The organism is Rhodococcus mengyinensis (genome assembly GCF_048381435.1).
In the GTDB taxonomy this organism is placed as follows: Bacteria; Actinomycetota; Actinomycetes; order Mycobacteriales; family Mycobacteriaceae; genus Rhodococcus_F; species Rhodococcus_F opacus_D.
This window is the reverse complement of sequence record NZ_JBLWIT010000137.1, coordinates 1-57,671: the sequence shown is the minus strand read 5'-3', so window position 1 is coordinate 57,671 and position 57,671 is coordinate 1. Positions and strand designations below refer to the sequence as shown.

Sequence of the window (57,671 nt, the reverse complement as noted above, 5' to 3'; positions counted from 1 at the left end):
CACCGTCACGCGGCTGTCCGACAACATCTTCCAGGTCGGTGCCAACGGCAACCTCGATCTCGACTACTTCCGCCGCCAGTCCCCGGACGACGGCAGTGTGCAGATCCGGGACATCACCGGCGGCACGTGCGGGATCGGGTTGTGGGGCCCGCGCGCCCGGGATCTGGTGCAGGCGCTGAGCTCCGACGACTTCACGAACGAGAACTTCAAGTACTTCCGCGCGAAGCAGGTCCGCATCGGCGGTGTTCCCGTCACGGCGATGCGTCTGTCGTACGTCGGCGAACTCGGCTGGGAACTGTACACGTCCGCCGACAACGGTCTGCGCCTGTGGGATCTGCTGTGGGCGGAAGGGCAGAAGTACGACGTCATCGCCGCCGGCCGCGCCGCGTTCAACAGCCTGCGGATGGAGAAGGGCTACCGCTCGTGGGGCAGCGACATGACCACCGAGCACAATCCCTACGAGGCCGGTCTCGGGTTCGCGGTCCGACTGCAGAAGGGCGACTTCCGTGGGCGTGACGCGCTCGACGGCGTCTCCGACGAGACGGTGGAGCGGCGCCTGGCGTGCCTCATGATCGACGACCGCACGTCGGTGGTCCTCGGCCACGAGCCGGTATTCGTCGACGGACAGCCCGCCGGGTACGTCACGAGCGCCGCGTTCGGTCACACGGTGGGGGCGCCGATCGCCTACGCCTGGCTTCCCGCGAACGCGACCGTCGACACCCCGGTGGAGATCGAGTACTTCGGACGCCGCATCCCGGCAACGGTTGTGGCCGAGCCGCTCGTCGACCCCGAGATGAAGAAGATCCGGTCATGACCCTCCGAGACGACACGATCGCCGGGTTCCTGGACTCGCTCGCCGATCGAACCCCCGCGCCCGGCGGCGGCGCGACCGGCGCCCTCCACCTCGGCCAGGCAGCCGCGCTGGTCTCGATGGTCGCCCGCTACACCACCGGCAAGAGGTACGCCGACCACGGGATGCTCGTCGAACGCGTCTGCGCGTCCGCGGATGCGTTCCGCGAAAAGGCACTGCAGTTCGCCGACGACGACATGGCGGCATTCACGGCCGTCATCGACGCCTACCGGCTCCCCCAGGACACGGACGACGAAACGGCCGCCCGCACGTCGGCGATCGCGACCACCCTCGCCGGCGCCGCCGCGGTCCCCGCCGAGGTGGTGGTCGCGGCAGGCGACGTCGTCGCACTCGCCGACGTCCTGCTGCCGGTGGCGAACCGCACCGTCGTCAGCGACGTCGCGGCCGCCGCCGAGGCTGCCCGCGCAGCCGCCACCACCGCCCGGGTCAACATCGAGGTGAACCTGCCGGGTATCACCGATCCGGACACCCGCCGGGCCCTCACCGAGTGCCTGTCCGGCGTCGACGCGATCGTCGAGCGTGCCGACGCAGTCACGACACGAGTACGAAAGCAGCTGACTTCATGACCAGAAGCCTCGGTGGCGCCGAACTCGCCACCTCCATCCGCAACGACGCATCCGTCGCCGCCGCAGCCCTCAACGACCTCGGTATCCGGCCCAAGCTGGCGGTCGTGCAGGCCACCGACGACGAATCGACCGCCTGGTACGTGCGGTCCATCGCGTCGGCCGCGAAACGCACCGGAATCCTGTGCGACATCGTCGATCTCGGCGCCGCGGCATCGACCGAACAGATCCGCAGCACGCTCGTCGAACTCGGCCACGACCCGGACGTCCACGGCATCATCCTGCAGACACCCCTGCCGGACGGAACCGACCTCGATGCCCTCCGGGAGGCGATCAACCCCGCCAAGGACGTCGACGGCGCCAACCCGGTCAGCCTCGGCCGACTCGTCGCGCGTCAGCCGGCGTTCGCGCCCGCCACCGCACAGGCCGTGATCGCCCTCCTCGATCACCACGGGATCTCCCCGCACGGCAGGACGGCCGCGGTGGTCGGCAGATCGACTGTCGTCGGAAGTCCCGTCGCGCATCTGCTCGTGCAGCGCAACGCGACGGTGACCGTCTGCCACCGGCACACCACCGACCTGGCCGCCGGCACCCGTGACGCCGACATCCTCGTCGTCGCGGTCGGCATTCCCGGACTGATCACGGCCGACCACGTCGCCGACGGCGCCGTCGTCATCGATGTCGGGACCACGGCGACCGCGGACGGCCAACTGCTCGGTGACGTCGACGCCGTGGCCGTCGACGGTCGGGCGGGCGCGCTGACCCCGGTCCCCGGAGGGGTGGGACCGGTGACCACCGCGTTGCTGCTCAATCACACGGTCGACGCCGCCGGGACGCAGTACGCCCAGACTCGATCGGAGTCCGTGCTCGCCGGGTTCCGCAGCAGCGTCTGACTCCGTCTCCACCCCTTGACCCGCTCGTCCAGCCTGAAATAGCATGACCCATTCTGATATATCAGTTCGCTCGGACTGACACCTCAATTAGTGACACCGTAACCAGTCCGGCATCGAGGAGACCCACATGACCCAGACCTTCACCCTGACGCTCAGCTGCGCTCAGCGTCCCGGGATCGTTCACGCAGTCAGCTCCTTTCTCTTCGAGCAGAACTGCGATATCGCCGAGCATCAGCAGTTCGACGACACCCGGAGCGACGCGTTCTTCCTCCGCACGTCGTTCGTGTCCGCGGAAGATGTCGACATCGAACGCCTCACGGCGGAATTCGGAAGCGTCGCCGCGAAATTCGGCATGACGTTCAACTTCAACGGCACCGACCTGCCCCGGGTGATCGTGATGGTCTCCAAGATGGGTCACTGCCTCAACGACCTCATCTTCCGCTGGCGAGCAGGCAACCTCGGCGCCGAACTCGTCGCCGTCGTCTCCAATCACGAGGTGCTGCGCCCCATGGCCGAGGCCGCCGGGCTGCCGTTCGTCCACGTCCCGGTCACGCCGGCCACCAAGCCGCAGGCCGAAGCCCGGCTGCTCGAACTCGTCGAGGAATTCGACGCGGATCTCGTGGTTCTCGCCCGGTACATGCAGGTGCTGTCGGACGACGCGTGCCGCGCGCTACGCGGACGGGCCATCAACATCCACCACTCGTTCCTGCCCGGCTTCAAGGGCGCCAAGCCCTACCACCAGGCGTTCGATCGCGGCGTCAAGCAGGTCGGGGCCACCGCCCACTACGTGACCCCCGATCTGGACGAGGGGCCCATCATCGAGCAGGAAGTCATCCGCATCGACCACTCCTTCGACCCGACGCGACTCGCCACGGTCGGGCAGGACGCCGAGGCCCTCGCGCTGTCGCGGGCCGTGCGCTGGCACTGCGAGAACCGCGTCCTGCTGCACGGTCACCGGACGGTTGTGTTCAGCTGAGGCGCTTCGCGCCCGTGCGCCTTTTTGGTAGCTCCCACTACCAGAAAGGCGCACGGGCCGGAGGCCTACAGCAGGTCGCGGATGGCCTTCTCGAAACCGGCGACGTGGGCGAGGGTGAGGGACGAGGCGGTGTTCTCGTCGCCGTCGACGATGGCCCGGAGCAGGGCGACGTGCTCGCGGACGTGGCTGGCGACGTCGGGCAGCCGGTCGAGGAAGAGGCACCAGATGCGGGTGGCGTGTGCGTCGAGGCTGACGAGGATGTCCTCGAGGTGAGGGTTCCCGGATGCTCGGTAGATCTCGCGGTGGACGCGCACGTCCTTGCGCAGGACTTCGCGCGGGTCTTCGCTGTCGTCTATCTCGGCGATCTCGTCGGCGAGCGCGGTCAGCCGGGCTCGCGCGTCCGGGGACGCGGTCCGGGCCGCCCGGGCCGCCGCGGTCGGTTCGAGTTGCTTGCGGATCTCGGAGATGTCGGCGAGATCGGTCATGTCGACGGCGGTGGCGAATGTGCCACGACGCGGGTAGGCGACGACGAGACGTTCCCGCTCGAGGCGTTTGAGCGCTTCCCGCACCGGCGTCCGGCCGAATCCGAGTTCTTCGGCGAGACGGTCGTCGTTGATCGGCTCGCCGGGCCGGATGTCCAGCATGACCAGGCGTTCGCGGACGATCTCGTACGCGCGGTCGGCGTTGGTGCCGCCGTTCGATGCCGTGTCCGCGACCGATGAATGCGCCAGGCTCATGTTCCGTCTCCCTGATTTTCCGGAGCTATTGACCTTTGTCCGTCACTGACCTTACTCTACTTTCCAGTTGATATATCAGTTCGAAGTCAACTGACCTTCCAGAAAGGCGAACCATGACCGTGGACACCGCACACCTCACCGAGGTGGCAGCAGCGAACCCGACGCTGACGCATTCGCTCGCCGATCTCGACCCCGCCGTGCACCAAGCGATCGCGGCCGAGCTCGAGCGACAGCAGGGCACCCTGGAAATGATTGCCAGCGAGAACTTCGCCCCGCTCGCGGTGATGCAGGCGCAAGGGTCGGTACTGACGAACAAGTACGCCGAGGGTTACCCCGGACGCCGCTACTACGGCGGTTGCGAGCACGTCGACGTCATCGAGCAGCTCGCCATCGACCGCCTCACCGCACTGTTCGGTGCGACATTCGCCAACGTGCAACCGCATTCGGGAGCGCAGGCCAACGCCGCCGCGATGTCGGCACTGCTGAAGCCCGGCGACGGCATCCTCGGCCTGGACCTCGCGCACGGCGGTCACCTCACGCACGGGATGAAGCTGAACTTCTCCGGCAAGCTCTACGACGTCGCCGCGTACCACGTCCGCGAGGACGACCATCTCGTCGACATGGACGAGGTCGAGCGTCTCGCGCGTGAGCATCGCCCGAAGCTGATCCTGGCCGGGTGGTCCGCCTACACACGCCAACTCGACTTCGCCGCGTTCCGTCGCGTCGCCGACGAGGTCGGCGCATACCTCATGGTCGACATGGCGCACTTCGCCGGACTCGTCGCCGCCGGACTGCACCCCTCCCCCGTCCCGCACGCCCACGTGGTCACGTCGACGACGCACAAGACCCTCGGCGGTCCCCGCGGCGGCGTCATCCTCACCAACGACGAGGCACTGGCGAAGAAGTTCAACTCCTCGGTGTTCCCCGGACAGCAGGGCGGCCCGCTCGAGCACGTGATCGCCGGCAAAGCCGTCTCGTTCAAGCTCGCCGCCGAGCCCGAGTTCCGGGAGCGCCAGGAACGCACGCTCGCCGGCGCGAAGATCCTCGCCGACCGCCTCCTCGAGGACGACTCCCGGCAGGCGGGCATCAACGTCGTGTCCGGCGGCACCGACGTGCATCTGGTGCTGGTGGATCTGCGCGAGTCCGAACTCGACGGCAAGCAGGCGGAGGACCGGTTGCACCGGGTGGGAATCACGGTGAACCGCAACGCCGTCCCGTTCGACCCGCGTCCGCCGATGGTCAGCTCGGGGGTGCGGATCGGCACCCCCGCGCTCGCCACCCGCGGTTTCGACCTGGATGCGTTCACCGAGGTCGCCGACATCATCAGCTACGCGCTGCGACCGGCCACCGACGAGGCCGGACTCGACGAACTCCGCGCCCGCGTCGATGCTCTCGCGCTGCGCTTCCCGCTCTACCCCGACCTCACGGAGGCGAACTGATGAGTGCCACCCAGCCGCCCGGCGCCCACCTGCCCGACCACCCCGACTTCCTGTGGCGTAACCCGGAACCGAAGAAGTCGTACGACGTCGTCATCGTCGGCGGCGGCGGACACGGCCTCGCGACCGCGCACTACCTGGCCAAGAACCACGGCATCACCAACGTCGCGGTCCTGGAGAAGGGGTGGCTCGCGGGCGGCAACATGGCCCGCAACACCACGCTGATCCGGTCGAACTACCTGTGGGACGAGAGCGCCAAGATCTACGAGCACGCCCTCAAACTGTGGGAGGGCCTCGAGGACGACCTCGACTATCCGATCCTGTTCAGCCAGCGCGGCGTCCTCAATCTCGCGCACAGCCTGCAGGACGTCCGCGACAGCGTCCGCCGGGTGGAGGCGAACAAGCTCAACGGAATCGACGCCGAGTGGGTCGGACCCGACGAGGTCAAGAAGCTGTGCCCGCTGGTGAACATCTCGAGCGACATCCGCTACCCCGTTCTCGGCGCGACGTATCAGCCGCGGGCCGGCATCGCCAAGCACGACTACGTGGCCTGGGGATTCGCGCGCCGCGCCGACGAGGCGGGCATCGACATCATCCAGAACTGTGAGGTCACCGGTTTCGTCACCGACGGCAACAAGGTCACCGGGGTGCGCACCACCCGCGGCGACATCGCGGCCGGTCAGGTCGCGCTGTGCGCGGCCGGGCACACCTCGACGCTCACCGACATGCTCGGCATCCGCACCCCCGTGCAGTCCCACCCGCTGCAGGCGCTGGTCTCCGAACTGCTCGAGCCCGTGCACCCGACCATCGTGATGTCCAACGCCATCCACGTGTACGTCTCGCAGGCGCACAAGGGCGAACTGGTGATGGGCGCCGGTGTCGATTCCTACAACGGGTACGGCCAGCGCGGCGCGTTCCACATCATCGAACGTCAGATGGCGGCCGCGGTGGAGTTGTTCCCGGTGTTCGCCCGCGCGCATCTGCTGCGCACCTGGGGCGGCATCGTCGACGTGTGTCCCGACGCCTCCCCGATCGTGGGACGCACTCCGTACGACAACGTGTATCTCAACTGCGGTTGGGGCACCGGCGGATTCAAGGCCACCCCGGGGTTGGGTTGGTGTCTGGCGGACACCATCGCGAACGACGAACCGCACGAGTTCATCGCGCCGTTCAGCCTCGACCGGTTCGTCACCGGCGCTCTCGTCGACGAGCACGGCGCCGCGGCCGTCGCTCACTGATCCCCCATCGCGCACTGAAATTCAGGAGCCACAATGCAACTCATCGAATGCCCGTGGTGCGGGTCCCGTGAGGAAACCGAGTTCCACTACGGCGGCGAAGCCCACGTCCTGTATCCGGAAGATCCCGAATCCCTGACCGACGAGCAGTGGGCGCACTTCGTGTTCTTCCGCGCGAACCCGAAAGGTCTTTTCGCGGAACGGTGGAACCACAGCGCCGGCTGCCGGCGCTGGTTCAACGCCGTACGCGACACCGCCACCTACCGATTCCACAGCGTCTACCGCTTGGACGAGCAGAAGCCGACGATATCGTGAACGCACCCTTCCGCACCCGCCAGGGCGGTCGCCTCGACCGCGACACCTCCTACACCTTCACGTTCGACGGCCGGGAACTGACCGGTCACCCCGGTGACACGCTCGGTTCGGCCCTGCTCGCGAACGGCGTCCACCAGATCACCACCAGCATCAAACTCGGCCGGCCCCGCGGCATCACCGCGGCGTGGGCGGAGGACACCGGCGGTCTCGTGCAGATCGAGGAGCCTTTCCCCGAGCCGATGCTGCTCGCCACCACCATCGAGTTGTTCGACGGCCTCGTCGCCCGCGGCATCCCCGGTCAGGGCCGGCTCGCCGAGATCGCCGATTCGGCGAAGTACGACGCCAAGCACGTCCACACCGACCTCCTCGTCGCCGGCGCCGGACCTGCCGGTCTCGCCGCCGCGCTCACGGCGGCCCGGGCGGGCGCCCGGGTGGTGCTCGTCGACGAGCAGAGCGAAGCCGGCGGCGACCTCCTCGGGTCCACGGACCTCATCGACGGCGCACCCGCCCTCGACTGGGTCGCGGCCGCGGTCGCCGAACTCGCCACCTACCCGGATGTGCTGCACCTGCAGCGCACCACCGCGTTCGGCAACTACGACGACGGCTTCGTCCTCGCGCTGCAGCGGCGCACCGACCATCTCGGTGTCGAGGCCCCCGCGGCGCTGAGCCGCCAGCGCGTCTGGCGTATCCGCGCCCGGCACATCCTCGTCGCCGCCGGCGCGCACGAGCGTCCCGTCGTCTTCACCGACAACGACCGCCCGGGCATCATGCTCGCGCACGGCGCCCGCACCTTCCTGCACCGCTACGGTGTCAAGGTCGGTGAGCAGGCCGTCGTGTTCACCACCAACGACAGCGCGTACGAGGCCGCGATCGACCTGCATGACGCGGGCGTGCGGATCAACGCGATCGTCGAGGCCCGCGACGAGGCACCCGCCCGCTGGCAGCGTGAATGCGACGCGCGCGGCATCACCATCCGTACGGCGTCGGTGGTGTCCGGCACCCGCGGCAACGGCCGGATCAGTCACGCCGTCGTCTCGCAGCGCGGCGAATCCGACACCCGGGTCGGCGTGCCCCTCGCCTGCGACGTCCTGCTCGTCAGCGGCGGCTGGAACCCGGCCGTGCACCTGTTTTCGCAGGCCCGCGGCAAGCTCCGCTACGACGAGAGCCTCGGCGCCTTCGTGCCCGGCGAGGACCTCGACGGAGTCTCCGTCGCCGGGTCCGCGAACGGTGTGTTCGACCTGGACGGGTGCCTGCGCGACGGGCAGACCGCCGGCCAGTCGATCATGCGCGACCTCGGCTTCACCGTTCCCGATCGCACGATCGACCCGGCACCTGCGCCGGCGATCGAACAGTCCACCCCGCTGGTGCTCTGGCGGGTGCGGGACGTCGCCGGTGAGGACACTCAGTTCGTCGACGTGCAGCGCGACGCGACGGTCGCCGACCTGGCCCGCGCGGTCGGCGCAGGCATGACGTCGATGGAGCACATCAAGCGCTACACGACCATCGGCACCGCGCACGATCAGGGCAAGACGTCCGGGGTGATCTCCTCCGGTATCACGGCCGAACTGCTCGGCAGGCCGATCGAGACGCTGGGCACCACCACGTTCCGGCCGCCGTACACCCCGGTCGCATTCGCCGCCCTCGCCGGCCGCAGCCGCGGCGCCCTCTTCGATCCCGAACGGGTGACGGCACTGCACGATTGGCACGTGGGCCGCGGCGCGGTGTTCGAGGACGTCGGCCAGTGGAAGCGTCCCCGCTACTACCCCCTGCCCGGGGAGGACATGGACGCCGCCGTGCTGCGCGAATGCGCCGCCGTGCGCCGCAGCATCGGCATCCTCGACGGCTCCACCCTCGGCAAGATCGACGTCCAGGGCCCCGACGCCGGGGTACTGCTCGACATGATCTACACGAACATGATGAGCACCCTGAAGGTCGGCATGGTCCGCTACGGCGTCATGTGCGGGGTCGACGGCATGGTCATCGACGACGGCACCGTGATGCGCCTGGACGACGACCGGTTCCAGGTCTTCACGACCACCGGCGGCGCCGCGAAAATCCTCGACTGGATGGAGGAATGGCTGCAGACCGAATGGCCGCACCTGAGGGTGCGACTCACCTCGGTCACCGAACAGTGGGCCACGTTCCCCGTCGTCGGACCGCGCTCCCGCGACGTGATCGGTGAGGTCTTCCCCGACCTCGACGTCACCAACGACGCGTTCCCGTTCATGGCGTGGCGCGACACCTCCCTCGGCGGCGTCCACGTACGGGTCGCGCGGATCAGCTTCTCCGGTGAACTCGCGTTCGAGGTCAACGTCGACGGCTGGCACGCACCCGCGGTCTGGGCGCGCCTGATCGCCGCGGGCGAGAAGTTCGACATCACCCCGTACGGCACCGAGACCATGCACGTCCTTCGCGCCGAAAAGGGGTACCCGATCATCGGTCAGGACACCGACGGGACGGTCACCCCGCAGGACCTCGGGATGAGCTGGGCCGTGTCGAAGAAGAAGCGCGACTTCATCGGGAAGCGCTCCTTCACCCGGGCGGAGAACCAGAACCCGCTGCGCAAGCAGTTCGTCGGGCTGCTGCCCCTCGACAAGCAGACCGTGCTGCCCGAGGGCGCGCAGATCATCGAAGAGGCGCAAGGCGGCATCCTGCCGCCCCCGCCGGTGCCGATGCTCGGGCACGTCACGTCGAGCTATCTCAGCGCCGAACTCGGCCGCCCATTCGGGCTCGCCCTCGTCAAGGGCGGCCGGGCCCGGCTCGGCGACACCCTGCACGTCCCGGTGGACGGAAACCTGGTCGCCGTCGAGGTCACCAGTTCCGTCCTCGTCGATCCCGAAGGAGCACGTCGCGATGGCTGACACCCTCGTCCCCCTCAGCCCCCTGCACGGCTGGGACCAGAAATTCTCCGAACTCCCCGAGTCGGTGAGCATCGCCGAGGAACCGTTCGTCGCGATGGTCGACCTGTGGGTCGACCCGGCCGGACCGGGAGCCACGGCCGCCGCAACGGTCCTCGGGTTCGACCTCCCCACCGCGGCGTCGACGTCCGCCGGCACCGACGCCACCACCGCCGTCTGGCTCGGTCCCGAGGAGTGGCTGATCACCACGCGATCACAGTCGGCGCCTGCTCTCGAGTCTGACCTGCGGGCGGCGGTGACACCCCACGGCGGCGCCGCGATCGACGTCTCCGGACAGCGAACCACCCTGCGGCTGCGCGGCACTCATGCCCGCGACGTCCTCGAGAAGGGGTGCTCACTGGATCTGCATCCGAGGGTGTACGGCCGCGGCACTGCAGCGCAGACCATGCTCGGCCTCGCGGGCGTGATCCTGATCGCGCTCGACGACGAGGGGGCCGACTACCGGATTCTCGTGCGGTCGTCGTTCGCCCGGTACCTCGCGGAGTGGTTGATCGACGCCGCGGAGGAGTTCGGCGTCGACCCGGTGTAAGCGACAGCGTCGGTCCGGTGGACGGCACGGCGTCGTCCACCGGACCGATTCCCCTTCTGGAAGGAGATGCGCCCGAATGGTTCCGTTCCCGACGCTCACCGCCACCGGCCCCGGCCGACTGCTCGAGGCTCTCGCACGCGACATTCCCCTGGTCTGCGGCATCGTCAACGTGACCCCGGATTCGTTCTCCGACGGCGGCCGATACCTCGACGCCGCCGCCGCGGTCGAACACGCCCTGTCCCTGGTGGCGGAGGGTGCCGACCTCCTCGACGTCGGCGGCGAGTCGACCCGCCCCGGGTCCCGCCCGCCGTCCGTCGCGGAGGAGATCGAGCGCGTGGTGCCGGTAGTCGCAGCCCTCGCGATGTCGACGTCGGTCCCGATCTCGGTCGACACCTCGAGACCGGACGTCATGCGCGAGGCGGTCGCCGCCGGCGCGTCGATGATCAACGACGTTCGTGCCCTCCGGCTTCCGGGGGCACTGCGGACCGCGGCCGGCCTGGACGTGCCCGTGTGCCTGATGCACATGCGGGGCGAGCCCGAAACGATGCAGACGTCGCCGGAGTACGGCGACGTCGTATCCGAGGTGCGCCGGTTCCTCGTCGACCGTGTCGGCGCCTGCCGGGGCGCGGGAATTCCGCTCGAGCACATCATGGTGGACCCGGGTTTCGGCTTCGGCAAGACCCTCGCCCACAACCTCGCGCTGTTGGCCGAGCTACGGCAGATCACCGACCTCGGTGTTCCCGTGATGGCCGGACTCTCCCGGAAGGGCATGCTGGGCACGATCACCGGTCGCGGCGTCGAGCACCGTCAGGCCGCCTCGGTGGCCGCTGCCCTGATCGCCGCACAGAACGGGGCAGCCGTCCTACGGGTGCACGACGTGGCCGCCACTGTGGACGCGGTATCCGTGCTCCGCGCGCTCGTATATCGTGGTCCCGCCAGCTTCAGTCACGCGTCGAATCGAGTCTCCGCACAGTGAACACCTCCGTGTCCGCCGCCGGTCTCGCGACGATCGGCCCTGCTGAAGCGCAGCTTGTCGAAGCTGGTGCCCAGCTGATGGAGACGATGTATCACGATCCGCGGACCGGCTTGCGGCACGTGGACCGTCACCTGCGACGTCTGGCCCGTTCGGCGGCCGTGCTCGGGTACAAGTTCGGGGAACGTGACGTCCGGCGCCACCTCGCGCAGCGGCTGTCGGGCGTCGGTCCGGCCCGGGTCCGCGTGCGCCTGCACCGCGACGGCGGGGTGGACGTCGACGTCTTCGGGCCGCCGGTCGCACCCGCGTCGGTGTCTCTCGTGCTCGACGACGAGCCCGTCGACTCCCGGGACGTCCTCCTCGGACACAAGTCGACGTTGCGTGAGCGATACGACCGCAGACGACACCGCCATCCCGGGGCCGACGACGTCGTGCTGGTCAACGAACTCGGGCACGTCACCGAGACCACAATCGCGAATCTCGCCGCCCGGATCGACGGCGTCTGGTGGACGCCGCCATTGGCGTCGGGGTGCCTGCCGGGTGTCGAGCGGTCATGGCAGCTCGACCGCGGGCTGATGCGCGAACGCATACTCACGCCGCGCGGTCTCCTGGCCGCCGAGGCGCTGGCCGTGACGAGCTCACTCAAAGGCGTGCTGCCCGCGACTCTCCGGCCGTAGCCCCTTCGTTTCCGGACGTTTTCCGGACCACCTCTTGACCCACCCTCACGCCTGACCTACTGTTATGACACATACTGATATATCAATATCAGACCTGTTGGATCACAGCGCGACTCCGCGACCACAACGCCCGACTGTCAAAGGAAAAGGCATGAGAGCTGGAAAGATTCCCTCGGATCGACGGTTCACGGCAACGCACAGTTGGTTGGCCCTCGCACCGGGACAGAGCTTCGCCGACTACCCGCTCCGGGCCGGGGTCACGGACACCGCACTCGACGAGGTCGAGGTGGTCGGACTGGAACTTCCGGCAGTGCGCAGCACGATCGAGGCAGGCGCGCCTTGCGCCCTCGTGTGGACGTCCGCCCGGACCGTCGTCACGGTGTACGCGCCGATCAGCGGACTCGTCACGATGACGAACACCGACGCCGCCGAGAACCCGCAACTCGTCGCCGACGACCCCTTCCACCGTGGCTGGCTGTTCGCCGTCCTCCCCTCGCCGACGTCGTCCGCCTACGGACTTCTCACCCCCGCGCAATACGCGAACGAACTCAGTGAGGCGGTGTAATCCCATGACCATCAGCGTGTTCGACCTGTTCTCCGTCGGCGTCGGCCCCTCGAGTTCACACACCGTCGGACCGATGCGCGCCGCCGCACGGTTCGTCTCCGACCTCCGCGCCCTCGACGCCCTGCACGCAACGGCGGACATCCGCGTCGACCTGTACGGGTCGCTCGCAGCCACGGGAGCGGGCCACGGGACGATGTCCGCGGTGCTGCTCGGGCTCGAGGGGTACTTTCCCGAGAAGATCGAGACCGAGGAAATGGAACGACGTCTCGAGGAGATGCGCAGCACCCGGCGCATCAGGGTCGGCGGTTCGCACGACGTCGCACTCGCCGAGGACGAGATCGTCCTCCATCCGCTGACCATCCTGCCGTTGCACCCGAACGGGATGAGGATCACCGCGTCCACCGCCGCCGGCGTCGAGATCCACAGCGAAACCTACTTTTCCATCGGCGGCGGCTTCGTCGTCACCGAAGCGGAGAGCGCACAGCCGCCCCGCCCCGCCACCGGCGGTCTGTCGTTCGGGTCCGCCAAGGAACTCCTCGACGTCGCGGCCCGCCACGGCTACACCATCAGTGACGTGATGCTCCAGTTCGAACGCGAAACGCGGTCGACCGTGGAGATCTACGAACGGCTCCTCCATATCCGCGACGTCATGGTGGAATGCGAGAAGCGCGGGATCGCGCGCGACGGAATTCTTCCCGGCGCCCTGCGCGTGCGCCGGCGGGCACGGGACTGGTATCTCCGCCTGGATCAGGAAGATCCGCACCGTGATACCGCATTCGCCGAGGACTGGGTCAACCTCGTCGCCCTGGCCGTCAACGAGGAGAACGCATCCGGCGGCCGCATCGTCACCGCGCCGACCAACGGGGCCGCGGGCATCATCCCCGCGGTGCTGCACTACGCCGTTCACTACACCCCGGCCGGGAAGTCGGATCCCGACGACACCGCGATCCGCTTCCTCCTCGCCGCCGGCGCCGTCGGATCGCTGTACAAGGAACGCGCGTCGATCTCCGGAGCCGAGGTCGGCTGCCAGGGCGAGGTGGGTTCCGCGGCGTCCATGGCCGCTGCCGGGCTTGCGGAGATCCTCGGCGGCACAATCGAACAGGTGGAGAATGCCGCGGAGATCGCGATGGAACACAGCCTCGGTCTCACGTGCGATCCCATCGAAGGGCTGGTGCAGATTCCGTGCATCGAACGCAACGCGATCTCGGCGGGCAAGGCCATCAACGCCGCTCGCATGGCCCTGCGCGGCGACGGCACCCACCGGGTCAGCCTCGACCAGGTGATCGAGACGATGCGCTCGACCGGCGCAGACATGCTGTCGAAGTACAAGGAAACGTCGACCGGTGGTCTGGCCGTCAACGTCCCGGTCAACTATGTCGAGTGCTGACATGATCACCGACGAACTTCGCCTGCTCCCTGCCCGCGCCGCCCAGTTCATCCGGCGGCACCCGGTTCCGAAGCCCGGCGACTACGCGCCGGAGACCCGGCTGTCGGTGCTCGACGTCCTCGTGCACTGCGCCCCGGTCCGCGGCGACGCGTTCGTCGCGTTCCAGCTGCTGAGCCGACGTGAGCTGCCCGGCTCGTACCTTCTCCACGTCGACGTCGTGGACGACGCGCTGTCCACCCTCGACACGTTCGCCGTGACGGAACACGAATGCGAGCAGAGCTTCGGCCCGAATTGGCAGGACGTCGTGCGACATGCCGTGGAAGCGGCAGCCCTCCTGCACGGGCACTTCGGTGCGCTGACGCGGACGAGGAGCGTCGTCGACAGCCGCCGACGGCTCGGTGCCTGGGCGTGCGCACGTGAGGCGGCCTGGGACGCGGGCCGGATCAAATCCTGGTACCGCGCCCAGGACGCCGCGTGGGAACGGCACTTCATGGACGAGGCGACAGTGCGCGAGGACGAGCAACTGTGCGCGGACATCGCGACCGCGGTGCGCGACGCGGCAGCCGCGCACGCGGTGTCCGATCTAGTGGGGCGGCACGACTTCACCAGCGCACACTTCGACACCCTGCTCGCCCCGTGGCGGACGGCCGCCGCGCACCTGCTCCCGCGAGGCGATTACTGCGCGGCCGCGAGCACGGTGTCGACGAACGTCCGCGGCCGCTCGGGGTGACCGTTCTCCCGCAGCGCTACAGCGTATGCACCCCTTCTATGCAGACGCACCCCTATTCGGGCACCAGAAGGGGTGCGTTTGCCGAGAAAGGGTGCGTTTGCGTCGCAGCCGTGGGATCGCGGACGCGAACGCGCCGCCCTCCCACACACGCACTCCTTCTGCGCCCACGCACCCCTTTTCGAGCCCTGGAACGGGTGCGTCTACCGAGAAGGGGTGCGTCTGCGTCTCGCGGCGCTCGGCCGACGTGCAGGTGTCGCCATTCCCCGTGCGGCGCAGGGCGCCCGGCACTAAGTTCGGCGATGACGGTTGAGGTTCTACGCGAGGGGGCGGTCCGGCATGAGCAGGACACATTTCAGGGCTCTGACACTGGGCGCGGTCGCGCTGGCCGGGGGTGCCGCACTCAGCGCGGGCGCCGGGACGGCCACGGCGGACGTCCTCACCGAGATCAACGGCTGCAAGATCGTGGCGAATCCGAACCCCGGCGATCGCACGACCTGCCCCGGCGCCGATCTGAGGTCCGCGAATCTAGCGGGCCTGAACCTGAGCTTCGCCGACCTGTCGGGCGCGAACATGACACGGGCGAACCTCACCGGCACCAACTTCGCCGCCGCGAATCTGTCGTACGCCGATCTGAGCGACGCGAACATCACCGGCACGAACTTCACGGATTCGCAGCGCAACGCGGTAATCCTGTACAGCACGGACATCGACATCTTCGGCACGATCGTCGGGGACATGAACATCACGACCGAACCCGAATGGTCCACCGACGCCCACGAGCGCGCACTCGCCTCGGTCGTCCCGGTGACACCGACATTTCCGGCTCCGTAAACCACTCCTGACCTATTCACCCGGGCCGCGCACTGCGCGGTCCGGGTTTTCGTATGCCCACACCCCTTGACATTGGATACCCGCACTATCCACTATTAGATAGTATCGGTATCCAACATTGGGAGGCATCCGATGACGACGATCGACCCCACCCGTTCGACGCACCACTACGACGGCGAACTGGTGGTCTTCCTGATCGGGATGACCATCAACCGACCCTGGCGACCGGACCTGTGGCTGCCCACCTTCCTCGCGATGCCGAGGATGCTGCGCGAACTGTCCGAGGACCCGGATTCGGGTCTGATGGGCTACCGCCTGACGTTCGAGGGGCGCGGCCCGACAGTGGTCCAGTACTGGAATTCCGTCGACAAGCTGTACGCCTACGCCAGTGACAGCCAAGCGAAGCATCGTCCGGCGTGGGGCGCATTCAACCGGCGTGCCCGCAAGGCCCCCGGCGCGGTCGGCGTCTGGCACGAGACCTATCCGGTGGACCATGCCGAGTCGATCTACGTCGGCACGCCGGCGATGGGCCTGGCCCGCGCCACCGCACGTGTGCCCGTCACACAGAAGTTCAGCCGCGCCCGAGACCGGTTGTCCCGCAGTAACAACACCCACGAACAGTGATCATTCAGGAGAAACCATGGAACCCTTGATCGCCCTCGTTGCCGTCACTCTGGCACTCCTCGTCGCAGGTGCGGCGGGTGTGCGCCGGCTCCGGCCGTGGCCTGTTGCCCTGCGGGGCGGACTCGCGGCCATGTTCACGCTGACCGGCATGGCCCATTTCGTGGGGATGCGTGCGGAACTCGTCGCCATGGTCCCGCCGTCGCTGCCGAACCCCGAGCTACTGGTGACCGTGACCGGTCTGCTCGAACTGGCAGGCGCCGCGGGACTGCTGATACGACGCACTGCGCCGTGGGCGGCGGGCTGCCTCACCGCCCTGCTCATCCTGATGTTCCCGGCGAACGTGTACGCCGCCGTAGAGGGACTCTCGACGGGACCGTTCGAAGCCCTGATCCCCCGGACACTCCTGCAGGTCGTCTTCGTGTCGGCAACACTCGCCGTCGTGATCGCCTACCGGCGGAGCCGGGCTACGGAATCGCCCTCCGAAGCCCACTCGCCCGCAGCACCCGGCGTTGTACTCCCGCCCGCACTGCATCCTCGGACCCGATGATCCGCACGTGCTTTCGTGCCCGGGTGATGGCGGTGTACAGCAATTCGCGAGTCAGCAGCGACGACGCCTCGCCGGGAAGAACCACGGACACCGTGTCGTACTGGCTGCCCTGACTGCGGTGAATCGTCATCGCGTACACCGTCTGCACCGCGGACAGATGCGTCGGATGCAACAGGAACGGTTCGTTGCCCCGCACGAACGCGGCGACGAGTTCGTCGTCGTCGCGGCGCACGATCACCCCGGTGTCGCCGTTGTAGATCTTCGTTTCGTGATCATTGGCAGTCACCATCAGCGGCTGGCCCGGATACCAGCGATCCGGGTTCAGCCGCTGCCCCGTCGCCTCCCCTATCCACTCCACCGCCTGCCGCGCCCACCGCTGCACGCCGTAAGGACCTTCCCGGTGCGCGCACAACAGCCGGTGCTCCTCCGAATGCCGCAGTGCAGCAAAGGCATCGCCGGATTCCGCGGCTTCGGTGACCGCGGCGGCCGTCCCCACCACGTCCGCCCGCAGTGCGTCCAGATCTTCGGGACCGTGGAACGACACCTCGGGGAAACCGCTCGACAGGATCTTCACAACCTCGTCCGGTTCACCCTTCCGCACCGCGACGGCCAGCTGAGCGATGCCACCGCCGAACCGCCGCCCTCGGCTGAGCCGGACCACTCCGCCCCGCAACCTGTCCCGTTCCCCAGCGCTCAAGGCGGCTTCGAGCGGGTCGTCGGCCGCCTCCAGGTCATCGCCGACGATCCTGGCGAGCACCGGATTCTCGGTTCCCGTCACCGGCCTGGCCACGAGATCGGCCAGAACCGCGCCCGCGTCGACGGACGTCAGCTGATCGGGGTCGCCGACGAGCACCAGCCGGGTGTCCGGGCGGACCGCCTCGAGGAGTCGGCACATCATCGTCAGCGACACCATCGACGTCTCGTCGACCACGATCGCGTCGTAGGGCAGGTGATTGTTCGCGTTGTAGCGGAACCGGCTGCCACGGCCGCGCTGCCAGCCCAGCAGCCGGTGCAGCGTCATCGCAGTCAGGTCGGGTGGCAACCCGAGTGCGTCGGACTGCTCGCGCACCGACTCCTGCAACCGCGCCGCGGCCTTTCCGGTGGGTGCGGCGAGCGCGATCCGGAGACCCGGCCCTGGCTGCCTGGTCAGCAGCGCCAGCACCCGGGCGACGGTGTGCGTCTTGCCTGTTCCGGGTCCGCCGACCACCACTGACGTCCATTGTGTGGCGGCCACTGCGGCGGCGATCCGCTGCCGGTCCGGTGCCGGGGCCGGCTCCCCGTCGTCGTTCTGGTCGCGGAACAACGCGTCCAGGCCCTCCCGCAGCGACTGCTCGTCGACGAGGGGATGCCCGACGGCGCGCTGGTCGAGTACCCGCCGGATGGTCGCTTCCTGCCGGAAGTACCGGTCGAGGTAGAGCAGCCCGCCCTCGGCCGTGTCGACGAGCCGGAGCGGTCGCAGCGGTCCCGCCGAACCACCCATGACCAGCGGACTCCGCCGCAGTGCCTCGACGACGAGGCCGTCGTCCGGCCAGGGCAGTGCGTCGAGATCGACTTCGGACTCCTCGTCGACGGTCACCTCACGGATCCGCGTCAGGTCCAGGCACACCGAGCCGGACCGCACCGCGCGCACTGCCAGCGCGGTGGCCAGTACGACGTCTTCCGAGGATTCGCCGCCGAGCGCCGACAACCGCAACGCGACGTGCACGTCCGCGGCGGCCAGCACACCGGCCTCGTTGAACACCCGCAGCATCCCCTTGCCGCGCTGCGCCACCTGCACCTCGGTCATCGCGTCCCCTCGCGCTCGGAGGCCGACCCGGACAGCAGATCGGACAGCTCGGTGATCAGCGCGGCGGGCGGTGCCCAGTCGAAGACTCCGCAGCCGGGCGGGGTGCCGGGGCCGACCATTCCGCGAACGAACAGGTACTGGACGCCACCGAGGTGCACCGCCGGATCGTAGTTCGGTTGCCGCCAGCGCAGGTAGCGATGCAACGCAACGGAATACAGCAATGCCTGCAGCGGATAGTGCGCCCGCACCATCTCGGCGGCCATGCACTCGCGGGTGTAGTGCGCGGTGGTGAGGTCGCCCTGCGCGAGGCGATTGGTCTTGTAGTCGACCACGACGTATCGCGGTCCGGGCAGTCGCAGCACGGCGTCGATGCTGCCGGTGAGGTATCCGCGCAGCGGGGTCGGTTCGAGTGTCTGCACGGCGTCGGCGTACGACCGCAGCGGATCGTCGACGGGAAGGTGGGTGCGCAGCAGCTTGCCGACGCCGTCGAGCATCACGGTGAGCGAGGGTGTGTCGCCGCCGGCGAGCGGCAGTTCGAAGTCCAGCTCCGCCAGCAGGTCTGCGGGGGCGATGTCGGCGAGAGTCGGCTCGTCCCCCGCGCCGAGGGGAGTCCGCAGCACGGGCAGCAGCGCCGTCGCCAGCTGGGCGGGGTCGACGTCCGACAGCGTCGACGCAATCACGTCACGGCAGCAACGCAGCACTTCTTCGTCCAGATCGGGTGCCGCGGTGTCGACGATCTCGAAGACCGCGTGCACGAGCGTGCCGAACGTCGCGCCGCCGGGCAGTTCGTTCATCGTCGACGGCACCCCCGAAGTCACGTCGGCCGCCGCCTGCAACGGAGGTTCGTCCGGTTCGTCCGTCTTCTCCTCGACCTCGGCCTCACTGCCCACCGCGGGCGCGTCGTGCGCGGATGCCGTCAACGCCGAATACGACGTGCGACGCCAGCGCGTGTCGAGCAGCCGCCGGAAGCGGGCGGCTTCCAGGTCTCCGCGGGGCTCACGCTGTGGTGTCCACCCGACCCGCACGATCGGGTCGGAACCCACCGCCTCGACGGTCACCGTCTCCGGAGCTGCCGTCCCCCACGCGGACAACCGTTCCGCGACAACCGGATCCTCGGGAACGGTGACCTTCTGCGGGACCTCCCGCTGCCCGGGCTGCCGTCCCAGGATTATCCGGTGCAGCGGCGCGCCCGCCGTCGTGAACGCCGGTGCCCACCACACCACGAGCCCGCACATCGCCCGGGTGACCGCGACATACAGCAGCCGCAACTCCTCCCCTGCCTCTTCCGCGTCGTGCCGGTTCCTGCGGTCCGCGTATCCGGGGCTGCCCGGACCACCGACGTCGAGGATGCGTCGTCCGTCGTCGTCGTGCAGCAGCAGTTTGCTCGGTTTCGAGATCTTGGCGGCGTCCCAGGCGTACGGCAGGTACACGAGCGGGAATTCGAGGCCCTTGCTGGCGTGGACGGTCGCGATCTGCACCGCCGCGGCGTCGCTGTCGAGTCTTCGGCTGCGGTCCACCCCACCCGAGGACGGATCCTTCATCCGTTCGGTGAGCCAGCGGGTGACGGCCGTCAGACCGAGCGACTGCTCGACGGCGGCACCGTTGAGCAACTGCGCCACGTGCCGGAGATCGGTCAGTGCCCGCTCACCCGCTGCCACCCGTAGCAGTCGCGCCTCCAGTGCGGCGACCGCGGACAGTTTTTCGAACAGCGCCGCGAAACCGGACTGCGCGAACACCGCGCCGAGCTCGCGAAGTTGCCCGCCGACCTCGGCGACGATGTCGTCGCCGCGGGCGTCGAGTTCCTCGGCGGTGTGTCCGAGCAGCGGGGTGAGCGCGGCCAGCCGCACCCGGTCGGACCGGTGCGGTTGCTCGATGGCCTGCAGGATCCAGAGCCAGTGCTGCGCAGCCGGAGTGGTGAAGACACTGGCCCCACCGGCGAGCACGGACGGCACACCCGCCCGGTCGAGGGCGTCGTGGACCAGCGTGATCTGCGCGTTGGTGCGCACCAGGATGGCGATGTCGCCGGGTTCGACGAGTCGGGCGCTCCCCCCGACGTCGAGTGTCGCGCCGCCGTCGAGGAGAGCGACGATGTCGGCGGCGAGGTCGGCCGCGATCCGCTTCCGGAGCGGCCCGACCGCGGGGTATCCCGACTTGTTGATCGGCCCGGCGCCGGTCCTCGGCAGATACCGCAGCCGCAGCGGCACGGCACCCGTCAGACGCGACTTCGGTCTCGCACCGTCGACGCGGTGCACCACGATCTCGGGATGCCCGAGCGCGGCCCCGCCGTGCAGATATTCGAGCCCGTCGAGGAGTTCCTGATCGCTGCGCCAGTTGGTGGTCAACTCCTGGTGGCGGTCGGCCGACCGCACCGCGTCCAGATAGCTGAGCACCTCCGCGCCGCGGAACGCGTAGATGGCCTGCTTCGGATCGCCGACGAGCACCAGCGTTCCGCTGCCGTGGAACGTGCGGCGCAGAATGTCCCATTGGAGCGGGTCGGTGTCCTGGAACTCGTCGACGAGCACCACGCCGTAGCGTTCGCGGACTCGCCGGCAGGCCGCCGCACCGTGCTCGGGATCGCTGAGGACGCGGTGGAGCAGCATCGGGAGATCGTCGAAGTCACGCAGACCCACTGCGCGTTTGCGCCGTTCGACTTCGGCGCGCACCGCCTCGGCGAACGCCACCCGGTCCCCGGCCGGGGTGCCCCGCGCATCTTCCGGGGCAAGCACGGCCTGTGGGTCGAAGATGGCGGCCCGGGCGGCCGCGGTGGCCTCCGCCGGCGTGAACGGCGCCGACTCGACGCGACTGTAGGCCCGCAGGTACAGGTCGGCGATCACCTCCGTCGTGAGGTCGTCGGCGGCCTCGACCAGCACGGTGTCGGGGTCGCGTTCGCCCGCGATGCCGAGCCCGTCGAGCATGCGCTGGCAGAAGCTGTGGGTGGTGACGATGGTGGCGGCGTCGAAGTCCGACAGTGCTTGCAGCAGGCGCCGGCGCCGTAGCGTCACCTCGTCGGTGTCGGCTTCGGCGAGATGCCGGATCAGTTGATCCGCGCTCAGCCGTGCCGCTGCCGGATCGGCCAATGCGGCTGCGGCGGAACCGAATCGTTCACGGGTGCGTTCCCGCAGCTCCTGCGTGGCCGCCCGGCTGAACGTCACCAGCAACAGGTGGGACAGGTCCACGCCTCCCTCGGCGACGAAGCGGGCGGCCAGGCCGACGATCGCGTACGTCTTGCCGGTGCCGGCGCTCGCCTCGAGCACCGTCGTACCCTCCGGCAGCGGACCGAGGAGGTCGAAGCCTCGCGCGCCGGTCACGGCTGCGCCAACGTCTCGGCGGCGAGCAGCGGCGCCCACAGTTGCCGGGCGTAATTCTCGATGGTCACCGTGTCGCCGAGGACGTCGAGCCCGGGCGAAACCCCGTACACGTACGTGATGTGCCGGTCGCGTGAGTCACCGAAGTCACTGCTCCATTCCTTCCGGGCCGCCTCGATCGCGTCCTCCATGCTGCTGCCGCCGTGGCGTCGTTCGGCATAGGCCGCCGACGCGCCCGTGGCGATCGGCAACGGCGCGTGCAGCCCCAGATCGCGCAGTTCGACGAGTCGCACCAACTCCTCGAGTGCGTTTTCGGGTGCGGTGAGGGTCGAGCGCCACGCCGGACGGCTGTACGCGCCGCGGCCGGTCGTCACGGCAGTCCACTCGGTCTCGTTGTCGGACGCCGCGAGCGCCAGCAACTGCGCCCAGGCTGCGAGGCGGTGTTTCGGCCCCAACTTCGAATACGTGGTGCTCGCGATCACCGACCCGTGCACCCCGCCGACGGTGCCGGTGAGGCGCCGTCCGGAGCCGAGATCGACATCGACGTCCACGGTTTCCGCCCGCCCGACGTGCACGGACCCGCTGACGGCGACGAGCGACTCGACCGCGTGCTCGATTCCACCGAGCACCGACTCCCCCAACTTGAACGGCGGCAACGTCCCGCGGCGCCACTCCGCGGCGCGGAAGTCGGCCAGTTCGACTCCCGTCAGCCTCGCGACGAGCATCCTCTGGCCGAGATCCCACCGGGCCAGCGGATCGGGCGACACCTCCAGTGCGTCGGCGAGGTCCTCGTCCACGTCGGGGACCCGCAACCCGAGCCGTTGCCGCAGAAACGCCTGCGTCGGGTGCACCAGGAACGCGATGAGGTCCGCGAGATCGACGTCCCCCAGCGGCGGCGGCACCAATGGCGCAGGCAGGAATGCGGGCTCCGGTTCGGGCGGGTGCTGCGCGGCGCGGGCACCGGCCAGCGCCGCCCGATCGAAACTGAACGGGTGCCCGGGCCGGAAGTTGCGTGCATCGAACGGCTGCAACGGATGCCGGGTCACGACGCCGGGGAGGGCATCGCTGCCGACGGTGGCCGCCACCGCGTCGAGCAGCTCGGACAGCGGGATCGCCGGCGGCCGGGACATGCCGGTGACGGGGTCGGCGCCCGTATAGAACAGCAGGAGTTTCTCACTCGCCGACATCACGGCGTCGAGCAGCAGCTGCCGGTCCTCGCTGCGCGGATCACGTTCGCCGAGAAGCGGATTACGGGCCAGCACGTCGTCGCCGTCCACGCTCACCCCGCGCGGGAACACTTCGTCGTCGAGGCCGAGGAGAACGACCACGCGGTGCGGCACCGACCGCATCGGCACCATGGTGCACACCGTCAACTCGCCGGTGCGGAAGTTCGCGCGGGTGGGGCGGCCCGCGAGCCGGGTGGCCAGCATGGCGCGCACGTCCGACAGTCGCAGGACCGCGTCGCCGCCGTGCTCCATCGCCGCCCCGAGTTCTCGTCGCGCCTGCGCGAGTTGCCACGTGTCGGCGGCGCTGACGTCGACGAGGAGGTCGAGTGCCCGGGTGAGCGCGCTCGACCAATCCGCGACCGACTGCGGACCGCCGAGTCCGCGCAGCGCGACGTCGAGCCGGTCGACGAATTCGGCCAGCCGCCCGGTGAGGTCGATGTCGTTGCTGTCGACGTCGTCGAGCGGCAGCGCCAGGGCGAGCCATTCGCCTTCGGACTCGTCGGCCGCGGCGCCGAGCAGGATGCGGTCGAGCGCGGTGGTGAACGTGTTCTGCGGGAAGTCGCCGAGACCGAATGCGGCGCGCTGCCGCGGACCGATACCCCAGCGGGCGCCCGTCGCGGTCGCCCACTCCCGGATCCGTTCGAGGTCGTCGTCGCCGAACCGGAACCGCCTGCGTACCGGCGCGGCCGCCGACAGGTCGAGGACCTGACTCGCCGTCACCCTCGCGTCGGCGAGTTCGAGGAGAGTCGACACCACAGCGAGAACCGGATTGGTCTGGTGCAGGGCACGATCCGCAAGGCGGACCCGGAGGCGATGGCCGGGATGCCCGAGCACGTCCTGCCCGAACGCGGCCCGGATCAGCGGGGCGTACGACTCGACGTCGGGGCACATGACGAGCACGTCACGCGGTTCGAGAGTCGGATCGTCCTCGAAGAGATGCAGGAGGCATTCGCGCAGGACCTCCACCTGGCGGGCCGGTCCGTGACAGGCGTGGACCTGGACGGACGCGTCGGCCGTGCACTCGGCGAGCGCGGGCGCCCGGTCGTCCCGGACATCCGCCTGCAGGCACCCCAGCAGGGAGTCGCGGGGCGCAGGCCCCTCGTGGTGGAGGTCGTCGACGTCGAGGCGGGTCAGCCTCGACTCGAGTTCGCGGACGTCCCGCGCCAGGCTCGACAGCAGCGGGTGGGCGACGGACAGCGCGCTGTGGTCGTCGGCGCGTGCGAGAACACTGTCTGCCGTCGACAACGACGACCACATGGCCGGACTCGGATGCGGAAGCCACAGGTGCACATCACGATTGACGGCCAGGGCAGCGAGGACGGCGATCTGATCGGTCGCGAGGCGCGTCGGACCGAACAGCGACAGTCGGGCGGGGAGTTCGACGAGATCCGGTTCCGCTCGCAGCCGGGCGCAAGCGGAGTCGAGCCGCTCGGCGGGAGCGGGGCCGCCGATCTTCGCGCGCAGCCGCCGCCACAGTTCGGCCTGCCAGAGAAGGTCGTCGTCGAGTGGACCACCCGCACCGTCGGTGTCGCGGCCACCGGCCCAGTCGACCAGCATCGCCGGCCGCTGTGCGGCGTAACTGCGGAACAGATCGGTCAGGTGGGACGCGGTCGCGTAGCGCCGGCCCGGCCGGTGATCGTCCGGGTCGCGGTCCGGGACACCGTGCCCGAGGTGTTTCGCGAGGACGGCACACCAGGGCTCACCGAGGCAGTCGTCGACGACGCCGAGCAACGCCCACAGCACCCGGGACGAGTTCCACGGGTCGTCGTCGGCGGACACCCCGGTGGCGGCGGCGAGGCACTCGTCGACGAGCCGGGTCGGGGACGGGAAGTCGATGTTGGCGGCCACCCCGTCGCCGACGTCGGGCCGGGCACCGAGCGCGGTCGAGAGTCGCTGGGTGAGCCAGCGCTCCACCCCCTTCGCCGGGACGGCGACGACCTCCCGGGCGAACGGATCGGACAGCGGGGTCGCGAGCACGTCGCCGAGAGCCGACGCGAGAGTGGTGGAACGCTCGGCGCGATGCAGTACGAGCACGTGGCCTCCCTTCGCTCCCCAACTCCGGTCGGCTCAGACTTACCACACCCCACCGACTCGGGAGGCCCACTCTGCAGGTGAGTGGCAAAGTGTGCCGGGGCACGCTTCGCCACTCACGTCAGCGGCCGGGGCGCGCCTGGGTGAGGTGCGGGACCCAGCCGTGGGTGGGCCACTTCTTCAGACCGACCTTGGCGGGGACGATGCGCTTGTTCACGAATTGGCTCTCCAGTTCGGTGTCGGGCTCGCCGGTGAACCGCCACAGCGCCGCGTCACCGGGTCGTGCGACGGACGACCAGGACTTGGCACGGTATGCGGCGCGAACGATGTTGTCCGCGAACACGATCACCGGGATGTCGTCGGTGTTGCGGACGGCAGCGCCTGCCGCCCACGCGCCGCGGGACAGTTCGTACACCTCTTCCGGCGTCACGCCGCGCCGGGACGCGGCGGGCACCTCGAGGACGACGCAGGGGGTCGGCAGGTTCGGGACGGGTTCTGCTGCGTACTGCAACACGAGGTCGTCGACGGGTACCGCGCGATGCTCGCCCGCGCCACCGGCGAGATTGCTGAGCACCGCACCCTCGTTCAGCCCCAACGCTCCCACGACTCCGCCCCGCACCGCGCCGGCGACGTCCCCGGTGTCGGCGATCCGATGCGCCACGACGTAGTGCTCGACCTCGTGGCCGGAGTCGTAGATCTCGCGGATGCGGGCGATCGTCGCGGCCTTCACCTCGGCGCTGTCGGTCTCCGGATCCTCGAGCGTCTTCCGGTGCTCGTTCTCGGCCAACGCCTCCCACACGTAGCCGTACACCCGGGTGCCGCGTCCGGCGCCGACGTAGAACACCGACCTGTTGCGGGGATCGAGCAGCGCGTAGACGTAGGTGCCGAGTTCCTCACCGACCCGCTTCGGGAAGGGCTGCGGCGCGTGGCGGGTCTGATACACCTCCTTCAGGATCAGGCGCAGCGCCGCCAGTTTCAACGCGACGGGCACACCGCCGTCGATGCCGTCGAAGAGTGCGGTGGCCGCGCCCTGCACCGAGGAGAAGGTGTGCCCGATGTGCCGTTCCAGCGACTTCGTGACGTCCGCGAACTGCGCGAACCGCACCCGGGGGTCGGGTGCCGCGTTGTCCAGGTCGTTGGACGCGAGGAAAGTCTGGACCTCGGAATTGTCGAGCCAGCGAGAAGTGATGTCGATCGGGATCGTCCAGACGGTAGCCATGCCCCTACCGTAAGGGAAAACCTGGGTGAAGAACTCGCACGAGGAAGGCTCGAGGAGATTCGAACCCTTTCGACGTCCTACCGAGTGCGGGAGGATGGAGTGGTACCCATTGCGACGCAGGTTGGGAGAACATTCATGACAGCGCCCAGCTACTCCACCCGCACAGCCGTCGACATCGCGGTCGGCATTCTCATCGCCTACCGCGGATGCTCCGAGAACGACGCGTTCACCGAACTCGCGGAGACGTCGCGCCGGCACAAGGTCGCCCTCGCGCGCACCGCCCGCGCACTGATCGCGTTCATCCAGACCCATCACCACGACCTTCCCGCGTCCGACGTCACGGCTGCCGCTCTGCAGTGGAGCCACGCCACTCCGTACCGCGGCGCGTTCGGTACGGCTGCGTGAATTCGGTCGAAGTCTGAGAATTCTCTGGCTTCGACGGCGCGACGCTGCTCAAACCTTCAGACTCGATGTGAGACCGAACGACCAGCGCACCGAGATACGAAGAGGTAACTGAGTTGACGATCCGCAAAATCACGGTTGCCGCGGTAGCGATCGCCGCAGCCCTCACGATGTCCGCTTGTGGTTCCGACGAGCCGTCCGGCCCGAGCGCAACCACCACGTCCACGACCACGGCAGCGGCCGAGACCACCGACGACCTCGTTCTGCCGACCGCGGCCGAACTCAACGCCCTGCTGGCGAAGGGCCTCGACCCGGCCACTCCGCTCGAGGAGAAGATCGCGATGGTGGAGGGTTCGGAGCAGGACCCGAACCTGTTCAATCAGGTTGCTGCCGCCGCCCAGCAGGCGGGCGCGCAGGTCACGGTCCTGGACCCGGTGATCGACAACGGTGACGGCAGCGCCAGCGCGCAGCTGCAGCTGACGATCAACGGCCAGGTGCAGCAGAACACCCTGCCCGCCATCTTCGTGCCGGGCGAGAACGGGACGTGGAAATTGTCGAAGGCGACGGCATGTTCCATCGTGGCGATCGCGCAGCTGACGTCGCCGGCCTGCCCGCCCGCCTGATCCGGACTTCCGCGTCACGCGCCTTCCAGGGCCTCCCCGATCTCCTGGACGGCGCGGTTGTGCTGATCGGTGATCAGGATGTGTCCTGCCGCGATGGTCAGGGCAACCGGCCATTCGATGATCTCGACGGCGGCGAGCAAGCCGATCGCCGCGAAGAATGCCAGTTGCTCGGGCCTCGGCAGCGGCACTCTGCCGAGGATCGGTAGCTGCACCGCGAAGCTGCGGGCCTCCCGCACCCGCTGGACGGCGTCGCTCTGCGATTCCGCCTCCGACGTTCGTTGGGCCATAGTTCGTCTCCCTTGTCCGTGCCGTTTCCCGGTCAGCCACCTTGATCGCGGACCGTGTCAGCTGTGCTGAGTTCCGTCGCCCAGACCGCTGCCGGTGTCTTCTCCGCCGCCGGGGACCCGTTGACCGGGGTGGTCACCCGCGTGCTCACCCCACCGCTGCGGGAGGTGTATGCGGTGCTGTTGCGGGCGGGCGTGATCGAGATCGTCGACTGATCGCCCACAAGCTTTTCGAGCAGCCCCGGTGCGAACGCGGCCGCCGCGGCCGCCGCACCCGCGCAGCCCAGCGCCTGGGCCCACCCGACCGGTCCGAGCGGGGTGCACCCGAGGAGCTGGCTGACCCCGGGAGTACTCACCATGACGGTGAGTGCGGCCAGTGAACCGCCCGCGGTGAGCACCACGAGCGGACTCCGCGAATCGATCAGTGTCTGACCCAGCTGCGTGCCGACCAGCGCCACCAGCCCGACCGTCGACGCCCGGCGTTGCCTGCCCGTCACGCTCGCCAGCGCCCACGCCGTCGTCGCGCCTGCCGCGGTGGCGGCGCCGCGGATCGCGACGGTCCGCCACAGCGCAGCGCTGTCCGGGCCGCGGCCCTCTCCCCGGGCCTGTTCGTTGGGCGGACTGACCGCGAGGGCGGCCGCGGGCAGGGCGTCCGTGAGCACGTTCACCAGCAGGAGCTGACGCGCGGTGAGCGGCGACCGTCCGGCGATCGCGCTGCCGATCAGGGCGAACGCCACCTCCCCGGCGTTCCCGCCGAGCAGCACCGACACCCCCGCCTGCACCCGCCGCCACAGCTGACGGCCCTCGTCGAGGGCGTCGAGCAACGCGTCGACACGGCCGTCGAGGAGCACCACGTCCGCGGCGCTGCGGGCCGGGTCGCTGCCGCGTGAGCTGACACCGATCCCCACGCTGGCCGCCCGGATCGCGGCCGCGTCGTTGGCGCCGTCGCCGACCATCGCGCAGACGTGACCGACTCGCTCGAGGGTCTGCACGATCTGCACCTTGTTCTCGGGCGACATCCGGGCGAAGACGACGCACTTCTCGACGGCATTCTCCTGCCCCCGGTGCGACAGGGTGTCCCAGTCGGTCCCGCTGATCACCTGCTCGGACGACACCGCCAGTCCCAGCTCTTTCGTGATGGCGGTGGCCGTGACGGGATGGTCGCCGGTGATCAGCCGGACCCCGACCTGTAGCCCTTCCAGTGCCGGGAGCAGTCCGGCCGCTTCGGGACGCGGGGTGTCCGCCAGCCCGAGCAGTCCGACGAGTTGCAGCCCACTGCCGCACAGATCGTCGAGCACCGCGGTGTCGTCGGCCGCGCGACGCGCCTGGAAGGGCGTGACGGTCCGGCGGGCGACGGCGATGACGCGTAACCCGTCGGCAGCCATGCCGAGAACGGCGTCGTGGACCTCGTCCGCGTCGATGCCGGTGCACGCCGCGACCACGACCTCCGGTGCACCCTTCACCGACACGTGTGTCCCGGACAGCGAGGCGGAGTAGGGCCGTCCGGAGCGGAACGGAAGGTAACTGCTCCGGTCCTCCTCCTGCGGTAGCAGGTCCACTGCAGCGTCGGCGATCGCGGCGTCGGTGGCGTGCGCGGCCGGACTGCCGTCGGGGGTCACGGCGCTCCGGCCCGCGCACACGAGCACGTCCTCGCGATCGAACCCCGGCTCCGGGACGGCGATGACGACCCGCAGCCGGTTCTCGCTCAGGGTGCCCGTCTTGTCGAAGCACACCACGTCGACGCGGCCGAGCGCCTCGACGGACCGCGGCGTCCGCACCAGTGCGCCCGACCTCGTCAGTCTGCGTGCGGCGGCCTGCTGCGCGAGTGTCGCGACGAGCGGTAGACCCTCGGGAACCGCCGCCACCGCGACCGCGACGCCGCTCGTGACGGCCTGCCGCAGTCCGGTGCCGCGCAGGAACCCGACGGCGGTGACCAGCGCGCCGCCTCCCACGCTGACGGGCAGCACCCGGTCGGTGAGGCTTCTGAGCTGCGCCTGCAGACCCACGTGCGACGCACTCGCGGGGGTGAGGGCACCCGCGCGTCCCGCTTCCGTTGCGTCGCCCACCGCGGTGACGATCGCCGCCGCCGTGCCGGTGAGGATCGTGGTCCCCGCGAACACCATGCAGGCGCGGTCACTGAGTGGTGCGCCCGGAGTCGGCGACGTCTGCTTGCTCACCGGCAGCGATTCCCCGGTGAGCGAGGACTCGTCGACTTCGACGCCCGACGCCTCGACGAGCCGGCCGTCGGCGGGCACCACCTCGCCGGGACCGATCTCGATCACGTCGCCCGGCCGCAACCGCGACGCCTCCACCCGCTCGGTCACCCGGCGCTCCGGAGGCCCGGCGACGCGATGCGCGGGCGGATCGCCCGCCGCCAGCAACCGGTTCAGCAGACGTTCCGCGTGCAGGCGTTGCACGGCCGACAGCGCGGCGTTGCCCGCCAGCACGGACCCCACGAGCACCGCGTCGATCGGCGACCCCAGTAGGGCGCTCGCCGCCGATCCGGTGGCGAGGACGGGGGTCAGCGGATCCGACAGTTCCGTCCGCATCGCCCGGCCGAAATCCCAGGCCAACCCGACCGGCCACGCCGTGAGCCGCCCGATCGCCTCGACCGGGGTCAGCACCAGATTCACCGACCGGCGCCGGGAGACCGCGGCCTCCTCCTCGTTGCGCGCGGGAAGCAGCCGGCGCACGTCCGGCACCGGCATCTCGTGCCAGGCGTGAACCGGGGCGGCGGGTGGAACCTCGGCCCGCAGCACAGCGCGCGCGAGGGAATGCCCCGTCCACAGTCCTGCCGCCGCGCCGACCGTGACGGGTCCGGGTCCACGCCCACGCACTCCCGGCAGCATGACGAGCGCACCGAGCATCGACGCCGCCGTTGCGATCTCGACGCCGCGCCTGCTCGCCGTCCGCGCGTCCGGCAGGGACCGCAGCACCCGCCACACTCCGACGAGGTCGTCGACCAGCAGGTCCGCGCACCACGGCGGCGGGGCGTCGTCGACGAGGACACCGATACCGACATCGGCGGACGACAGTGCGTGCGGCGCCCGGCCGGCGACCACCGCCACCGTCGCGCCGTTCGCCTGCAACTGCGCGACGGCGTCGCGCAGATCGACATCCAGTGATCCGCTCGACGGGAGCAGATCGTCGAACGCCGAGCGGAGTCCGCCGAGCGTATCCACGTTCACCGACACCACCTGGGCGCCCGACGAGCGCGCCTGCGCGAGCACGGCCGCCGCGCTCGGATGGTGCGCCGGGGTCACGAGTACGGCGGCATCTTCGTCCACGGCTGCCGCGGCGACATCATCCGGAAGGTCGGTCAGCGCGTGCCAGCCCACCCCGAGGGCGCCGGCCTCCACGGCAGATCGAGCGGCCTCCCACACTCTCGTCCGGTCGGCGTCCCGAACCGCACGGATCCCGCTCACCCGAAGTTCGGCCGTGTGCAGCACCGACGGGTCCACGACCACCGCGTCGACCCGGTCCAGGCAGCGGAGCGCGCCGGGACGCAGGGCCAGCACGGCGTGGCGATCGGCCAGTCCACGGCCCAGTGTCGCGGCGAAGGCCTCGCGTGCGGTGCGCGCCGCCTTCGGCGCGGCGACCAGGGCCGCGTCCGCGGCGCCTGCGACGCTTCGGGTCGCCGCTCCCACCGCGGTCGCGCCCACCCACTGCGCGATCGCCGCCCGGTCCACGTCCCGCTCCACCGGTCCCGATGCGCCGCGCGGGCGGGCGGGGCGCTCCGTGTCGTCCGCGGGGTCCCGGGCCAGTTCGGGTTCGCGGCGGTGCCACACCCGCCGGCCCGACCACGCCTCCGCCGTGATCGCCGACCGCAATGCCACGTCCACGGCGAGTGACGCAGGTGCCCGCCGCAGCACGTCGCCGACGGCCTGAGCGGTGGCGAGCAGCAGTTCGGCGGCGTCCGGCCCGAGCCGGTCCTCGACCATGCTGCGCAATCGGGGTTGATAGTTGACGAACGTGACGGCGGCGGCTGGCACCGCCGCCGGCAGGGCCGGCATCGGAAGCAGGCGAACGCCGGCGGCCGCGACCAGGCCCGTCGTGACGGCGGCCAGTGCGAGCGCGCGTTCGGCGAGTGCGACGTCGTCGCCGGGAAGTTCTCCGGGCCGGTCGCGGACGGCACCGCGGGCGATCGGTCGCGCGACATCCTCCGCGCCCGCGACCACGGCACACAGCGCGGCCACCGACGGTCCGTGCTCGTCGACCGTCACCACCAGCCGGGACAGCGCGCGGTTGAGTTCGGCTCCCGCCACACCGGCGGTTTCCCGGACGGCGCCGAGAACGGTCGCGGCCACGTCGTCCCCGCGAGGTCCGTCGAGTCCGCGGACCTCGATCCAGGCACGGCCGTGTCCGGAACTCGTGCGGCGGGCCGGGGTTCCCCCGAGCACCTCGGTGGCGATCTGCGTCGCGGTCCGTGCGGTGGTGGATATCAGATCGGCTACGACCGTGCCTCCGTAAGACGCCACCCCGAGTCCGACACCGGCGCCGCGCACCGGCAGGGATGCAGCGGCACGGACGTATCGACCGAGTCCCACGGCAGCTACTGCCTGGAACCCACGCCGAACTGCCGCAGCACGAGCGCCGCCCCGCCCACGGTGACCAGCACCGGCCACTCGACCAGTCCGGCCACGCCGACGGCGGCCAAGGTCAGCGCGGCGGCAGGCGTCGAATGACTCCCGCTCTCCATGCCGGACCGGACCCCGCTCGCCGCTCCGCGCACTCCGCCGACCACACCACCGATCGCGGCCCCTCCGACCGCGCCGACCGCACTGGTCGTCGCGTTCGCAGCACCTGACACTGCGTGCACTGTGCCATCGACGATTCGCATGATGAGCTCCCATCGGCCGTGGCCACAACCGCCGATGCACGGCGGATCATGTCTGCGGTACCCACCTCAGGGTATTCTCAACCGCCGCGCGCCGGAACAGTTTCAGGGAACTCTCAGCTGCTATCGGATACTGTTCTGCCCCATAGGAATTCGATCACCCTGTTCGGTGCGCCAGAAGTCCCAGCCGTCGTGGGTTTCGATGTCTCCGCTGATGTGACTGGCAACAGCGGTCGCCGCCGTCGTGGGGTCGGGGAACCGGCGGCCCTGCATCGGACCACGCATGATCTCCAGAGTCTGGGTGTCGGGGTCGAACCGTCCGACCAACCGATATCCCTCGAAGTCGGCCACGACCTCGAGGCGGGTATCGATCAATTCCTCCAACGCCGCCGTCGCCTTGGCCGGCTTCTTCCGGGCCGAAGCGCGGGCGTCGGCGTCGGCGCGCAACGTCGCCGCCGTCGTCGCGCGTTGCGCGTCGCTGTACCGGCTGGGGTCTTTCTCCCCCGCCAGCCCGAGCAAGTCCCAGCGCCCGCGACCGTGCGCGATCCGGCTCAGCGGGATCGCGTGATGTCCGGTCCGCGTGCGGCCGGGGGTGTCCATCATCCACAGATCCACCTCGGCGCGGATGTCGTCGGCGACCTCGGATGAGGGCACGACGAAGAACTCCTCCGGCGAACTCGCGAGATCCACGAACACCCAGAACTGCGAGCCGGTGTCGTCGTCGTCGAGCGATTCGTCCTGTTTGCGGGCCTGCCAGTCGCCGCTGAGCTTGGAGCGCACCCGCACGATGCAGCTCGTGCCGTCGTCGCCCCAGACCTGGACGGGGTTACGTCGCGAGTGGGTGAGCCGGATGGCTTTGCCGCCCCGTTCCACGACGTCGGCGATGAAAGCCTGGATTCCCCGGCTGGCGGTGTCTTCCACTGTCTACGTGTCCGTCCCTGATTCTGCGTCCCGTACGCAGGTGGAGAGAGGTGTGGCGACGGGTTTGCACAGCACGACTCGGGGGTTCTTCTCCTCACCTTACGTGCCGAGCCCCGCGCGCGGTGACTACCCGACCGTGCGGGCCGCTTCCGCGGCCTCGGCGAAGAACCACGACAGCACCAGTGCACCGGGGTCCACGACGCCGCGCGCCGCCTCACCGATGTAACTGGCCCGGCCGCGCCGCGCGGTGATGTCCGCGGTGGCCTCGGCACTGCGGGCGGCGGCGTCCGCGGCCTCGGCCAGACCCTCGGCCGGACCCTTCCCGGCCGCGACGGCCGATTCGAGGGCGGCGACGGCGGGGGCGATGGCGTCGATCATCGTCTTGTCTCCGGGTTGCGCCCCACCGAGTTCCTGGATCGTGTCGAGGCCTGCTCGTGCCGCGGCGGCGATCGCCTTCGTGTCCAGTCCGTGCGGTGCGTCGGCGGCCACCCGGTAGAACTGCCGGAACCAGACACCGAACAGCGCGCCGGACGTGCCACCCGCGTGACCGAGGTAGGCGTCGGACAGTGATTCGAACACCGTCGCCGGAGAGTAGCGGTCGCGGATCCCGGGAACGTCGACGTGGTCGAGGGCGGCCACCATGTTGGTGCCGAAGTCCCCGTCGCCCGCGCGGCGATCGAGGTCGGTGAGGTTCGGTTCCTCGGCGAGCACCTTTTCCACGAACGCGCCGATCCACGCACCCACCGCCGCCCGGCCCAGCGCGTCGGCGGTTCCGGGCACCTCCGCCTCGTCCTCGCGGGAGGCGACGTTCGACCGGAACCGCACCTCGGATTCGTCTGCGATGCCGCGGAATTCCCCGGCCGGGGCGTTGGGCCATCCCGGTGCGGCGGTCGGTGCGTCCCACAGGTCGAGGAGCTGGTCGTCGCAGCGCACCAGCGTGATGGACGCGCCGTCCATGTCGAGGGCGGTGACGAAGCTGCCGACCAGCGAGCGACGGATCACCACACCCCGCTCCGCGAGGTGGTCGGCGAGCTCACCGAACAGCAGTTGCAGCTCCAGCGGATGGGCCGCTCCGAGCCCGTTGACGATCGCGATCACCGGCTCGCCCCGCTCCACGCCGAGGGAGGCGAGCACGGGGTCGGTGAGCCGGCGGACCAGTTCGGCCGCCCCCATCGCGTCGACCCGTTCGGTTCCACGTTCGCCGTGGATGCCGATCCCGAGTTCGATCTGCCCCTCCGGGAGGTCGAACGACGGCGAGTCCGCCCCCGGAACGGTGCACGCGCTGAGGGCGACCGCCATGCTGCGGGAATTCCGGGCGGTGCGTCGCCCGAACTCCGCGACGGTGGCGAGGTCGTCGCCGCGTTCGGCCGAAGCGCCGCAGATCTTCTCGACCGCGATCGTGGCCGCGGTGCCGCGACGTCCGGGCCCGTCCTCCCGTTCGGAGGCGACGTCGTCGTCGACGAGCACGTGCTCGACCCTGACGCCGTCCTCCGCCGCCAGTTCGCCGGCGATGCGGAAGTTGAGGACGTCGCCGGTGTAGTTCTTCACGATGTGCACGACTCCGCCGCCCGCGTCCACGGCCCGGGTCGCGGCCCGCACCTGCAGCGCGTTGGGCGAACTGAAGATCAGGCCGGGGCAGGCTCCGGTGAGCATGCCCCGGCCGACGAACCCGGCGTGCAGCGGTTCGTGCCCGGACCCGCCGCCCGACAGCAACGCGACCTGCCCGGACGGCAACGGTTCCCGCCGTGTGAGATAACCCGGTTCCGGATGCCATTCGAGATCGTCGGTGGTGGCGACGGCTCCGCGGAGCGCGTCGACGACGAAGGACTTGGGCGAGTTCAGGAACTGTGGGTGCGCCATGCCCCCAGGCTAAGCGTCCGCATGTGAGTGCCGCGAAGTGCCGGAGCACACTTTGCCACTCACGTGGGAGGCGGCGGCCAGCGCTTCCTCGAACTCCCGCAGGCCCGATTGCGATCCGAGCAGCAGCGCGAGCCGGGTCAGGAATCCCTCGCGGTCCGATTCGTCCGACTGGTCGAGCGCCTCCGACAGTCCCATCCACACGTTCTCGCGCAGCAGTTCGTCCGGTGTCGCCGTCGTCTCCGTGTGCGCGGGGACGACGCCCAGAGTGGGGGCGGTTGCCGTTTTCAGGTGGTCGTGAACGTTGCCGAGCAGCGACAGGTCGCGGACCCGGCACAGGACGAGTCCGTCCGGGCGGATCACAAAGCACTCACCCGCGGCCGCACCGAGAGCCGTCGGCAGCGCACCGTCGGGGTCGTCGAGGACCGTCAGGTCGGCCGCCGCGGCCACCGCCGCACCCGGTGCCGGGACGACGACCGCCCGCACCGATTCGGGCGACAGCGCCATCGCGAGAACGGATGCGTGTGCGGCGATCATCCGGGCACCGGCCGCGTCGACTCCGACACCGAGGAGCGCGAAACCCGTTCCCCGGACCCGGTTCAGCGACGACTCCACCGACCCGTCGGCGGTGACGACGCGGACGCGCCGGTCCTCCATCGGATCCCCGGGCAGCACGCCGGTCGTCCCCGCGGCCACCGGCCACGTGAGCGGCGACAGGTGCGCGTGCGTCGCACTCGACTGCCGCGGATTGATGAGGTGACCGAACTCCGGACGGGTCGTGGCCAGCGCCAGCACCGCGTCGCGGGTGGTGCGGTAGCCGTGGCTGCCGGGCGACATGATGAGCGTCGACTTGCCCGCGTTGTCGACGTTCTGCTGCCAGGCGGCGCGCCGCTCGGCCGAATATGCCCGCAGGAGAGATTTGTCCGCGGTCCCGTGGACGACGGCGGCCAGGGTCCAGGCCAGGGTCTCGGCGTCCTCCATGCCGGAGTTCAGCCCGCGGACGCCGAAGATCGGCACCAGGTGGGCGGCGTCCCCGGCGAACAGGATGCGACCGTGCGTGAAGTCTTCCAGCGCGAGCGCGTGCGCGCGGTAGAAGCCGTGCCATTCGAGGGTCCACGGCACGTCGTTCTCGAGCCAGTCGAGGTGCCGGGTGATCCGGTCGCGGATGCGGTCTTCCTGCGTCTCGAGTTCGGCGTCGTCGGAGCTGTCGAGTTGATAGTCGATGCGCCAGATGTCGCGGGGTTGCTGATGCATGATGATCGTCGAGCCGGGGTTGCTCGGCGGGTCGAACCACACCATCCGCTCGGCGGGCAGCGTCGATTCCCAGTGGATGTCGGCGATCACGTAATTGCCCTGATAGCTGTTTCCCTGCAACCGGATTCCGGCGAGTTCGCGCATCCGGCTGCGACCGCCGTCGGCGGCCACCACCCAGCGCGCGCGGAGTCGGCGAGCACCGAACGCGGTGTCGACGTCGAGCGTCACGTCCTCGTCCGACCGCAGCACCCCGGCGACGCTCGACGACCAGTGGAACGTGATCAGCGGGTGCGCGAGCAGTGTGTCGGTCATGATCTGTTCGATCTCGGACTGCGATACGTTGACCATGGGCCCGCGGACGTCGTGTTCGCCGTGCGCCATCTGGAAGTGCAGCACCTGCTCGTCGCGGTAGAAGCTGCGCCCACCCACCCAGGGGAGCACGATCTTCTCGAGTTCCGGGCCGAAACCGAGCCGGGCGGCCACCTCGAGGCTGTGCCGGGAGATACAAATGGCGCGGCTGCCGAACGACACCTGGTCGGCGGCCTCGAGCACGGTGACGGGGATGCCGCGCTGCGCGAGGCCGAGCGCGACGCCCATGCCGACCGGTCCCGCGCCGACGACGACGACGGGCAGGGCCTCGTCGGTTGCACCGGTCGACGCGAACTCCGTCGCCGGGTACTTCTGTGGCTGAAAGTAGGTGGACATGTCAGGCGGCCTCCGCTTCCCGGCGCGTGGTGTTGGTTTCCGGCAACAGCAGGATCGAGACGAGACTGACCACGGCGATCACCACGAAGTAGGCGGTGACGGCCGTCGAGGTGCCGAACGCTTCGAACAGCCACGTCGCCATGAATGGTGCGAGCCCGCCGCCGAGGATGGCGCCGATCTGGTAGCCGAGAGACGCACCGCTGTAGCGGATGTGGGCGGGGAAGAGTTCCGCGAACAGTGCCGACTGCGGCCCCGCGGTGGTGCCGAGGACCGCCGCCATCACGATCATCGCGAGCAGCATGACGGGGATCGACGCCGTGTCGATGAGCGGGAAGAACACCGCGGCCACGATCACGAGCGCGATCGAACTCCACGTGTACACGCGGCGCCGGCCGAGCACGTCCGACTTCCAGGCCGACACGGCCATGCCCGCCATCCAGACCGGGCACGCGACGATCAGCAGTGTGAGCATCGTGGCGCGGCTGTAGCCGAGTTCCTTGGTGCCGTACGTCAGGACGTACACCATGAACACGTAGGCGATGCCGTTGGTCGCGATGAACGTGCCGGCCGCGAGCAGCACCGTCCGCCAGTTGCGGGTCAGCACCTCGACGATCGGCATCTTCACGATCGTGTCGCTCTCCTTGGCCTCCGCGAACGCCGGGGACTCGAAGACGCCGAGCCGAATCCACATCGCGACGCCGACGAGCACGGCGCTCATCAGGAACGGCACCCGCCAGCCCCACGTCTGGAACGCGTCGTCGGACAGCAACTGGGTGACGGCGAGGAACACGACGTTCGCCATGATCACTCCGGCCGGAACGCCCATCTGCGGTGCCGCGCCGTACAGTCCGCGCTTGCCTTCCGGGGCGTGCTCGGTGGCCATGAGCACCGCACCGCCCCATTCGCCGCCGACGCCGATGCCCTGGACGAACCGCAACGCCACCAGCAGGATGGGTGCGGCCACCCCGATGGCCTCGAAGTTCGGGAGCAGGCCGATGCCGACAGTCGCGGCGCCCATCATGGTCAGCGACAGCACCAGCATCGACTTGCGCCCGATGCGGTCACCGAAGTGGCCCATGACGACACCGCCGATCGGGCGGGCGATGAATCCGACCGCGAACGTGGCGAATGCGGCGAGGGTTCCGGCGAACGTCGACGCGCCGGGGAAGAACTGCGGTCCGATCACCAGGGCTGCGGCGGTGCCGTAGATGAAGAAGTCGTACCACTCGATCGCGGTACCGACGAAGCTCGACAGGACTGCCCTGCGCGCTTCCTTGTGGGACACCGGCGGTGTCGCCTCGGTGATTGCCGTCATCGTCTGCCTTCCCGGTTCTGCTGCGCGCATACTCATCGCGCTACCGGAAAACAATGACCCGACTCACATACATCTGAAAAGCGGGACTATCCCCGCATGAATTGCAGAAAAACCGTGGAAGGCACGAATGCGCAGCTCAGGGCGTGACGAACCGGATGAATGCTCGCGCGACCCGGCTCAGCGTCGCCTCCTGATGCCATGCCACGACCACGGCCACCGACGCCGGTTTCGGTTCGGCGATCGGTTTCACGACGACGGGCAGACCCTCGTACGTGACGTCGACCAGGGGTCGTTGCAACAGCAGCGTCCACCCCAGGCCGCGTCCGACGAAGGCCCGCGCCGTCTCGAAGTTCGCGGTCCGGTACGCCACCCGGGGCGCGAAACCGGCCTCCCGGCAGACGTCCATCGCATGGTTGGTGCTCGGTGGCGCGTCCAGCAGCACCATCGGGTGCTCGGCCAGATCCACGAGCCGCACCGGCCCGTCGACTCCCGCCAGCGGATGCTCCGCCCCGAACACCACCATCGGCTCCCGGGTCATGAGCGGCACGGTCTGCCACTCCGGGGACAGGTCCAGGTCGTAGACGATGGCGACGTCCAGTTCGCCGCCCTCGAGCTGCGTCCGCAACCGGTTCTGCGTGTCTTCCCGGAACTCCACGGACGCCCGCGGGTACTCGGCTGTGAACGCGTACAACATCGACGGCAGGATCGTCGGGCCGAGCGCGGGGTAGCAGCCGACGGCGATCGGCCCCGCGACGACACCGCCCTCCCCGGACGCGTCGGACTGCAACTCCCCCGCCTGCTGCAACAGGGCACGCGCCCGCGACAGCACCGCCTCCCCCGTCGGGGTCAGCTGCACACCGCGGGCCCGCCGGCGCACACACAATTGCGCCTTCAGTGCCTTCTCCAGGTCCGTCACCGCCGCGGACAGCGCCGACTGCGACAGGTGCATCCGCTCGGCCGCACCACTGATCGTTCCGGTCTCCGCGACCGCCACGAACGCCGCCAGCTGGCGCATCGTGTACACGGGGACGTTGTCGGGGCGGGGCATGCAAGAACGGTAGCCCGGACCTTCAGCGTCCGGTGGCCGCCGGAACCTGCGCGAGCACCTCCCGGGTGGCGGCGACCAGCCGCGCGAGCCACGCGTCCGTGCCGGCGGCCCGCCGGAGCGGCTCGTTGGGGAGTTCGATGCTCACCGGGAGACCCGCCGGCAACGTCGACCAGATGTCGGCGAGCGGGATGCCACCCGACCCCGGAACCAGCCGCTCTTCGCGGGCCTGACGGATCAGTTCGGCGTCGTCCGTGGGCGCGGGCACCGAGCCGTCGCACATCTGGGCGTAGTGCAGCCATTCCCGCGGAATCGCCGCCAGGTCGTCGAGCGTGGTGCTCGACCGTCCCACGTGCAGCCCGTCCACCAGCACGCTGCGCGCCGGCCCGTCGGCCTGCGACACGATCTCGACCGCGGTGGTCGCGTCGGGCACGGCCGTCCACGGCATGAACTCGAGGCTCGCGACGATGCCGTACTGCGCGCACAGTTCCGCGAGCCGGGCATAGGAGTCGGTGAGCCGGGAACGGTCGCGGTCGTCGCCGCCGACGAGCACGGCCTTCGCACCGAGGCGTGCGCCCGCCTCGAGCAGCGGAACGTACGACTTCGGGTCGAAATCGGCTCCCAGCCGGATGATTTCGAGGTCGAACACCTCTATCGGCGAATCGTCGAGACGACGGATCAGCGTGTCGAGGGCGGCGTCGTCCTCGTGCAGCGGGTAGGCGGTGGTGCCGGGCGCGGCGGGCAGCAGCCGGATGCCGATGGTGTCGAAGCCGTGCTTCTCGGCGAGGTCCACCTGCTGCAGCGGCGCGGTGTCGAGCACGGTGAGTGCGGCGAGGCCGAGTGGGGCGGTCATCGCTGATCTCCTGTCGTCGAGGCGAGGCGGCGACCGGTGAGGTAGCCGAAGGTCATGGCCGGGCCGAGGTTGATGCCGCCGGACGGGTAGTGGCCGCCCATGACGCTGGACTGGTCGACCCCGACGGCGAACAACCCGTCGATCGGCTGGTCGTCGTCGTTCAGCACCCGGGACGTCGCGTCGGTGACCAGACCGGCGAACGTGCCGAAGCTGCCGGGCACCACCTTGACCGCGTAGAACGGGCCCTCCTCGAGCGGTGCGAGGGAGGGGTTGGGCCACGGATTGTCCGGGTCTCCCGACCCGATGGTGAACGGGGTGGTGCCACGACCGAACTCGGGGTCGACGCCGTCGCGGGCGCCCTCGTTGAACGCTGCGACCGTCTTCTCCAGGCCGTCGGGGTCGACGCCGATCTTCTCGGCCAGCTCGCGCACCGTGCGGCCGCGGGTGAGGTAGCCGGACTTCAGGTACGGCCACGTGGGGATCGGCAGCGGCTTGGCCATGCCGAGCGGGAAGTACCGCAGGTACCGCTGGTCGGCGATCAACCAGGAGCAGACCTCGTCGCCGTCGGGGACCTGGTCGATCATCGCAAGAGTGTAGTCGTGGTAGCCGAGGGCCTCGTTGACGAAGCGGCGGCCGTCGGCGAGAACGCCGATGGCGCCGGGCTTTCCGCGGTCGAGGATGTGCGGGAACACGCCCTCCTTGCCGTTGCGGTATCGAATGATCGACACCGGGCAGTACGCCACCGGCGATGCGACCGAGCGGTCGAGTCGCCCGCCGACCGACTCGCCGAGGGTGATGCCGTCGCCGGTGGTCGTGGGCGGGGTGAGGGTCCAGTGTTCACGGCCCGTGGGCGTGCGGGGGAAGAGTTCGCGGCGCCGGTCGACGTCGCGACTGAAGCCGCCCGTCGCGAGGACGACTCCGCGGCGGGCGGACACGGAGTAGGCCCCGTCCGGGCCCTCCAGCCGGACACCGGTGACACTGCCCGCGGAGTCGGTGGTCAGCGCGGTGGCGGCCGTGCTCACGCGAATCTCGACGCCGGCGTCGAGCGCCGACCGCAGCAGCCGGCCGACGAGTGCGGTGCCGTTGACGAGTTGCTGGCCGCGGCGTGTGGTGACGAGGTCGAGCAGGTGCGTGGACACCCTGCGGGCGCAGTGCACGAACGCCTTTGCCGAACGCGTCGAGTGCAGGAAGGCCTGCAGGTCCGGGCCGGCCATGATGCCCATGCCGAGGAACGACGTCTCGTAGAGCTGCCGCCGGAGCAGCGCCGCGACGTCGGGGCCGAGTTTCCGCAGGCTCACCGGCTTCGGCCCGACGGAGCGGTGCCCCGTGCCCGCTCCCGGTGTGTCGCCGTGGATGTCGGCGATCTTCGCGCCCGGAACGAACTGCAGCGCCGTCTTCGTCTCGAAGAACTCCACCATCTCGGGTGCTCCGTCGAGCAGGGCGTCGACCTTGGCGGCGTCGAAGTTCTCGCCGAGTCGGTGCTCGAGATAGGTGCGCGGCAGCGAGCGGTCCTCGTTCACGCCGTCCGCCTGCGCGAACAGGTTCCGCGGCGCCCACATCCAGCCGCCGGACCATGCCGTCGCGCCGCCGCACGTGTCCGCCTTCTCAACGACGAGGACGGAGGCGCCCCCGTCGGCTGCGGCGACGGCGGCGGACAGACCGCCCGCTCCGGAGCCGATGACGACGACGTCATAGGTGGCGGTGGTGTGTTCGGGGGTCATAGCGTCTCCTGAGCGGATGTTGTTGCGAAAGTCGGTGCGGGCGTGAGGTCGACGACCCGGCCGGTGCGCGAGGACTCGTAGATCGCCGCGATGATCGCCAGCGAGGCGCGCGCATCACGTCCGGTGACGGCGGGGTCGCGACCGGCCAGGACGGCGTCCGCGAAGTCCTGCACCTGGAGTGTGTGGAAGTCGGCGAGTCCGGCGTTGACTTCCGTGACGTCGAGATTGGCACGGACGCCGGGTGTGAACGGGGTGCGGAACTCGACTTCGCCGGGGACCGTCCAGATCTCGTTGACGCCCTCCCTACCCTCCGGGAACTCGAGGACGCTCGCAATCGCACCGGTCTGCCCGATCACGGTGACCCGGTTGCCGAGGTTGTGGTTGGCGCCGGTGGTCGCGGTGACGGTCGCCGTGCCGCCCGACGCGAACGAGACGACGGCGGACGCACTGTCCTCGGTCTCGATGTGGTCGCCGTGCGTGTGGGTGCGGATGAAGCCGCTCACCGAGACGGCCTCACCCATGAACCATTGGAGCATGTCGATCTGGTGGACGGCCTGTGTCATCAGGACTCCGCCGCCGTCGGTGTCCCACCGTCCGCGCCACTCGTCGGCGGAGTAGTAGGACGACGGGCGGTGCAGGAGCACCGACGCCTCACCGAGCACCGGAACGCCGATCCGGCCGTCGTCGATGGCCGTCCTGATGCGTTTCGCGGCCGGCCAGAACCGGCGCTGGAACAGCACACCGAACGTGATGCCGGCGTGGTCGGCGGCCGCGATCATCCGGTCTGCCGCGGCGACGTCGACCGCGATCGGCTTCTCGCACAGCACGTGGATCCCGGCCTCCGCCGCCGCGACGACCACCTGCTCGTGCACCGGATGCGGGGTGCAGACGGTGCACGCATCGAGGCCGAGGGCGATCAGCTCCTCCACCGAACCGACGGCCCGCGCGATACCGTGTGCGGCCGCGAACTCGCGGGCGCGGTCGACGTCGGGGTCGCAGCAGCCGACCACGTCGACGCCGGGCACCTGCTGCAGCGCCCGGGCGTGGTTGCCGGCGATCTTTCCGCAGCCGACGATGCCGATACGTAGTGCCATCAGTAGTGCTCCTCCGTTTCGACGTCCCGGGCCGCGGATTCGCCGCGGTCGAGACGGTTCAGGGCGTCGACGTCCGCGGCGGTGAGCCGCACGTCGAGGGCGGCCAGGTTCTCGGCCTGACGCGCGGGATTCGCGGATCTCGCGATCGGCACGACACCCTGCGCGAAGTGCCAGGCCAGGACCACCTGCGCGGCGGTGCGGTCGAGGCGCCGGGCGATGTCGGTGACCTCGGGTGAGCCGAGCACCTCGCCGCGGCCCAGTGGGCTCCACGACTGCGTGAACACGCCGAGTTCGTCGTTCGCGCGCCGGACCGGCAGCCGGGCGAGTGACGGGTCCATCTGGATCTGGTTGACCGCCGGCGCTTCTCCGGTTTCGGTGAGGACGCGACGCAGGTGCGTCTCCAGGAAGTTGGAGACGCCGACGTAGCGGACGAGGCCGGCGTCGCGGCACGCGAGCATCGCCTCGAACGCCGCCACGTACCGGTCGTGGCGTGGCAGTGGCCAGTGGATGAGGAACAGGTCGAGCCGATCGAGTCCCAGAGTCTTCAGGCTGCGCTCGACCGCGCCGCGGATGTCACCCGACACGTGATCGCTCCCACGCAGTTTCGTGGTGACGAACAGCTCCTCGCGGGGCAGTCCGCACTCCGCGAGCGCAACCCCCACGGCGTCCTCGTTGTCGTAGACCGTGGCGGTGTCGACGAGCCGGTAGCCGGCCTCGATGCCGGACAGCACGGCCCGGGTGGCGTCCGGTCCGGTCAGTGGCCAGATCCCGAGACCGAGGGGCGGGATGTCCATCATGCGCTGACCTCCTCGCGGGCTTCGGCGGCCGCGGTGATCTTCGCGGCGACGTCGGCTGCGGTGACGAGAGCGGCGTGGATGGAGCCGCCGTCGCCACTCGCGTCACCGACCGTGTGGACGCCGAGTCGCGGTGCCAGCGACCGCACCGCGGCGAGCAGGTCGGTACGCGGCTCGACGCCGTGCGAGATCAGCAGTTCGCCGGGGGCGTCGACCACCCGCTCTTCTCCGGCGGTCGAGATCACCACCCGGTCTTCCTCGATCCGCGTCATGATCGACGACAGGTGGGTGGTGAGGTTCGCACTCGCCGCGAGCCGCGGCAGCAGCACGATCTTTCCGCGCCGGCCGACGTCGTGGGCGATCGTCTCCTGCGGGCCGATCATGACCACCTTCGTGCCGTGCTGGAGCAGGTCGTCGGCGACCGCGGCCGCTTCCCGGTCGGCGCCGAAGATCGTGATCGCCTCGGGTGCGGGGTCTCCGGATTCCAGGAACTCGCGGACGTCGCGGACCCTCCGGGTGTCGGCCCCGGGGAGGTCGACCTCGGGTCCGCGGCCGCCCGTTGCGAGCACGACGGCGTCGAAGTCGAGTTCCGCCAGTGCGGCGGCGTCGACCCGCGTGCCGGTGTGGCAGGTGATGTCGAGGTCGGCGATCTCGGCGAGGTACCAGTCGACGATCCGTGAGTACTCGGGGTACTCGTGCAGTCGCGAGGCCAGCGCGAAATCGCCACCGAGACTGCCACGTTCGTCGTACAGGTCGACGCGGTGCCCGGCGAGCGCGAGGTCGCGGGCGGCCGCCATGCCCGACGGGCCACCGCCGACGACGGCGACACGCACCGCCACGTCCGCCGGTTTCGACGGCTGCTCGAGTTCGCGGCCCACCCACGGATTGACCGAGCACGGAACGGGTCCGGCGGCGAGGCTGTCGATGCAGTAGTTGCAGGCGATGCAGGGCCGGTACCGGCCGCCGTCCAGCGCGCGGTTCGGGAAGTCCGGGTCGGCGTGCAGGGTGCGGGCCATGCTGACGAAGTCGGCCTGCCCCGATTCGATGATCTGCGCCGCGACCTCGGGTGAGCTGATCCGGCCTGCGACTCCGACGGGGAGGTCGAAGTCCCGCGTGTACTGCTCGGAGTACGGGGCGAGGAGGCCGCGGGGCCACTCGCCGGGTTGGATGATCCACTGCCCGGATTCGTAGTTGCCGGCGGAGACGTCGAGGAAGTCGAGCCGGTCGGTGTCGATCGCGTCGATCCGGGCGCGGGTCGTCTCGGCGTCGAGACCGCCGTCGACGGCCTCGAACGCCGAGAACCGCAGTCCGAGAGCGATACCCGGTGCCATCGTGCGCACGGCGTCGATCACCTTGTTGACGAACAGCGCCGGGTCGGCCCACTCGTCGTCGCGGTGGTTGTACGCCGGCGAGAGGAACTGGTGGATGAGGTAGCCGTGACCGCCGTGCAGCGAGATCACGTCGACCCCGGCCCGCTGACAGCGCGCGGCGGCCTCACCGAAGCATTCGATGATGTGCTCGATATCGTCGCCGTCGAGTTGCTCGGGCATTTCGCCGCCGACCACCGCGCACGGGATCGGTGACGGTGCGACGGGGACGAATCCGCTGACGGAACCCTGCGCGGTGCGGCCGCCGTGATTGAGTTCGACGCCGGCGAGCGCACCCTGCGCGTGGATCGCCGCGGCCATCTTCGCGATGCCCGGGATGCGTTCGTCGACGTCCACGCCCATCTGCCGGATACGGCCCTTGCCGTCGGCCCGCACGTAGCTGGCCTCGGTGAAGACGAGAGCGGCACCGCCCGCCGCACGGCGCTCGAGGTACGCGACGTAGTCGTCGGTCATAGTGCCGTCGACCTCGCAGTAGTTGCGCTCCATCGGCGCCGACACGAAGCGGTTGCGCAGTCGCACGTTACCCAGGTCGAGTGGTGCGGCGAACGGACGCGCGGTCATCGGGACTCCTCGAGAACGGTCGGGGCGCACTGATCGGCGAGCAGTTCGCCCAGGTGACGTCGCATGCGGTCGGGGTCGGGGACGACACCGGTGAGGAGGGCGAACGTGTCGGCCGCCTGAGCGACGAGCATCTGACCGCCGTCGAGCACGTCGCAGCCGAGAGCGGTTGCTGCCGTGACGAGTTCGGTCCGCAGCGGGCGGTAGACGATGTCGGCGACCCACAGTCCGAGATGGAGCGCGTCGGTGTCGAACGGCGTACCCGGATGTCCGACCATGCCGATCGGAGAGGCGTTGACGACGCCGTCGCAGTGCTCCAGGTTCGCTTCGATCGCGTCGAGGGGAATGGCCGTGACCCGCGTCTGCGGGAAGGCCGCCGCGAGGCGCGCGCAGACGTCCGCGGCACGGGCCGGGTCGAGGTCGGCGACCCGCAGGTCCGTCACCCCGGCGGCGGCGAGCGCGTAGGCGACGGCCGAACCGGCACCGCCCGCACCGGCGAGGACGACGCGGCCGAGCGTGGCATCGGGCAGTCCCCGGCGCAGCGCCGCGAGGAATCCGCTGTGGTCGGTGTTGTGACCGATCAACCGCCCGTCGCGGACGACGACGGTGTTGACGGCACCGAGAAGTCGCGCGTTGTCCGACAATTCGTCGAGTGAGTCGACGACCACCTGCTTGCACGGGTGGGTGACGTTGAGTCCGGTGCAGCCCGCCGCGACGGCCTGCCGCAGCGTGTCGCCGGAGTCGTCGACAGGGATGCCCTCCGCCGCGACGTCGATCAGGTCGTAGCGGTAGTCGGTCAGGCCGAGGGCGGCGGCCTCGTGTTCGTGCAGCGCCGGCGACAGGGACGTGGCGATCCCTGCCCCGACGAGGCGGATCCGGTGCCGGGTGGATACGGGGTGCATGACAATCTCCTGCAGTGAAGGGCGGGGCCGGTCAGGCGTCGTTGCGGACGAGCGTCTGGTGCCGGGCGCCGACCGTCGTCGTGCCGGGTTCGCCGAGCTGCTCGGTGGGGGTGCGGTAGGTCTCGGGACCGGTGAGTGCGGCGACCGACGACAGCAGCGCGAAGCCCAGGCACATCCAGGCGACCGGGGTCCAGTTCGCGGTATCTCCCGCCGACAGCCACTGCGCGATGGCCGGGGTGAAGCCGGCGACCAGAAGTCCGAGCATCAGGCTCACGGCCATTCCGGTGTACCGGACCTTGGCGGGGAACTGCTCGGGGAAGTATGCGGGGTACACGCCGTTGGGCATCGCATAGAACAGGCCGATCAGGACGATGCCGGCCGCGAACACCATCGGCGCGCTGCCGGTTCCGATCGCGTGGAAGAACACGAACACCATGCCCGCGGCGCCGACGGCGCCCGTCACGAACACCGGTTTGCGGCCGATCCGGTCGGCGAGCATTCCGAACAGCGGCTGGGTGAGGACCGCGACGAAGTTGGCGGTGGCGATGGCCCACAGCATCGTGGAGCGTTCGAGCCCGGCGACCTGCACCGCGTAGGCCAACGCGAAGACGTTGACGATGGTGTTGATCATCGCGAACGTCGCGCTGAGGCTGATGCGGATCACGGTGCGCCAGTGCGAGCGGAACATCTCGACGACGGGGATGCCCGCCGTGTCGTCGTGCTCCTTCAGCTCTTCGAAGACCTCCGGCTCGTCGAGCTTGCGACGCAGCCAGACCGCAACACCCGTCACGACGATGCTGAGCAGGAAGGGCACACGCCAGCCCCACGAGTAGAGCGCGTCGTCCGGCAGCGCGGCCACGGGAATGAACACCAGGCTCGAGATGACGATGCCGAACATGATGCCGCTCATGGTGAACGAGGTGTAGAACGAACGACGGTTGTCCGGTGCGTGTTCGAGCGTCAGCGCGGACGATCCTGGCGATTCGCCGCCGGCGGACAGGCCCTGCAGCAATCGCAGGAGCACCAGGATGATGGGCGCGGCGATACCGATCTGTTCGTACGTGGGCAGGCAGCCGACGACCACGGTCGCGATACCCATGAGCAGGAGGCACGCCAGCAGCGAATTCTTGCGCCCGTATCGATCCCCGAGATGTCCCCACAGCACTGCGCCGAGTGGGCGCGCGATGTACGCCACGCCGAGCGTGCCGATCGACAGCAGGGTCGCCGTGGCTCCTCCGCCCGGGAAGAAGATTCGCGGGAAGACCAGCGCTGCCGCGGATCCGTAGATGAAGAAGTCGTAGTACTCCAGCGTGCTGCCGAGGAATCCCGAGACGGCGGCCCGGCGGGCGTTCTCGTTCGGTTGTCCCTCGGTGTCGCGAGTGGAAGTGCTTGCCATGGTGTTCCTTTCGTCCCAAGGATCCGGTGCGCCGCGAGGCTTCCTTCGGAGGAGATCCACCTCACACGAAGTTCCGGACCGTGACGAGCGTGTCATGGCGAACTATGCGCAGTCCAGCGCAAAAAAAGTCTTAGATATAGACCGAAAATGTCCTAATCGGGAGTCGGGAGAATGTCCTCCGAGACCGCGAGGGCCACCCGGAGCGCGTCGGAGACCCGACGCGGTGACCAGGCGAGCCCGTGGTTCATGTAGATCGGCTCGCCGGTGAGCGGCACGAACACCGTGCCCGGGGGCGTGAGCGCGGCAATGCCCGACGTCATGAGCGCCACGCCGACACCCGTCGCCACCAGCATCAGGATCATGTACGGATCGGTGATCTCCTGCACCACGCGGGGACGGAACCCCGCATCGACGCAGGCCCGCATCGCGACCTCCTGCAATGCCGAACCGGCCGACAGCGGTGTCGTGACGAAGCCGTCTTCGGCCAGGTCGCGCAGATCGATCTCCGGCTCGGACGCGAGCGGGTGGTCCGCCGGGAGCACGGCCCCGAACGGCTCGCGGCGGATCAACCGGGTGGACACCGAGGCCGTCTCGACGGGAAGGCCGACGAACGCGAGATCGAGTGCACCACTGTCCAGTTGGGTGATGGCGTCACGGGTCATGATGCGTCCGACGAGGGTGAGTTCGATGTCGGGGTAGCGCTGCCGGAGCGCGCGGGTGAGCGGGGGCAGGGACAGGTGATTGAGCACGCCCGTGAAGCCGATCTTGATGCGGCCGTACACGCCCCCGGCGGACGCACGGGTGGCCTGCCGCGCGATGTCGACGCTCTCGAGAATCCGGTACGCGTGCGGCAGGAACGTGTGTCCGGCCGACGTCAGGGCGACACTGCGGGTGCTCCGCTCGAACAACGGCACGCCGATGTCCTTCTCGAGTTTGCGCACCGTCTGACTCAGCGGCGACTGGGCCATCTGGAGTCGCGCCGCGGCCCTGCCGAAATGCAGTTCTTCGGCGACGGCGACGAACGCTTGCAGCCAGCGAATCTCCATCGGATTCCCTTCGGCGAGTTTGACGAGTGTTGCTCAGCCCATATATTCCAATTCATACACAGTGTGAATCGGATCATACCGATTTCGCACATAGAACAAGACTACTGCGCACACAGTCGCGAGGAGAAAACACCATGTCCACGTATCCCGAGGGCGCCACCGCGCTCGTCACCGGCGGCGCGAGCGGAATCGGCGCGGCGTGCGCGAAACGCCTCGCCGACGCCGGGGTCCGCGTCGTCACCGCCGACGTCGCCACGGGGGCCGACGAGCACCTCGACGTCACCGACGCCGACGCCGTCGAGAAACTCGCCGCCCGGCTCGGCCGTGTCGACATCCTCGTCAACAGCGCCGGCGTCGTGGGACCGTCCGCTCCCCTGGTGGACGTCGATCTCGAGGACTGGCGCCGCACGTTCCGGATCAACGTCGACGGGACATTCCTCCTCTGCCGCGCGTTCGTGCCGGCCATGACCGGCGCCGGCTGGGGGCGGGTCGTGAATCTGGCGAGCATCGCGGCGAAGGACGGGAATCCCAACCAGAGCGCCTACTCGGCGTCGAAGGCCGCCGTGATCGCGCTGACGAAATCGCTCGGCAAGGAGGTCGCGAAGACCGGTGTCCTGGCCAACGTGGTGGCACCCGCCGCGGTGGAGAGCCCGATGAATGCCGGCACCGACCCGGCGATCCTCGCGCGGTCGCAGAGCCTGACCCCGATGGCCCGGATGGGACGGCCCGAGGAGATCGCCGAACTCGTCGCATGGCTGTGCTCGGAAGCGCTCAGCTTCTCGACCGGCGCCGTCTACGACGCCAGCGGTGGCCGGGCGTCGTACTAGCGCGACACTCGCTCCAGCCAGTTCGGCAATGGCACCGCCATCTTCACCAACGACGACGGCGGCGCCGCCCGACAGTTCCAGAACGAGGTCGAGGTCGGCACGGTCGGCATCGACGTCCCCGTCCCCACCGCGTACCACTCCTTCGGTGGCTGGAAGAACCCCCTCTTCGGCGACACCCACTCCCACGCAACCGGTTTGGCGCCAACCGGTGTGATCGCTTCGGTGCTCGCGTCCCCGCCGCCGTTGCTCACGATGACGAACTCCGAGGTGGCGCCCGCATGCACCTCGGCGTGGTCACCCACATTCACATGCGTGCGACTTCCAGGATTTTCGGTCCTCCCCTGTCTCTCCGCGCGCACGAATTCCCGGTCAGCCTCGATTCTCGTGCCCCGGCCCGTGCAAATCCTCGTTGCTGTGCGAATCGCGAACCCACTCGACGGTAGATGCGAACCTGCACGTCAGCACGCCGAATAGGCGCGGGGTCCTGAGCCGTCCGCGCGTGCGGTGGTCACTTTCGCGATCAATCCCTCTCACATCTCGATGCCTTGACAACGGCGATGCAGTGTGACCACCATTACTGCATCATGTGATAGAGGTTATCACAGTATGAGAGGAAATTATGAAGGTTGCGATCCTCGGCTTGGGTGAAGCCGGAAGTCTCTACTCGTCGGGATTCCTCGCGAAGGGCTGGGAGGTGACCGGGTTCGACCCGGCCGACACCGCCACTCCCGCGGGAGTGCTGCGCTTCGACGACGTCGCCGACACCGTGCGGGGTGCGGATCTGGTGCTGAGTCTGACCAGCGCGAAGGTGGCGGTGCGGGCGGCGCTCGACGCCGCACCGCATCTGTCGGCCGGCATTTGCTACGCGGACATGAATGCCGCGCCGGCCGAGATCAAGGCGCAGGTCGCCGACGTGGTCGGCGCGGCAGGCGCTGCGTTCGCCGATGTCGCGGTGGTCGGGTCCGTCCCCGCCCACGGGGCGCGTACCGCTCTGGTGGTCAGTGGCGACGGATCGACCGCGGCGGCCGCCTATTTCGAGGCACTCGGCGCCGCGGTCGAGGACATCTCCGGTGCGCCCGGGGACGCGTCGAACCGCAAGCTGCTGCGCAGCGCGTTCATGAAGGGCCTCGGCGCGTTGATCGTCGAATCGGTCGATGCCGGGATCGCTGCCGACGCCGAGCAATGGGTGCGTGCGCAGATCGCCGGTGAGCTGTCCGGCAGCTTCTCGGCCCTGGACCGGCTGCGGGACGGCACCCGCAAGCACGCCGCCCGACGCTCGGTGGAGGCGGCCGCCTCGGTCGAGCTCCTCGACATCCTTGGGGTCCGCCCGGTCCTCGCGTCCGCGACGGCCGAGGTGCACCGCACCCTCGCCGATGCGAATGGACGCGCCACCGACGAGTTGCTCGAGGCCTACGCCGGGCTCCCGGTCGCCAACATCGGCGACGCCCGCCAGCGCATGGGCATGGTCGATTCGGGTATCCATGCCATGTGGAAGGGTGCACGGATCGTCGGCCGTGCCCGCACGGTGTGGACCCGGGCCGGCGACAACAAGGCGCTGCACGAGGCGCTGGCGAAGGTGCAGCCTGGTGAGGTGATTGTCATCAACGGACAGGGCGACCAGAACCGGGCCTTGATGGGTGAGTTGATCGCCGAACGCGCCCGCTCCCGCGGCTGCGTCGGCATGATCATCGACGGCGCCGCCCGCGACATCGATGTCCTGCAGGAGATCGGATTCGGTGTGTGGGCCCGCGCGGTGAACCCGTCCGGCCCCTACAAGGACGGCCCCGGCAAGATCGACGTCCCGGTCGCGGTCGGCGGTGTCGTCTGCGCACCCGGCGATCTGGTCGTCGCGGACGACGACGGCGTCATCATCATCCCGGCGGCCGAAGCGTTCACCAGCCTTGCGGGTGGCCGGGCGGTCGAAGCCGACGAGGCGCAGCGTCGCGCCGCGATCATCGCCGCCCGTAAGGTCGCGGCATGATTGCCATCTGGGCGTTGCTGGCGTTCATCGCGTCCATCGTCTTCTGGAATGCGGTGCTCAAACGCAACATCGGTGAGGCGATGATCGTCGGGTTCGTCGTCGTCGGGGCCTTCGCCGGCCGTGACGCCCCGAAGTACATGTGGGAGGGCTTCGTCAATTCGATGCAGGAGGAAGTGACCTTCGCCGGGCTGGCGTTCATCTTCATGAGCTTCATCCTCGCGAAGACCCCGGTGCTGGACCGGCTCATCGACATCCTCAACTCGTTCCTCGGCCGCCTGCGCGGCGGCCCGATCTACACGTCCACCGTCGCCGGCGGCATGTTCGGTGCCATCGCGCATGTCGGCGCCTCGGTCACCGCCGCGGTCGGCTCGGTCACCGTGCCGTGGATGAAACGCTCCGGCGTGAGCGGCGAACTGTCCGCGACAGTGGTCGCCGGCTGCGCGGGCATGGGCGTGACGTTCCCGTTCAGTGCGACCATGTTCATCCTGGTCGGGTCGAGCACCGTCACCGGGATGATGGCCGCGGACGACATCATCGTTCCGCTCGCCATCGCCGGCCTCTGGTGTCTCGGCTACCGGCTGGTGCTGAGCTACTACCTGGTCCGCAAGAACGGCCTGCAGCCGATCGCCCCGGAGGACCGGATCCCGGTCAAGCGGAGCCTGCGGGTCGGGTGGACCTCGCTGTTGCTGTTCGTCCCGATCCTGATCCCGCTGCTGCTCACCCGCGGTCCGATCGCCGCACCCATCGCGCACTACACCGACCTGGTGATGTCGAATGCTCTGAGCCTGATCACCTGGATCCCCGTCCTGATGATCCTGCTGGTGCTCTTCCTCGGGCGCCGGCACCTGCCCAAAACCAGCACGGGCTGGTGGAAAGTCCTCGGCGACGCCGCCCCCCAGTTCGGCGTCATCGGTATCACCATCGTTGCCGCGTTCTCCGCGTCGGCGGTGCTCGCCAAGCTGAAACTGCCTCAGCAGTTGACCGCGATGCTCGAAAGCCTCAGCGCACCGTCCTGGCTGATGGCGATCCTCGTCGGGATCATCATCGTCATCATCGCGATCCCGCTGACCGCCTCTGCCACCATGGCCTCGGTCGGCCCCGTCGCCGTCGCCGCCCTGGTCGGCACCGGTATCGCCGCCCCCGTCGCCGCGGCCGCCGTCTTGGTCTTCGCGTCCACCGAGGGCGCCTCCCCGCCCTCGGGCGCTCCCATCTACGTCGCCTCCGGTATCGCCCGGATCGACCCGTCGAAGATCTTCATGCCACTCCTGAAGTACTACTGCATTCCCATCCTCGGCATCGGGGTACTGATCGCCCTCGGCCTCCTCCCCGTCTAATCCCGCGACAGGACACGTCATGTTCCAGAAAAGCTTCTCTACCCTCTTCCGCATCAGCGTCGTCGCGTTCCTGCTCGGCGGACTGGCGATCGTGCTCGGCCAATCCGTCGGACTGATCCTCGGAGACGGCGTCGTCGTCACCCACGTCGAGGAACTGCTCGCCCCTTACGCCTACGGTGCCGCAGGCGTCGCCGGACTGCTCGCCTTCGTCTTGTCGTACTTCCACCACGGCGGAGAGGAGGACGCCCTCGGAAACGAGGACTCTCCCGCCCGCACCGCCGAACACGTCGGATGACCAGGCGGATGAGCACGATCGGTGCCGACTCCACCTACGCCGACCTGTGCGCCCGCACCGACGGCGCCCCGGCCGGGTCGAGTTGGGGAGTCTTCGACAACCGGGGGACGGCGAACTTCGCCGGCCCCGAGCAGGTCCGCGACGCCGCCACCCTGGTCACCCGGGGTGCGGTGTTCGCCCTCGACTATCCGCTCGGCGCGTTCGACCCACCGATGGCCCGGTCGCGCACGGCGCCGAAGCACACCATCGTCTCCGCGCACGCCGAATCCCGCGACGACCTCCTCGACGGCTTCTACCTGCAAGCCAGCAGTCACCTCGACGGATTGCGCCACCGACGGGTGTCCGGGCACGGCTTCTATGGCGGCATTCCCGACGACCAGGTCACCGAAGGGTCCCCGGCGCTCGGGATCCAGGCCTGGTCGCAGGACCCGATCGTCGGCCGCGGCTTGCTCCTCGACCTCGAAGCGCTTCACGCCGAACGCGGGCATCCCCTCGACCACACCCAGGGTCCGGCGCTCGACCCTGCCGACCTGGACGCCGCCGCGCAGCGCCAAGGCTGCGAGATCCGCGGCGGTGACCTGATTCTCGTCCACACCGGCTGGGCGCACTGGTACCTCACCGCCACCGACGACCAACGCAACGAGGTCCGGACCGGCCGCCGTTCCACCGGCTTCGCACAGAGCCGCTACCTCGCACAGTGGTTGTGGAACAACAAGATCGCCCTCTTCGGCACCGACACCTTCGCCGTCGAAGTTCTCCCCGTCCTCCCCGACAGCCCGTTCACGGAGTCAGCCCCCGAGGATGCCGGCATGATGCACCAGGAACTGATCGGCAAACTCGGTGTCCCCCTCGGCGAACTGTGGAACCTCACCGCACTCGTCGAGGACAGCCGCCGCACCCACACCTGGGACGCCCTGGTCACCGTCAAACCGCTCAACTTCGTCGGCGGGGTCGGTTCGCCCTGCAACGCGACCGCCATTCGCTGACAGGTTTATCGCACAATGATAAGTTTCATCGAAAGTAGGTGAATCGAGGAGGAAACATGGCGGCGCCGACCAACAACATGCGATCACTGGACCGCGCGTTCGACGTGCTCGGTGTCCTCCAGGAGGCCAAGCAGCCCCTGCGGCTCAGCGAAGTCGCCCGCCACGCCTCACTGCACGTCGCCACCGTGCAACGGATCCTCGGCGTGCTCCTCGAACGCGGGTACGCCGCCCGCATCGGCGACACCTACACCGCCGGGCCCGCTGCGCTCGCGGTCGCGCACGCGTTCATGGTCACCAACCCGCTCAGTGTCCTTGCCCAGCCCATGCTGCAGCAGCTCGCCGCGAGTACGGGGTTCACCGCGTCGATGTACGTGAAGGTCGAGTCCTCCCGAGTGCTCATCGCGCGGGTGGAAAGCGACCATCCGCTCAACTACATCCTCCCCGTCGGTGAGCGCCTGCCGCTCTACCTGGGCGGCGCCGGGAAGACGATCCTCGCTCATCTCGACACCGCGGAGGTCGACGAGATCCTCGGCGGTACCGGCGACATGGCATTGGCCAGCGGTGCGACCGTGTCGAAAGCGGAACTGTTCGCCCAACTCGACAAGATCCGCAGCGATGGCTTCGCCGTGTCGGTCAGCGAACGCCTCTACGGCATCGCCTCCGTCACCGCCCCGGTCCGCGCCTCCGACGGCACCCTCGTCGCCGTCCTCGGCGTCACCGGACCCGCCGACACACTGACCGACACCCAGATCGACCACCTGATCCCCGAAGTCCGTCGCGCCGCCACCACTCTCGGCACACGGGTACCCGTCGCCGGCTAGCAGGAGCAATGGCCAAACCTGCACGTAGTCAAGACATCATCGCCTTCGCCCACACCTGAGCACCGTTCGGCGGTGTTCGCCGCACCGGGTCATGTCCGGGCGCCGAGTTTCGAGGAAATCCGCAATGGCCGCTTCTGGCCGTTCCGTGTGGTTGTGCGGCGTAACCTACTTCTACTACTCCGACACCGACATCGCCCGCAGCATCCAGTTCCACCGCGACATCACCGACGCCATCGCCGCACAGAACCGCACCGTCGCCGAATCCCTCATGTCCGCCCACATCGGCGTCGGACATGTCGCCTTCGACGCCGGCCGTTTCGAACAATCACACCCGGACGACTGAGACACCGTTGTCCATCAAAGCCAACGGGGCGGTTCCCCGACTTCACCGTCGATGTTCACGCCGACGGTGCCGCGTCCGGCGGCCCACCGCACGACCGCGGCGAGGGGCCCGGACACCTTCTCCGCCGGCGGTGAATCCTGCTGCACCGGAACCGGTTCACCTCCGTCGACCGCGAGTATCAGGCCGGCGCCGAGGTCCTTGCGCCGCCACATCCCGACGATGTCGGTGAGCAGCGACTCGAGGACCACGTCGGGGAAGTCGCCGAACCGGCCGCCGTTGCCGAGGTCCACCGTATGGATCCACACCTCGCGGGTGCGCATCCACGCCGTCTCCGACACCGGCACCAGACGGCCCTGCGCGGTGCGGACCTGCGCATCCCACGCCGAGGCGGGCAGGTGACGCCACTTCTCGTCCAGCCGGGCCACGGTGTGGTCGAACAGGTTCCGCAACGCCGCCGCCGACAGGGTGGCACCCTCGGCGATCTCCCGGCCCCGCTGCTCCGCCGACGCATACATCGGGGTCTCCACGCCCGACGCCGCCCAGTCCAGCAACCGGCACAACGCGGCCGCGTTATAGCCGACGTGCACCACCAGGTGTCGCCGCGACCACCCCGCCAACCCGGTCGGCTCGGACAGCTGCTCGTCGGACAGCTCGGCCAGGCGCTGCGCGAAGTACGCGGTGCCGCGGCGCGCGATCAGCAACCGCTCGGCCAGGGGAAGATCGTGGAAACCCACCGGGTGCACCCCTACTTGACGATCGTCGTGTTGCGGACGGTGCCCAGGCCCTCGATGGTGACCTCGACGGTCTGCCCGTCCTGAATGTAGAGACCGGGCTTACGCGCGTGCCCCACCCCGCCCGGGGTGCCGGTGATCACCACGTCACCGGGCTGCAACGTCACGATGTGCGAGATGTACTCCACCAGCCTGGCCGGGGTGAACACCAGATCGTCGGTGGTGGTGGACTGCACCACCTGCCCCTCCAATTTCGTGACCAGGGTGCCGCCGAACGTGTACGAGTCGGTGGTCGTCAGGAACGGCCCGAAACCGCTGGTCTTCTCGAACGTCTTGCCCTGATCCCACTGCAGCGTCCGGTACTGGTAGTCGCGCATCGTGTAGTCGTTCATCACCGAATACCCGGCGATGTACTGCTCGGCGTCGGCCTCGGGCACCTGGTACGCCTGCCTGCCGACGACGAACGCCAACTCCCCCTCCCAATCCAACTGGGCGGCGGCATACGACGGGACGATCACGTCGTCGTACGGGCCGGTCAACGCTTCCTTGAATTTCGCGAACAGGGTCGGGTACTGCGGCAGGTCGCGGCCCATCTCCTGGATGTGGTTGGCGTAGTTCAAACCGACGCAGATGATCTTCCCCGGGTGCGGGACCACCGGGGCGTAATCCGCGCCGTCGAGGCTCACGACGTCACCGGACGCGTTCTGCGCGACGGTTTTCCAGTCCGGGTCGGTCAGCAGGGCGGACAGGTCCGGGTACCCGTCGATGATCGTGGCGGTGGTGTCGGAATCGACGCGGACGGCGACGGTGGCGCCGGCGCGGCGCAGGGTGGCAAGCTTCATGGGATTTTCAGGCTCCTTCGGAGATGTACGTGCGGGCAAAGTGCAGGCGCTCGACGATGGGGGCGTCGGAGAACGCGAACAGGTCGAACTCGGTGTCGGCCTCGATCGACCACTCCGTCCAGGACGGGACGACGATCATGTC

At 69.4% G+C, this 57,671-nt stretch carries 49 protein-coding genes and 2 pseudogenes (1 of these 51 running past the window's edge); 27 read left to right on the top strand and 24 right to left on the bottom strand.

All coding sequences use genetic code 11. The annotated features are described in order from the left end of the window. The 4 genes from ACNJ7E_RS34335 to purU form a co-directional block, all read left to right on the top strand. Positions 1-814: the 3' portion of a GcvT family protein gene (locus ACNJ7E_RS34335; protein WP_280782099.1), read on the top strand. 1,649 nt of this gene lie to the left of the window's left edge; the window shows 814 of its 2,463 coding nt (coding positions 1,650-2,463); its start codon lies beyond the left edge, outside the window; it ends in the stop codon at positions 812-814. Next, positions 811-1,437, top strand: a complete 627-nt coding sequence (locus tag ACNJ7E_RS34330) for a cyclodeaminase/cyclohydrolase family protein (protein ID WP_280782100.1) — start codon at positions 811-813, stop codon at positions 1,435-1,437. The genes ACNJ7E_RS34335 and ACNJ7E_RS34330 overlap by 4 nt, the downstream gene beginning before the upstream one ends. After that, on the top strand, positions 1,434-2,327 hold the full coding sequence (locus ACNJ7E_RS34325) for a bifunctional 5,10-methylenetetrahydrofolate dehydrogenase/5,10-methenyltetrahydrofolate cyclohydrolase (RefSeq protein WP_280782101.1): 894 nt from the start codon (positions 1,434-1,436) through the stop codon (positions 2,325-2,327). The genes ACNJ7E_RS34330 and ACNJ7E_RS34325 overlap by 4 nt, the downstream gene beginning before the upstream one ends. A gap of 127 nt (positions 2,328-2,454) precedes the next feature. Next, positions 2,455-3,303, top strand: a complete 849-nt coding sequence (gene purU / locus ACNJ7E_RS34320; protein ID WP_280782102.1) for a formyltetrahydrofolate deformylase — start codon at positions 2,455-2,457, stop codon at positions 3,301-3,303. A gap of 65 nt (positions 3,304-3,368) precedes the next feature. On the opposite strand, the gene ACNJ7E_RS34315 is transcribed toward purU, so the two are convergent. Then, complete coding sequence (locus ACNJ7E_RS34315) at positions 3,369-4,040, bottom strand: GntR family transcriptional regulator (protein ID WP_280782103.1); 672 nt, start codon at positions 4,038-4,040, stop codon at positions 3,369-3,371. A 113-nt stretch (positions 4,041-4,153) separates the two neighbouring features. Between ACNJ7E_RS34315 and glyA the strand changes: the two genes are divergently transcribed. The 13 genes from glyA to ACNJ7E_RS34250 all read left to right on the top strand — a co-directional run bounded on the left by glyA (position 4,154) and on the right by ACNJ7E_RS34250 (position 16,807). Then, positions 4,154-5,479, top strand: a complete 1,326-nt coding sequence (gene glyA, locus ACNJ7E_RS34310) for a serine hydroxymethyltransferase (protein WP_280782104.1) — start codon at positions 4,154-4,156, stop codon at positions 5,477-5,479. Beyond that, positions 5,479-6,714, top strand: coding sequence for a sarcosine oxidase subunit beta family protein (locus tag ACNJ7E_RS34305; RefSeq protein WP_159924938.1), 1,236 nt, complete (start codon positions 5,479-5,481; stop codon positions 6,712-6,714). The genes glyA and ACNJ7E_RS34305 overlap by 1 nt, the downstream gene beginning before the upstream one ends. Positions 6,715-6,747: 33 nt before the next feature. Then, complete coding sequence (locus ACNJ7E_RS34300) at positions 6,748-7,026, top strand: sarcosine oxidase subunit delta (protein WP_005253973.1); 279 nt, start codon at positions 6,748-6,750, stop codon at positions 7,024-7,026. Beyond that, entirely contained in the window at positions 7,023-9,887 is a 2,865-nt protein-coding gene (locus ACNJ7E_RS34295) for a 2Fe-2S iron-sulfur cluster-binding protein (RefSeq protein ID WP_418341982.1), read from the top strand. Before ACNJ7E_RS34300 ends, ACNJ7E_RS34295 begins: the two co-directional genes overlap by 4 nt. Beyond that, positions 9,880-10,473, top strand: a complete 594-nt coding sequence (locus tag ACNJ7E_RS34290) for a sarcosine oxidase subunit gamma (RefSeq protein WP_283352645.1) — start codon at positions 9,880-9,882, stop codon at positions 10,471-10,473. The genes ACNJ7E_RS34295 and ACNJ7E_RS34290 overlap by 8 nt, the downstream gene beginning before the upstream one ends. A 76-nt stretch (positions 10,474-10,549) precedes the next feature. Further along, positions 10,550-11,449 (top strand): dihydropteroate synthase, encoded by a 900-nt coding sequence (folP, locus tag ACNJ7E_RS34285; protein ID WP_280782108.1) that lies wholly within the window; start codon positions 10,550-10,552, stop codon positions 11,447-11,449. Further along, complete coding sequence (locus ACNJ7E_RS34280) at positions 11,446-12,123, top strand: aminotransferase class IV (protein WP_418341981.1); 678 nt, start codon at positions 11,446-11,448, stop codon at positions 12,121-12,123. Before folP ends, ACNJ7E_RS34280 begins: the two co-directional genes overlap by 4 nt. 151 nt (positions 12,124-12,274) lie before the next feature. Next, positions 12,275-12,688, top strand: coding sequence for a glycine cleavage system protein H (locus ACNJ7E_RS34275; RefSeq protein ID WP_280782110.1), 414 nt, complete (start codon positions 12,275-12,277; stop codon positions 12,686-12,688). A gap of 4 nt (positions 12,689-12,692) precedes the next feature. Beyond that, positions 12,693-14,075 (top strand): L-serine ammonia-lyase, encoded by a 1,383-nt coding sequence (locus tag ACNJ7E_RS34270; protein WP_280782111.1) that lies wholly within the window; start codon positions 12,693-12,695, stop codon positions 14,073-14,075. A 1-nt stretch (position 14,076) separates the two neighbouring features. Further along, positions 14,077-14,805 (top strand): hypothetical protein, encoded by a 729-nt coding sequence (locus ACNJ7E_RS34265; RefSeq protein ID WP_280782112.1) that lies wholly within the window; start codon positions 14,077-14,079, stop codon positions 14,803-14,805. 336 nt (positions 14,806-15,141) lie between these two features. Next, positions 15,142-15,636, top strand: a complete 495-nt coding sequence (locus tag ACNJ7E_RS34260; protein ID WP_317568423.1) for a pentapeptide repeat-containing protein — start codon at positions 15,142-15,144, stop codon at positions 15,634-15,636. 132 nt (positions 15,637-15,768) lie between these two features. Further along, positions 15,769-16,260: a DUF4188 domain-containing protein gene (locus ACNJ7E_RS34255; protein ID WP_280782114.1), complete on the top strand. Its 492-nt coding sequence runs from the start codon at positions 15,769-15,771 to the stop codon at positions 16,258-16,260. 16 nt (positions 16,261-16,276) lie between these two features. Beyond that, positions 16,277-16,807: a DoxX family protein gene (locus ACNJ7E_RS34250; RefSeq protein ID WP_418341980.1), complete on the top strand. Its 531-nt coding sequence runs from the start codon at positions 16,277-16,279 to the stop codon at positions 16,805-16,807. Here the strand turns inward: ACNJ7E_RS34250 and recD are convergent. From recD to ACNJ7E_RS34230, 4 genes are all read right to left on the bottom strand, one after another. After that, positions 16,725-18,593, bottom strand: coding sequence for an exodeoxyribonuclease V subunit alpha (recD, locus tag ACNJ7E_RS34245; RefSeq protein WP_418341979.1), 1,869 nt, complete (start codon positions 18,591-18,593; stop codon positions 16,725-16,727). The genes ACNJ7E_RS34250 and recD overlap by 83 nt on opposite strands. Next, positions 18,590-21,940 (bottom strand): UvrD-helicase domain-containing protein, encoded by a 3,351-nt coding sequence (locus ACNJ7E_RS34240; RefSeq protein ID WP_418341978.1) that lies wholly within the window; start codon positions 21,938-21,940, stop codon positions 18,590-18,592. Before ACNJ7E_RS34240 ends, recD begins: the two co-directional genes overlap by 4 nt. Next, positions 21,898-25,158, bottom strand: coding sequence for an exodeoxyribonuclease V subunit gamma (recC, locus tag ACNJ7E_RS34235; RefSeq protein WP_418341977.1), 3,261 nt, complete (start codon positions 25,156-25,158; stop codon positions 21,898-21,900). Before recC ends, ACNJ7E_RS34240 begins: the two co-directional genes overlap by 43 nt. Before the next feature lie 118 nt (positions 25,159-25,276). Beyond that, a complete protein-coding gene (locus tag ACNJ7E_RS34230) occupies positions 25,277-26,374 on the bottom strand; it encodes a GIY-YIG nuclease family protein (protein WP_280782120.1) in 1,098 nt (365 codons plus the stop codon). Positions 26,375-26,509: 135 nt separating this feature from the next. Between ACNJ7E_RS34230 and ACNJ7E_RS34225 the strand changes: the two genes are divergently transcribed. Then, on the top strand, positions 26,510-26,779 hold the full coding sequence (locus ACNJ7E_RS34225) for an ANTAR domain-containing protein (RefSeq protein WP_005563493.1): 270 nt from the start codon (positions 26,510-26,512) through the stop codon (positions 26,777-26,779). 113 nt (positions 26,780-26,892) lie between these two features. After that, on the top strand, positions 26,893-27,399 hold the full coding sequence (locus ACNJ7E_RS34220; RefSeq protein WP_005252352.1) for a WKL family lipoprotein: 507 nt from the start codon (positions 26,893-26,895) through the stop codon (positions 27,397-27,399). A gap of 14 nt (positions 27,400-27,413) precedes the next feature. On the opposite strand, the gene ACNJ7E_RS34215 is transcribed toward ACNJ7E_RS34220, so the two are convergent. From ACNJ7E_RS34215 to ACNJ7E_RS34135, 16 genes are all read right to left on the bottom strand, one after another. Continuing rightward, the gene (locus ACNJ7E_RS34215) at positions 27,414-27,686 is read right to left on the bottom strand and encodes a hypothetical protein (RefSeq protein WP_280782121.1); all 273 of its coding nucleotides are present in this window, start codon (positions 27,684-27,686) and stop codon (positions 27,414-27,416) included. Between the two features lie 32 nt (positions 27,687-27,718). After that, complete coding sequence (locus tag ACNJ7E_RS44040) at positions 27,719-32,230, bottom strand: cation-translocating P-type ATPase (protein WP_489686851.1); 4,512 nt, start codon at positions 32,228-32,230, stop codon at positions 27,719-27,721. A 5-nt stretch (positions 32,231-32,235) separates the two neighbouring features. Then, entirely contained in the window at positions 32,236-32,493 is a 258-nt protein-coding gene (locus tag ACNJ7E_RS34200) for a hypothetical protein (RefSeq protein ID WP_418341976.1), read from the bottom strand. A 150-nt stretch (positions 32,494-32,643) separates the two neighbouring features. Beyond that, positions 32,644-33,441, bottom strand: a complete 798-nt coding sequence (locus ACNJ7E_RS34195) for a hypothetical protein (RefSeq protein WP_418341975.1) — start codon at positions 33,439-33,441, stop codon at positions 32,644-32,646. 126 nt (positions 33,442-33,567) lie between these two features. Further along, a complete protein-coding gene (gene dhaL / locus ACNJ7E_RS34190; protein ID WP_418341974.1) occupies positions 33,568-35,301 on the bottom strand; it encodes a dihydroxyacetone kinase subunit DhaL in 1,734 nt (577 codons plus the stop codon). A 9-nt stretch (positions 35,302-35,310) separates the two neighbouring features. Beyond that, positions 35,311-37,257, bottom strand: a complete 1,947-nt coding sequence (locus ACNJ7E_RS34185; protein WP_418341973.1) for an FAD-dependent monooxygenase — start codon at positions 37,255-37,257, stop codon at positions 35,311-35,313. Between the two features lies 1 nt (position 37,258). After that, on the bottom strand, positions 37,259-38,572 hold the full coding sequence (locus ACNJ7E_RS34180; RefSeq protein WP_418341972.1) for an MFS transporter: 1,314 nt from the start codon (positions 38,570-38,572) through the stop codon (positions 37,259-37,261). A 136-nt stretch (positions 38,573-38,708) separates the two neighbouring features. Further along, positions 38,709-39,620, bottom strand: coding sequence for a LysR substrate-binding domain-containing protein (locus ACNJ7E_RS34175; protein WP_280782127.1), 912 nt, complete (start codon positions 39,618-39,620; stop codon positions 38,709-38,711). A gap of 22 nt (positions 39,621-39,642) precedes the next feature. Then, positions 39,643-40,470: a sugar phosphate isomerase/epimerase family protein gene (locus ACNJ7E_RS34170; RefSeq protein ID WP_418341971.1), complete on the bottom strand. Its 828-nt coding sequence runs from the start codon at positions 40,468-40,470 to the stop codon at positions 39,643-39,645. Beyond that, positions 40,467-42,191 (bottom strand): FAD-dependent oxidoreductase, encoded by a 1,725-nt coding sequence (locus ACNJ7E_RS34165; protein WP_418341970.1) that lies wholly within the window; start codon positions 42,189-42,191, stop codon positions 40,467-40,469. The genes ACNJ7E_RS34170 and ACNJ7E_RS34165 overlap by 4 nt, the downstream gene beginning before the upstream one ends. Continuing rightward, positions 42,188-43,285 (bottom strand): Gfo/Idh/MocA family protein, encoded by a 1,098-nt coding sequence (locus tag ACNJ7E_RS34160; RefSeq protein ID WP_418341969.1) that lies wholly within the window; start codon positions 43,283-43,285, stop codon positions 42,188-42,190. The genes ACNJ7E_RS34165 and ACNJ7E_RS34160 overlap by 4 nt, the downstream gene beginning before the upstream one ends. Further along, positions 43,285-44,082 (bottom strand): aldo/keto reductase, encoded by a 798-nt coding sequence (locus ACNJ7E_RS34155; protein ID WP_418341968.1) that lies wholly within the window; start codon positions 44,080-44,082, stop codon positions 43,285-43,287. Before ACNJ7E_RS34155 ends, ACNJ7E_RS34160 begins: the two co-directional genes overlap by 1 nt. Continuing rightward, positions 44,079-46,028, bottom strand: coding sequence for an oxidoreductase (locus ACNJ7E_RS34150; protein WP_418341967.1), 1,950 nt, complete (start codon positions 46,026-46,028; stop codon positions 44,079-44,081). The genes ACNJ7E_RS34155 and ACNJ7E_RS34150 overlap by 4 nt, the downstream gene beginning before the upstream one ends. After that, the gene (locus ACNJ7E_RS34145; RefSeq protein WP_418341966.1) at positions 46,025-46,927 is read right to left on the bottom strand and encodes a shikimate dehydrogenase; all 903 of its coding nucleotides are present in this window, start codon (positions 46,925-46,927) and stop codon (positions 46,025-46,027) included. Before ACNJ7E_RS34145 ends, ACNJ7E_RS34150 begins: the two co-directional genes overlap by 4 nt. A 31-nt stretch (positions 46,928-46,958) precedes the next feature. Continuing rightward, positions 46,959-48,323, bottom strand: coding sequence for an MFS transporter (locus tag ACNJ7E_RS34140; protein ID WP_280782134.1), 1,365 nt, complete (start codon positions 48,321-48,323; stop codon positions 46,959-46,961). Positions 48,324-48,475: 152 nt separating this feature from the next. After that, positions 48,476-49,369, bottom strand: coding sequence for a LysR family transcriptional regulator (locus tag ACNJ7E_RS34135; protein WP_005252314.1), 894 nt, complete (start codon positions 49,367-49,369; stop codon positions 48,476-48,478). A gap of 134 nt (positions 49,370-49,503) precedes the next feature. On the opposite strand from ACNJ7E_RS34135, the gene ACNJ7E_RS34130 reads away from it, so the two are divergent. From ACNJ7E_RS34130 to ACNJ7E_RS34095, 8 genes and pseudogenes are all read left to right on the top strand, one after another. Further along, positions 49,504-50,196 carry an SDR family NAD(P)-dependent oxidoreductase gene (locus ACNJ7E_RS34130; protein WP_280782135.1) on the top strand — a complete coding sequence of 231 codons (693 nt, stop codon included), beginning with the start codon at positions 49,504-49,506 and terminating at the stop codon, positions 50,194-50,196. Positions 50,197-50,208: 12 nt separating this feature from the next. Continuing rightward, positions 50,209-50,388 (top strand): annotated as a pseudogene (locus ACNJ7E_RS34125) (aldehyde dehydrogenase family protein); the annotation flags it as partial. A 427-nt stretch (positions 50,389-50,815) separates the two neighbouring features. After that, positions 50,816-52,177: an RraA family protein gene (locus ACNJ7E_RS34120; protein ID WP_283331131.1), complete on the top strand. Its 1,362-nt coding sequence runs from the start codon at positions 50,816-50,818 to the stop codon at positions 52,175-52,177. Then, positions 52,174-53,511, top strand: a complete 1,338-nt coding sequence (locus ACNJ7E_RS34115) for a TRAP transporter large permease subunit (RefSeq protein ID WP_418341965.1) — start codon at positions 52,174-52,176, stop codon at positions 53,509-53,511. The genes ACNJ7E_RS34120 and ACNJ7E_RS34115 overlap by 4 nt, the downstream gene beginning before the upstream one ends. 19 nt (positions 53,512-53,530) lie before the next feature. Further along, positions 53,531-53,806 (top strand): hypothetical protein, encoded by a 276-nt coding sequence (locus ACNJ7E_RS34110; protein WP_105413413.1) that lies wholly within the window; start codon positions 53,531-53,533, stop codon positions 53,804-53,806. A gap of 8 nt (positions 53,807-53,814) precedes the next feature. Beyond that, a complete protein-coding gene (locus ACNJ7E_RS34105) occupies positions 53,815-54,792 on the top strand; it encodes a cyclase family protein (RefSeq protein ID WP_280782139.1) in 978 nt (325 codons plus the stop codon). Positions 54,793-54,848: 56 nt separating this feature from the next. Then, positions 54,849-55,613, top strand: coding sequence for an IclR family transcriptional regulator (locus tag ACNJ7E_RS34100; protein WP_280782140.1), 765 nt, complete (start codon positions 54,849-54,851; stop codon positions 55,611-55,613). A 124-nt stretch (positions 55,614-55,737) separates the two neighbouring features. Continuing rightward, positions 55,738-55,956 carry a hypothetical protein gene (locus ACNJ7E_RS34095; protein ID WP_280782141.1) on the top strand — a complete coding sequence of 73 codons (219 nt, stop codon included), beginning with the start codon at positions 55,738-55,740 and terminating at the stop codon, positions 55,954-55,956. Positions 55,957-55,970: 14 nt separating this feature from the next. Here the strand turns inward: ACNJ7E_RS34095 and ACNJ7E_RS34090 are convergent, their stop codons facing one another. From ACNJ7E_RS34090 to ACNJ7E_RS34080, 3 genes and pseudogenes are all read right to left on the bottom strand, one after another. Continuing rightward, positions 55,971-56,690 carry a maleylpyruvate isomerase family mycothiol-dependent enzyme gene (locus ACNJ7E_RS34090; RefSeq protein ID WP_418341964.1) on the bottom strand — a complete coding sequence of 240 codons (720 nt, stop codon included), beginning with the start codon at positions 56,688-56,690 and terminating at the stop codon, positions 55,971-55,973. Between the two features lie 11 nt (positions 56,691-56,701). Beyond that, positions 56,702-57,529, bottom strand: coding sequence for a fumarylacetoacetate hydrolase family protein (locus ACNJ7E_RS34085; RefSeq protein ID WP_418340983.1), 828 nt, complete (start codon positions 57,527-57,529; stop codon positions 56,702-56,704). A 7-nt stretch (positions 57,530-57,536) separates the two neighbouring features. Further along, positions 57,537-57,671 (bottom strand): annotated as a pseudogene (locus tag ACNJ7E_RS34080) (cupin domain-containing protein); the annotation flags it as partial.

What these genes read in the sequence shown, in the direction of transcription:
- ACNJ7E_RS34300 (WP_005253973.1), top strand. Translation starts at nt 6,748, where the DNA reads ATGCAACTCATCGAATGCCCGTGGTGCGGGTCCCGTGAGGAAACCGAG.
- ACNJ7E_RS34330 (WP_280782100.1), top strand. Translation starts at nt 811, where the DNA reads ATGACCCTCCGAGACGACACGATCGCCGGGTTCCTGGACTCGCTCGCC.
- ACNJ7E_RS34290 (WP_283352645.1), top strand. Translation starts at nt 9,880, where the DNA reads ATGGCTGACACCCTCGTCCCCCTCAGCCCCCTGCACGGCTGGGACCAG.
- ACNJ7E_RS34275 (WP_280782110.1), top strand. Translation starts at nt 12,275, where the DNA reads ATGAGAGCTGGAAAGATTCCCTCGGATCGACGGTTCACGGCAACGCAC.
- dhaL (WP_418341974.1), bottom strand. Translation starts at nt 35,301, where the DNA reads ATGGCGCACCCACAGTTCCTGAACTCGCCCAAGTCCTTCGTCGTCGAC.
- ACNJ7E_RS34120 (WP_283331131.1), top strand. Translation starts at nt 50,816, where the DNA reads ATGAAGGTTGCGATCCTCGGCTTGGGTGAAGCCGGAAGTCTCTACTCG.
- ACNJ7E_RS34160 (WP_418341969.1), bottom strand. Translation starts at nt 43,285, where the DNA reads ATGGCACTACGTATCGGCATCGTCGGCTGCGGAAAGATCGCCGGCAAC.
- ACNJ7E_RS34175 (WP_280782127.1), bottom strand. Translation starts at nt 39,620, where the DNA reads ATGCCCCGCCCCGACAACGTCCCCGTGTACACGATGCGCCAGCTGGCG.
- ACNJ7E_RS34225 (WP_005563493.1), top strand. Translation starts at nt 26,510, where the DNA reads ATGACAGCGCCCAGCTACTCCACCCGCACAGCCGTCGACATCGCGGTC.
- ACNJ7E_RS34265 (WP_280782112.1), top strand. Translation starts at nt 14,077, where the DNA reads ATGATCACCGACGAACTTCGCCTGCTCCCTGCCCGCGCCGCCCAGTTC.
- ACNJ7E_RS34250 (WP_418341980.1), top strand. Translation starts at nt 16,277, where the DNA reads ATGGAACCCTTGATCGCCCTCGTTGCCGTCACTCTGGCACTCCTCGTC.
- ACNJ7E_RS34095 (WP_280782141.1), top strand. Translation starts at nt 55,738, where the DNA reads ATGGCCGCTTCTGGCCGTTCCGTGTGGTTGTGCGGCGTAACCTACTTC.
- ACNJ7E_RS34150 (WP_418341967.1), bottom strand. Translation starts at nt 46,028, where the DNA reads ATGACCGCGCGTCCGTTCGCCGCACCACTCGACCTGGGTAACGTGCGA.
- ACNJ7E_RS34170 (WP_418341971.1), bottom strand. Translation starts at nt 40,470, where the DNA reads ATGACCGCCCCACTCGGCCTCGCCGCACTCACCGTGCTCGACACCGCG.
- ACNJ7E_RS34215 (WP_280782121.1), bottom strand. Translation starts at nt 27,686, where the DNA reads ATGGCCCAACGAACGTCGGAGGCGGAATCGCAGAGCGACGCCGTCCAG.
- ACNJ7E_RS34325 (WP_280782101.1), top strand. Translation starts at nt 1,434, where the DNA reads ATGACCAGAAGCCTCGGTGGCGCCGAACTCGCCACCTCCATCCGCAAC.
- ACNJ7E_RS34100 (WP_280782140.1), top strand. Translation starts at nt 54,849, where the DNA reads ATGGCGGCGCCGACCAACAACATGCGATCACTGGACCGCGCGTTCGAC.
- recD (WP_418341979.1), bottom strand. Translation starts at nt 18,593, where the DNA reads ATGACCGAGGTGCAGGTGGCGCAGCGCGGCAAGGGGATGCTGCGGGTG.
- ACNJ7E_RS34165 (WP_418341970.1), bottom strand. Translation starts at nt 42,191, where the DNA reads ATGACCCCCGAACACACCACCGCCACCTATGACGTCGTCGTCATCGGC.
- ACNJ7E_RS34145 (WP_418341966.1), bottom strand. Translation starts at nt 46,927, where the DNA reads ATGCACCCCGTATCCACCCGGCACCGGATCCGCCTCGTCGGGGCAGGG.
- ACNJ7E_RS34140 (WP_280782134.1), bottom strand. Translation starts at nt 48,323, where the DNA reads ATGGCAAGCACTTCCACTCGCGACACCGAGGGACAACCGAACGAGAAC.
- ACNJ7E_RS34255 (WP_280782114.1), top strand. Translation starts at nt 15,769, where the DNA reads ATGACGACGATCGACCCCACCCGTTCGACGCACCACTACGACGGCGAA.
- ACNJ7E_RS34085 (WP_418340983.1), bottom strand. Translation starts at nt 57,529, where the DNA reads ATGAAGCTTGCCACCCTGCGCCGCGCCGGCGCCACCGTCGCCGTCCGC.
- ACNJ7E_RS34270 (WP_280782111.1), top strand. Translation starts at nt 12,693, where the DNA reads ATGACCATCAGCGTGTTCGACCTGTTCTCCGTCGGCGTCGGCCCCTCG.
- ACNJ7E_RS34115 (WP_418341965.1), top strand. Translation starts at nt 52,174, where the DNA reads ATGATTGCCATCTGGGCGTTGCTGGCGTTCATCGCGTCCATCGTCTTC.
- ACNJ7E_RS34105 (WP_280782139.1), top strand. Translation starts at nt 53,815, where the DNA reads ATGAGCACGATCGGTGCCGACTCCACCTACGCCGACCTGTGCGCCCGC.
- ACNJ7E_RS34230 (WP_280782120.1), bottom strand. Translation starts at nt 26,374, where the DNA reads ATGGCTACCGTCTGGACGATCCCGATCGACATCACTTCTCGCTGGCTC.
- purU (WP_280782102.1), top strand. Translation starts at nt 2,455, where the DNA reads ATGACCCAGACCTTCACCCTGACGCTCAGCTGCGCTCAGCGTCCCGGG.
- ACNJ7E_RS34130 (WP_280782135.1), top strand. Translation starts at nt 49,504, where the DNA reads ATGTCCACGTATCCCGAGGGCGCCACCGCGCTCGTCACCGGCGGCGCG.
- ACNJ7E_RS34260 (WP_317568423.1), top strand. Translation starts at nt 15,142, where the DNA reads ATGAGCAGGACACATTTCAGGGCTCTGACACTGGGCGCGGTCGCGCTG.
- ACNJ7E_RS34110 (WP_105413413.1), top strand. Translation starts at nt 53,531, where the DNA reads ATGTTCCAGAAAAGCTTCTCTACCCTCTTCCGCATCAGCGTCGTCGCG.
- ACNJ7E_RS34185 (WP_418341973.1), bottom strand. Translation starts at nt 37,257, where the DNA reads ATGTCCACCTACTTTCAGCCACAGAAGTACCCGGCGACGGAGTTCGCG.
- ACNJ7E_RS34315 (WP_280782103.1), bottom strand. Translation starts at nt 4,040, where the DNA reads ATGAGCCTGGCGCATTCATCGGTCGCGGACACGGCATCGAACGGCGGC.
- ACNJ7E_RS34135 (WP_005252314.1), bottom strand. Translation starts at nt 49,369, where the DNA reads ATGGAGATTCGCTGGCTGCAAGCGTTCGTCGCCGTCGCCGAAGAACTG.
- glyA (WP_280782104.1), top strand. Translation starts at nt 4,154, where the DNA reads ATGACCGTGGACACCGCACACCTCACCGAGGTGGCAGCAGCGAACCCG.
- ACNJ7E_RS34155 (WP_418341968.1), bottom strand. Translation starts at nt 44,082, where the DNA reads ATGATGGACATCCCGCCCCTCGGTCTCGGGATCTGGCCACTGACCGGA.
- ACNJ7E_RS34305 (WP_159924938.1), top strand. Translation starts at nt 5,479, where the DNA reads ATGAGTGCCACCCAGCCGCCCGGCGCCCACCTGCCCGACCACCCCGAC.
- folP (WP_280782108.1), top strand. Translation starts at nt 10,550, where the DNA reads ATGGTTCCGTTCCCGACGCTCACCGCCACCGGCCCCGGCCGACTGCTC.
- ACNJ7E_RS34180 (WP_418341972.1), bottom strand. Translation starts at nt 38,572, where the DNA reads ATGACGGCAATCACCGAGGCGACACCGCCGGTGTCCCACAAGGAAGCG.